At 63.7% G+C, this 54,056-nt stretch carries 59 protein-coding genes and 1 riboswitch (2 of these 60 cut by a window edge); of the genes, 28 read left to right on the top strand and 31 right to left on the bottom strand.

The window, feature by feature from the left end:
- Both AC0V7N_RS09975 and AC0V7N_RS09970 read right to left on the bottom strand, forming a co-directional pair.
- Positions 1–204, bottom strand: partial view of a sigma-70 family RNA polymerase sigma factor gene (locus tag AC0V7N_RS09975; RefSeq protein WP_496627817.1) — the start only. The gene continues 333 nt to the left of window position 1, outside the view; the window shows 204 of its 537 coding nt (coding positions 1–204); its start codon is at positions 202–204; its stop codon lies off the left edge, out of view.
- Positions 205–315: 111 nt separating this feature from the next.
- Positions 316–1,332, bottom strand: coding sequence for a hypothetical protein (locus tag AC0V7N_RS09970; RefSeq protein ID WP_475456892.1), 1,017 nt, complete (start codon positions 1,330–1,332; stop codon positions 316–318).
- A 221-nt stretch (positions 1,333–1,553) separates the two neighbouring features.
- Between AC0V7N_RS09970 and AC0V7N_RS09965 the strand changes: the two genes are divergently transcribed.
- The 6 genes from AC0V7N_RS09965 (at position 1,554) to AC0V7N_RS09940 (ending at position 7,287) form a co-directional block, all read left to right on the top strand.
- A complete protein-coding gene (locus tag AC0V7N_RS09965; RefSeq protein WP_475456890.1) occupies positions 1,554–2,075 on the top strand; it encodes an N-acetyltransferase in 522 nt (173 codons plus the stop codon).
- Complete coding sequence (locus tag AC0V7N_RS09960) at positions 2,072–2,992, top strand: cytochrome P450 family protein (protein WP_496627816.1); 921 nt, start codon at positions 2,072–2,074, stop codon at positions 2,990–2,992. Before AC0V7N_RS09965 ends, AC0V7N_RS09960 begins: the two co-directional genes overlap by 4 nt.
- Complete coding sequence (locus tag AC0V7N_RS09955; protein WP_496628004.1) at positions 2,911–3,297, top strand: cytochrome P450; 387 nt, start codon at positions 2,911–2,913, stop codon at positions 3,295–3,297. The genes AC0V7N_RS09960 and AC0V7N_RS09955 overlap by 82 nt, the downstream gene beginning before the upstream one ends.
- A gap of 148 nt (positions 3,298–3,445) precedes the next feature.
- The gene (locus AC0V7N_RS09950) at positions 3,446–4,453 is read left to right on the top strand and encodes an iron ABC transporter substrate-binding protein (protein WP_475456886.1); all 1,008 of its coding nucleotides are present in this window, start codon (positions 3,446–3,448) and stop codon (positions 4,451–4,453) included.
- A gap of 174 nt (positions 4,454–4,627) precedes the next feature.
- Positions 4,628–6,208, top strand: coding sequence for an ABC transporter permease (locus tag AC0V7N_RS09945; RefSeq protein WP_475460265.1), 1,581 nt, complete (start codon positions 4,628–4,630; stop codon positions 6,206–6,208).
- Positions 6,205–7,287: an ABC transporter ATP-binding protein gene (locus AC0V7N_RS09940; RefSeq protein WP_475456884.1), complete on the top strand. Its 1,083-nt coding sequence runs from the start codon at positions 6,205–6,207 to the stop codon at positions 7,285–7,287. The genes AC0V7N_RS09945 and AC0V7N_RS09940 overlap by 4 nt, the downstream gene beginning before the upstream one ends.
- 43 nt (positions 7,288–7,330) lie before the next feature.
- Here AC0V7N_RS09940 and ugpC read toward each other — a convergent pair whose 3' ends face one another.
- The 4 genes from ugpC to AC0V7N_RS09920 form a co-directional block, all read right to left on the bottom strand.
- The gene (ugpC, locus tag AC0V7N_RS09935) at positions 7,331–8,431 is read right to left on the bottom strand and encodes a sn-glycerol-3-phosphate ABC transporter ATP-binding protein UgpC (RefSeq protein ID WP_475456882.1); all 1,101 of its coding nucleotides are present in this window, start codon (positions 8,429–8,431) and stop codon (positions 7,331–7,333) included.
- Positions 8,432–8,444: 13 nt separating this feature from the next.
- Positions 8,445–9,359 (bottom strand): ABC transporter permease subunit, encoded by a 915-nt coding sequence (locus AC0V7N_RS09930; RefSeq protein WP_475456880.1) that lies wholly within the window; start codon positions 9,357–9,359, stop codon positions 8,445–8,447.
- A 7-nt stretch (positions 9,360–9,366) separates the two neighbouring features.
- The gene (locus tag AC0V7N_RS09925) at positions 9,367–10,251 is read right to left on the bottom strand and encodes a carbohydrate ABC transporter permease (RefSeq protein WP_475456878.1); all 885 of its coding nucleotides are present in this window, start codon (positions 10,249–10,251) and stop codon (positions 9,367–9,369) included.
- 111 nt (positions 10,252–10,362) lie between these two features.
- On the bottom strand, positions 10,363–11,715 hold the full coding sequence (locus AC0V7N_RS09920; RefSeq protein ID WP_475456876.1) for an extracellular solute-binding protein: 1,353 nt from the start codon (positions 11,713–11,715) through the stop codon (positions 10,363–10,365).
- 362 nt (positions 11,716–12,077) lie between these two features.
- Between AC0V7N_RS09920 and AC0V7N_RS09915 the strand changes: the two genes are divergently transcribed.
- Complete coding sequence (locus tag AC0V7N_RS09915) at positions 12,078–14,534, top strand: putative bifunctional diguanylate cyclase/phosphodiesterase (RefSeq protein ID WP_475456874.1); 2,457 nt, start codon at positions 12,078–12,080, stop codon at positions 14,532–14,534.
- A 4-nt stretch (positions 14,535–14,538) separates the two neighbouring features.
- Here AC0V7N_RS09915 and tlpA read toward each other — a convergent pair whose 3' ends face one another.
- Complete coding sequence (gene tlpA / locus AC0V7N_RS09910; RefSeq protein ID WP_475456872.1) at positions 14,539–15,219, bottom strand: thiol:disulfide interchange protein TlpA; 681 nt, start codon at positions 15,217–15,219, stop codon at positions 14,539–14,541.
- Between the two features lie 37 nt (positions 15,220–15,256).
- Here tlpA and argH point away from each other — a divergent pair, with 37 nt between their 5' ends.
- The 3 genes from argH (at position 15,257) to lysA (ending at position 18,290) form a co-directional block, all read left to right on the top strand.
- A complete protein-coding gene (gene argH / locus AC0V7N_RS09905; RefSeq protein WP_475456870.1) occupies positions 15,257–16,657 on the top strand; it encodes an argininosuccinate lyase in 1,401 nt (466 codons plus the stop codon).
- 93 nt (positions 16,658–16,750) lie between these two features.
- Positions 16,751–16,957, top strand: coding sequence for a hypothetical protein (locus AC0V7N_RS09900; RefSeq protein ID WP_172223614.1), 207 nt, complete (start codon positions 16,751–16,753; stop codon positions 16,955–16,957).
- A gap of 64 nt (positions 16,958–17,021) precedes the next feature.
- Positions 17,022–18,290, top strand: coding sequence for a diaminopimelate decarboxylase (gene lysA / locus AC0V7N_RS09895; RefSeq protein ID WP_475456868.1), 1,269 nt, complete (start codon positions 17,022–17,024; stop codon positions 18,288–18,290).
- 18 nt (positions 18,291–18,308) lie between these two features.
- On the opposite strand, the gene AC0V7N_RS09890 is transcribed toward lysA, so the two are convergent.
- Complete coding sequence (locus AC0V7N_RS09890) at positions 18,309–18,611, bottom strand: ArsR/SmtB family transcription factor (protein ID WP_475456866.1); 303 nt, start codon at positions 18,609–18,611, stop codon at positions 18,309–18,311.
- Positions 18,612–18,661: 50 nt separating this feature from the next.
- Here AC0V7N_RS09890 and AC0V7N_RS09885 point away from each other — a divergent pair, with 50 nt between their 5' ends.
- On the top strand, positions 18,662–19,603 hold the full coding sequence (locus AC0V7N_RS09885) for a threonine/serine dehydratase (RefSeq protein WP_475456864.1): 942 nt from the start codon (positions 18,662–18,664) through the stop codon (positions 19,601–19,603).
- A gap of 124 nt (positions 19,604–19,727) precedes the next feature.
- Positions 19,728–22,307: a TIGR02302 family protein gene (locus tag AC0V7N_RS09880; RefSeq protein ID WP_475456862.1), complete on the top strand. Its 2,580-nt coding sequence runs from the start codon at positions 19,728–19,730 to the stop codon at positions 22,305–22,307.
- 47 nt (positions 22,308–22,354) lie between these two features.
- On the opposite strand, the gene AC0V7N_RS09875 is transcribed toward AC0V7N_RS09880, so the two are convergent.
- Complete coding sequence (locus AC0V7N_RS09875) at positions 22,355–23,212, bottom strand: LysR family transcriptional regulator (protein WP_475456860.1); 858 nt, start codon at positions 23,210–23,212, stop codon at positions 22,355–22,357.
- A 222-nt stretch (positions 23,213–23,434) separates the two neighbouring features.
- Here AC0V7N_RS09875 and AC0V7N_RS09870 point away from each other — a divergent pair, with 222 nt between their 5' ends.
- Positions 23,435–24,385: an EamA family transporter gene (locus AC0V7N_RS09870; protein WP_496627814.1), complete on the top strand. Its 951-nt coding sequence runs from the start codon at positions 23,435–23,437 to the stop codon at positions 24,383–24,385.
- A gap of 9 nt (positions 24,386–24,394) precedes the next feature.
- On the opposite strand, the gene AC0V7N_RS09865 is transcribed toward AC0V7N_RS09870, so the two are convergent.
- The 5 genes from AC0V7N_RS09865 to AC0V7N_RS09845 all read right to left on the bottom strand — a co-directional run bounded on the left by AC0V7N_RS09865 (position 24,395) and on the right by AC0V7N_RS09845 (position 27,750).
- Positions 24,395–25,081, bottom strand: coding sequence for a tetratricopeptide repeat protein (locus AC0V7N_RS09865; RefSeq protein ID WP_475456856.1), 687 nt, complete (start codon positions 25,079–25,081; stop codon positions 24,395–24,397).
- Positions 25,027–25,992 (bottom strand): tetratricopeptide repeat protein, encoded by a 966-nt coding sequence (locus tag AC0V7N_RS09860; RefSeq protein WP_475456854.1) that lies wholly within the window; start codon positions 25,990–25,992, stop codon positions 25,027–25,029. The genes AC0V7N_RS09865 and AC0V7N_RS09860 overlap by 55 nt, the downstream gene beginning before the upstream one ends.
- 62 nt (positions 25,993–26,054) lie before the next feature.
- On the bottom strand, positions 26,055–26,426 hold the full coding sequence (locus tag AC0V7N_RS09855; protein WP_010911735.1) for a response regulator: 372 nt from the start codon (positions 26,424–26,426) through the stop codon (positions 26,055–26,057).
- Positions 26,427–26,545: 119 nt separating this feature from the next.
- Positions 26,546–27,088: a hypoxanthine phosphoribosyltransferase gene (gene hpt / locus AC0V7N_RS09850; RefSeq protein WP_027031270.1), complete on the bottom strand. Its 543-nt coding sequence runs from the start codon at positions 27,086–27,088 to the stop codon at positions 26,546–26,548.
- Positions 27,089–27,111: 23 nt separating this feature from the next.
- On the bottom strand, positions 27,112–27,750 hold the full coding sequence (locus AC0V7N_RS09845; protein WP_496627813.1) for a hypothetical protein: 639 nt from the start codon (positions 27,748–27,750) through the stop codon (positions 27,112–27,114).
- Positions 27,751–27,941: 191 nt separating this feature from the next.
- Between AC0V7N_RS09845 and ftsE the strand changes: the two genes are divergently transcribed.
- From ftsE to AC0V7N_RS09830, 3 genes are all read left to right on the top strand, one after another.
- Positions 27,942–28,601, top strand: coding sequence for a cell division ATP-binding protein FtsE (gene ftsE / locus AC0V7N_RS09840; protein ID WP_475456851.1), 660 nt, complete (start codon positions 27,942–27,944; stop codon positions 28,599–28,601).
- Positions 28,594–29,586 carry a cell division protein FtsX gene (locus tag AC0V7N_RS09835; RefSeq protein WP_475456849.1) on the top strand — a complete coding sequence of 331 codons (993 nt, stop codon included), beginning with the start codon at positions 28,594–28,596 and terminating at the stop codon, positions 29,584–29,586. The genes ftsE and AC0V7N_RS09835 overlap by 8 nt, the downstream gene beginning before the upstream one ends.
- Before the next feature lie 110 nt (positions 29,587–29,696).
- A complete protein-coding gene (locus tag AC0V7N_RS09830) occupies positions 29,697–30,422 on the top strand; it encodes a YdcF family protein (protein ID WP_475456847.1) in 726 nt (241 codons plus the stop codon).
- An 8-nt stretch (positions 30,423–30,430) separates the two neighbouring features.
- Here the strand turns inward: AC0V7N_RS09830 and AC0V7N_RS09825 are convergent, their stop codons facing one another.
- Both AC0V7N_RS09825 and AC0V7N_RS09820 read right to left on the bottom strand, forming a co-directional pair.
- Positions 30,431–31,063: a pyridoxamine 5'-phosphate oxidase family protein gene (locus AC0V7N_RS09825; RefSeq protein ID WP_475456845.1), complete on the bottom strand. Its 633-nt coding sequence runs from the start codon at positions 31,061–31,063 to the stop codon at positions 30,431–30,433.
- A gap of 26 nt (positions 31,064–31,089) precedes the next feature.
- On the bottom strand, positions 31,090–31,560 hold the full coding sequence (locus AC0V7N_RS09820; RefSeq protein ID WP_475456843.1) for a nuclear transport factor 2 family protein: 471 nt from the start codon (positions 31,558–31,560) through the stop codon (positions 31,090–31,092).
- A 118-nt stretch (positions 31,561–31,678) separates the two neighbouring features.
- Between AC0V7N_RS09820 and AC0V7N_RS09815 the strand changes: the two genes are divergently transcribed.
- Positions 31,679–32,581: a LysR family transcriptional regulator gene (locus AC0V7N_RS09815; protein WP_475456841.1), complete on the top strand. Its 903-nt coding sequence runs from the start codon at positions 31,679–31,681 to the stop codon at positions 32,579–32,581.
- A gap of 121 nt (positions 32,582–32,702) precedes the next feature.
- Complete coding sequence (locus tag AC0V7N_RS09810; RefSeq protein WP_475456839.1) at positions 32,703–33,491, top strand: lysophospholipid acyltransferase family protein; 789 nt, start codon at positions 32,703–32,705, stop codon at positions 33,489–33,491.
- A 19-nt stretch (positions 33,492–33,510) separates the two neighbouring features.
- On the opposite strand, the gene AC0V7N_RS09805 is transcribed toward AC0V7N_RS09810, so the two are convergent.
- The 3 genes from AC0V7N_RS09805 to AC0V7N_RS09795 all read right to left on the bottom strand — a co-directional run bounded on the left by AC0V7N_RS09805 (position 33,511) and on the right by AC0V7N_RS09795 (position 35,818).
- Positions 33,511–34,062: a LysE family transporter gene (locus AC0V7N_RS09805; RefSeq protein WP_496627812.1), complete on the bottom strand. Its 552-nt coding sequence runs from the start codon at positions 34,060–34,062 to the stop codon at positions 33,511–33,513.
- Positions 34,063–34,226: 164 nt separating this feature from the next.
- Positions 34,227–35,174 (bottom strand): aldo/keto reductase, encoded by a 948-nt coding sequence (locus tag AC0V7N_RS09800; protein WP_475456836.1) that lies wholly within the window; start codon positions 35,172–35,174, stop codon positions 34,227–34,229.
- Positions 35,175–35,296: 122 nt separating this feature from the next.
- Positions 35,297–35,818: a gamma-glutamylcyclotransferase gene (locus tag AC0V7N_RS09795; protein ID WP_475456834.1), complete on the bottom strand. Its 522-nt coding sequence runs from the start codon at positions 35,816–35,818 to the stop codon at positions 35,297–35,299.
- Positions 35,819–35,953: 135 nt separating this feature from the next.
- On the opposite strand from AC0V7N_RS09795, the gene AC0V7N_RS09790 reads away from it, so the two are divergent.
- A complete protein-coding gene (locus tag AC0V7N_RS09790) occupies positions 35,954–36,952 on the top strand; it encodes a DUF2125 domain-containing protein (protein ID WP_475456832.1) in 999 nt (332 codons plus the stop codon).
- A gap of 7 nt (positions 36,953–36,959) precedes the next feature.
- Positions 36,960–37,883 carry a sugar kinase gene (locus AC0V7N_RS09785; RefSeq protein WP_475456830.1) on the top strand — a complete coding sequence of 308 codons (924 nt, stop codon included), beginning with the start codon at positions 36,960–36,962 and terminating at the stop codon, positions 37,881–37,883.
- A gap of 4 nt (positions 37,884–37,887) precedes the next feature.
- Here the strand turns inward: AC0V7N_RS09785 and AC0V7N_RS09780 are convergent, their stop codons facing one another.
- Positions 37,888–38,823 (bottom strand): prephenate/arogenate dehydrogenase family protein, encoded by a 936-nt coding sequence (locus tag AC0V7N_RS09780; protein WP_475456828.1) that lies wholly within the window; start codon positions 38,821–38,823, stop codon positions 37,888–37,890.
- 6 nt (positions 38,824–38,829) lie between these two features.
- Positions 38,830–39,939 carry a histidinol-phosphate transaminase gene (gene hisC, locus AC0V7N_RS09775; RefSeq protein WP_475456826.1) on the bottom strand — a complete coding sequence of 370 codons (1,110 nt, stop codon included), beginning with the start codon at positions 39,937–39,939 and terminating at the stop codon, positions 38,830–38,832.
- Between the two features lie 160 nt (positions 39,940–40,099).
- Positions 40,100–40,177: riboswitch (SAM riboswitch) on the top strand.
- Between the two features lie 106 nt (positions 40,178–40,283).
- Between hisC and metX the strand changes: the two genes are divergently transcribed.
- Together metX and metW are read left to right on the top strand one after the other, a co-directional pair.
- The gene (metX, locus tag AC0V7N_RS09770) at positions 40,284–41,453 is read left to right on the top strand and encodes a homoserine O-acetyltransferase MetX (RefSeq protein WP_475456824.1); all 1,170 of its coding nucleotides are present in this window, start codon (positions 40,284–40,286) and stop codon (positions 41,451–41,453) included.
- Positions 41,450–42,064 carry a methionine biosynthesis protein MetW gene (gene metW / locus AC0V7N_RS09765; RefSeq protein ID WP_475456822.1) on the top strand — a complete coding sequence of 205 codons (615 nt, stop codon included), beginning with the start codon at positions 41,450–41,452 and terminating at the stop codon, positions 42,062–42,064. The genes metX and metW overlap by 4 nt, the downstream gene beginning before the upstream one ends.
- Before the next feature lie 12 nt (positions 42,065–42,076).
- Here metW and AC0V7N_RS09760 read toward each other — a convergent pair whose 3' ends face one another.
- A complete protein-coding gene (locus AC0V7N_RS09760) occupies positions 42,077–42,397 on the bottom strand; it encodes a DUF1330 domain-containing protein (protein WP_475456820.1) in 321 nt (106 codons plus the stop codon).
- Positions 42,398–42,774: 377 nt separating this feature from the next.
- Between AC0V7N_RS09760 and AC0V7N_RS09755 the strand changes: the two genes are divergently transcribed.
- Positions 42,775–43,689, top strand: a complete 915-nt coding sequence (locus AC0V7N_RS09755; RefSeq protein ID WP_475456818.1) for a glycosyltransferase family 2 protein — start codon at positions 42,775–42,777, stop codon at positions 43,687–43,689.
- A 28-nt stretch (positions 43,690–43,717) separates the two neighbouring features.
- Here AC0V7N_RS09755 and AC0V7N_RS09750 read toward each other — a convergent pair whose 3' ends face one another.
- The 3 genes from AC0V7N_RS09750 to AC0V7N_RS09740 form a co-directional block, all read right to left on the bottom strand.
- Complete coding sequence (locus tag AC0V7N_RS09750; RefSeq protein WP_475456816.1) at positions 43,718–44,521, bottom strand: DUF1194 domain-containing protein; 804 nt, start codon at positions 44,519–44,521, stop codon at positions 43,718–43,720.
- Between the two features lie 87 nt (positions 44,522–44,608).
- Positions 44,609–46,426, bottom strand: coding sequence for an ABC transporter ATP-binding protein/permease (locus AC0V7N_RS09745; RefSeq protein ID WP_475456814.1), 1,818 nt, complete (start codon positions 46,424–46,426; stop codon positions 44,609–44,611).
- Positions 46,427–46,563: 137 nt separating this feature from the next.
- Entirely contained in the window at positions 46,564–47,352 is a 789-nt protein-coding gene (locus tag AC0V7N_RS09740) for a class I SAM-dependent methyltransferase (protein WP_475456812.1), read from the bottom strand.
- Positions 47,353–47,515: 163 nt separating this feature from the next.
- On the opposite strand from AC0V7N_RS09740, the gene gloB reads away from it, so the two are divergent.
- The gene (gene gloB / locus AC0V7N_RS09735; protein WP_475456810.1) at positions 47,516–48,283 is read left to right on the top strand and encodes a hydroxyacylglutathione hydrolase; all 768 of its coding nucleotides are present in this window, start codon (positions 47,516–47,518) and stop codon (positions 48,281–48,283) included.
- A 22-nt stretch (positions 48,284–48,305) separates the two neighbouring features.
- On the top strand, positions 48,306–48,746 hold the full coding sequence (locus tag AC0V7N_RS09730) for a cupin domain-containing protein (RefSeq protein ID WP_475456808.1): 441 nt from the start codon (positions 48,306–48,308) through the stop codon (positions 48,744–48,746).
- Here AC0V7N_RS09730 and AC0V7N_RS09725 read toward each other — a convergent pair.
- The 3 genes from AC0V7N_RS09725 to AC0V7N_RS09715 are packed head-to-tail and all read right to left on the bottom strand — an operon-like array spanning position 48,721 to position 51,138.
- A complete protein-coding gene (locus AC0V7N_RS09725; protein WP_475456806.1) occupies positions 48,721–49,395 on the bottom strand; it encodes a lysoplasmalogenase family protein in 675 nt (224 codons plus the stop codon). The genes AC0V7N_RS09730 and AC0V7N_RS09725 overlap by 26 nt on opposite strands.
- The gene (gene yddG, locus AC0V7N_RS09720) at positions 49,392–50,306 is read right to left on the bottom strand and encodes an aromatic amino acid exporter YddG (protein ID WP_475456804.1); all 915 of its coding nucleotides are present in this window, start codon (positions 50,304–50,306) and stop codon (positions 49,392–49,394) included. Before yddG ends, AC0V7N_RS09725 begins: the two co-directional genes overlap by 4 nt.
- A 43-nt stretch (positions 50,307–50,349) precedes the next feature.
- Positions 50,350–51,138: a DUF3108 domain-containing protein gene (locus tag AC0V7N_RS09715; protein WP_475456802.1), complete on the bottom strand. Its 789-nt coding sequence runs from the start codon at positions 51,136–51,138 to the stop codon at positions 50,350–50,352.
- Positions 51,139–51,397: 259 nt separating this feature from the next.
- On the opposite strand from AC0V7N_RS09715, the gene rpmB reads away from it, so the two are divergent.
- The 3 genes from rpmB (at position 51,398) to AC0V7N_RS09700 (ending at position 53,226) form a co-directional block, all read left to right on the top strand.
- The gene (gene rpmB, locus AC0V7N_RS09710) at positions 51,398–51,694 is read left to right on the top strand and encodes a 50S ribosomal protein L28 (RefSeq protein WP_475456800.1); all 297 of its coding nucleotides are present in this window, start codon (positions 51,398–51,400) and stop codon (positions 51,692–51,694) included.
- Between the two features lie 167 nt (positions 51,695–51,861).
- Positions 51,862–52,542 carry a queuosine precursor transporter gene (locus tag AC0V7N_RS09705; RefSeq protein WP_475456798.1) on the top strand — a complete coding sequence of 227 codons (681 nt, stop codon included), beginning with the start codon at positions 51,862–51,864 and terminating at the stop codon, positions 52,540–52,542.
- Between the two features lie 3 nt (positions 52,543–52,545).
- Complete coding sequence (locus tag AC0V7N_RS09700; RefSeq protein ID WP_475456796.1) at positions 52,546–53,226, top strand: spermidine synthase; 681 nt, start codon at positions 52,546–52,548, stop codon at positions 53,224–53,226.
- Between the two features lie 23 nt (positions 53,227–53,249).
- Here AC0V7N_RS09700 and AC0V7N_RS09695 read toward each other — a convergent pair whose 3' ends face one another.
- The 3 genes in view from AC0V7N_RS09695 to AC0V7N_RS09685 are tightly spaced (each overlapping or abutting the next) and all read right to left on the bottom strand, a layout consistent with a single transcriptional unit that may run on beyond the window.
- Entirely contained in the window at positions 53,250–53,537 is a 288-nt protein-coding gene (locus AC0V7N_RS09695; protein WP_475456794.1) for an SRPBCC domain-containing protein, read from the bottom strand.
- A complete protein-coding gene (locus AC0V7N_RS09690; RefSeq protein WP_475456792.1) occupies positions 53,538–53,735 on the bottom strand; it encodes an SRPBCC domain-containing protein in 198 nt (65 codons plus the stop codon).
- Positions 53,732–54,056 carry the 3' portion of an ArsR/SmtB family transcription factor gene (locus AC0V7N_RS09685; protein ID WP_475460263.1) on the bottom strand. 53 nt of this gene lie beyond the right edge of the window, so the window shows 325 of its 378 coding nt (coding positions 54–378); the start codon falls outside the window, past its right edge; its stop codon occupies positions 53,732–53,734. The genes AC0V7N_RS09690 and AC0V7N_RS09685 overlap by 4 nt, the downstream gene beginning before the upstream one ends.

The raw sequence follows: 54,056 nt of genomic DNA, 5'->3' as shown, positions 1-54,056 counted from the left end.
CCAGGTATGCCGTTTCACATGAATGGCCAGCAAGGTTTCCTGCACGACATCCTCGGGATCGACCCCGCCCTGCACGATCTTGCGCCGGACGAAGCCGCGCACCAGCGCGGCAATCCGGTGCAGAAAGTCGGCATAGGCCTTTTCATCTCCCGCGATCGCGGCCCGCATCAGCCGGGAAAGCTCGGCCTCGTCCTTGCCGCTCACAAGAGTTCACTCCCCCGATTTTCGTGCCTCGGCACTGATTTGTTACGTGGCCGGCGAAATAATGTCCAAGCCAAACTACGGGCAAATCACGAAAGTTTGCTGGCATCGTCCTTACCTGGCGCCGAACGTCGCGCCCCAGAAATAGCTCAAGCCTCTTCGAACCGTCAGTTTCACTCGTCTGCGGCGATACTTGTTTCGCAAGCGGCCCAGAATCTGGAGATGTGTCTTGTCGATGGATGGCGTGGACGCGGCATCGTCAGCATGGGGCAACTGTGCCAATGCTTTCGCATGCATGTCAGCATAGGGCCGAGAATCGTACGTATCGAAAGGTGTCGGCGGATGATTCAACACGGTGGGATTGGTGTTGATCTCGAACACCTGGATGCGACCGTCGACAACGGTGTAGTCAATCCGGCCGTATGAAATCCTGGCCTTTTCGAAGATTGGCATCAGCGCGCCTGCGTGCGGATTGTCACGAACATAGGCGCTGTGCTCGGCCAGTTGCCGTCCCGACATACCTTTGCCAGGGTCTTTTATGAACCACTCCTGGCTGGAGAAGCAGTGCTGCGCATAGCTGTGCGCACCGATGCGATAGGCAGCGTATTTTCGGTAGTTGCCGTCGGGCTCCGCTTTTGATCCGAACTCCACCACCATGGGGCGAACAAAATTCATCTCGCGCAAATGCGAAAGCTCCCGGTCGAGCTCCGCTCGTGAAGCCAGCAGTCGCGGCGTCTTGTAAGTTGCTCCAGTCTCATCGCGCAGAAAGACGGGAAAACGCATCCCCTCCGGCAGAATTTCGGGCCGGTATACGTTGAAATCGTTGGTGCCGTCCGAAAACAGCATGCGCAGCAGCTCGAAACGTTGAAGACTTTGCCGGGGGTGATTGAGTTGACAGAGATCGGGCTGCCGCAACCTCATACGCTCGCTGAGGTCGGAGGCTGCTTCAATCTCGGCTTCGCTCAGGCGGTCCAGATCTGTCCAGATGACCGTGCCGTTGGAGATCCCAAGAAGATGCGCCGCTTCACCATAGGGAACCAAACGGACGAAATCCTGCAGATCGGTCCGAAAATAGAGGAGCAGGCTTGCCTGAGTGTAGGCATGTAAGCGATGACAAATGTAGAAAATCATGAGACACCCACCCCTTCCTCACGCATTCTCCAACGGTTGGCACAAGGAAATCGTCCATTTGTCGGGAAATTGTCGAGCAGTCACCTAAGATGATAACGGTCACATTTCGTCAACTTGTTGAAGACGACATATCAGACATGGTGGCGATGGAAACAGCTGCCTGGGGGCCCCTCGGCGCCAGCGAGGCAGTGATCCGTCGCCGCCTTTCATATGGACATACAATGATCGTGGCCCTGGTCGGGAACCTCATTGCCGGTGCGATCTGCTTCGTGGAGACAAGCCAGGACCCCCGTGAGACGCGAAAATTCCCGAAGACCTTCGCCGCCTATTCTTCGCTTGCCAGGAGCGAACCGGCGCATTCGCTCTACGTTTACAACCTGGGTGTGCGGCCCGAATTTCGCGGCACCGACATAGTTCGCCGGCTGCTGTCGCAACTAACGGACCACGGGCTTCGAGTCGGCGCACGGTGGTTGGTCGGCGACGGACGTTGCCCGTCCTATGCCGGAGCGCAGGGCGACTTTCCCGACAAGGTTCGGCCGGATCCGCTATTCCGCCAGACGATCGATGACTGGCACCGGACCGGTGTGACGCCTTCGATCGAAGCGATAACAAGGGACCCTCTGCTGCGCTTCTACAGGCGCGTTCTGCAATGTGAATTTCTGCATCTGGCGCCCGGCTTTCTGCCCGAGGATCTCAGTTCCGGCGGATTTCGCGTCATCTTCGCCGTTGACCTCGCCCCATGACAGGCCAAGGCGACCTTTTCGACCCGTTCGCGCTGGATGGCGATCCGTTTGCGGAATTCGCAAATCGTCGGAGCGCGGGAGGCGGCAGCTGGGGCAAAGCTCCTTACCCAGAGGTCGGTGAGGCGTTTTACGCCTTCAGCCACGCGCTTGTGTCGCAGGCTTTGAAACACCCGTTGTTGCTGCAAGCCCCGCCGGGCGCCTATCAGGAAGTCAGGCAGAAGATCAGTGCCAATCCGGCCTTGGATCTTTTGACCCGCTCCATGCTTTTGTCCGACCCGCCGCGGCATATGAGCCTGCGCCGCCCACTGGCCGGTTCGTTGACCTATTCCGCCGGCCGAGGGCTGTTCGACCAGCTCGCGTCCAGGGCATCGGAGCTGGTGCGATCCGCCGTGACAAAACGGGAGTTCGACGCTGTCGCCGATATCGGCCTTCCACTCGCTTTCTCAGGCCTGGAGCGCATCCTGGGTATCGGCATGGATGATCCATGGCGCATTGGTCACGATGCGCAGTGTATGGCCGATGCCTTGGACATGAGGATTGGCGGCATCAACGAGGATGCAAACGAGGCCTGTCGCCGGTTGGAAGCATGGGTCCTGCTGGCGATAGAGCGCGGCGACGTCCACCCAGGCGGCATTTCGGCTCATATGCTCGCCGAGGTCGATGCCGGCAGCTGGCACAAGGACGACGCCGTTGCAAACATCGTGTTCCTGCTGTTTGCCGGGCAGGCGACGGTTGTGGACACGTTCGGCAATGCGCTGGCGGCTCTGGCCCGTTTCCCGAGCAACTGTCGTTGCTGGAGGACGGGCGTGTCGGTTGGTCCGCGGCAGCCGAGGAACTGCTGCGTTTCTGCGCGCCTGTCCATTATGCCGGAGCGCGCATTGCCGCGGAAGATTTGCAGTTTGGTGGCGCTACCATAAAAGCCGGGCAGGCTGTTGTCCCCGTCCTGGCGAGCGCCAATAGAGACGTTTCAGTCTTTCCGGCTGGCGATCGGCTGGATCTGCATTCCGGCGCTTCATCGGCCCTCGCATTCGGTACCGGACTTCATGCCTGTCTTGGTCAGCACGTGGCCCGGGTGGAACTGGCGGTGCTGCTGGAGGCGCTGTTCACTCACGCCAAGGGCTGGCGCCTGGATATTTCCAGGGTTGTCGGGCGCCATTCGGTGCTTTTCCACGGCCTGCGAACCGCCCCAATGGTCCGAGCGGTCGACTGGCCAGCGGCTTGAATTCCGCGCTGCGATTTTTGGGAGCACCCACATCACATGGAATTATCCGCCTCCTCGTGACGTTGTGCGTGTGCGAGATAAATGTTGACTACCATGGTCAGGTATCGATAGGAGATTTCGTGCCAAACCCCAGATCGAGGACGACACCATGAAATACACGCTTTCCACGCTCGTCGGCGCGACCGCGCTGGCAATCAGCCTGATCGCCGGTCCGGCGATGGCCGGGGATGCCGGCATCATCGTCTACAACGCCCAGCACGAAAGCCTGGCCAAGGAATGGGCCGAAGGGTTCACCAAGGAGACCGGCATCAAGGTCACCTTGCGCAATGGTGGCGACAGCGATTTCTCCAACCAGATCGTCGCCGAAGGGGCCGCCTCGCCCGCCGACGTGTTCCTGACCGAGAACTCACCTGCCATGGTGCTGGTCGAGAATGCCGGTCTGTTCGCGCCGGTCGATGCCGACACGCTGGCTCAGGTGCCGCAGGACTATCAGGCCGCCAGCGGCAAATGGGTGGGCGTGGCCGCGCGCAGCACCGTCTTTGCCTACAACACGACCAAGCTCAAGGCCGACCAGTTGCCCAAGTCGCTGCTCGACCTCGCCGATCCGAGCTGGAAGGGCCGTTGGGCGGCTTCGCCCTCGGGCGCGGATTTCCAGGCCATCGTCAGCGCATTGCTGCAACTCAAGGGCGAGGCCGCCACGGCGGACTGGCTGAAGGCGATGAAGGAGAACTTCACCGCCTACAAGGGCAACAGCACGGTGATGAAGGCGGTCAATGCCGGCGAGATCGAAGGCGGCGTGATCTACCACTATTATTACTTCGGCGATCAGGCCAAGACCGGCGAGAACAGCAAGAATGTCGCGCTGCATTATTTCAAGAACCAGGATCCGGGCGCTTTCGTCTCGGTCTCCGGTGGCGGCGTGCTCGCCTCGAGCAAGCATCCGAAGGAAGCCCAGGCGTTCCTGAAATGGGTGACCGGCAAGGGCGGCCAGGATGTGCTGAAGAACGGAACCGCCTTTGAATACGCGGTCGGCAAGGGCGCCGAGTCCAATCCGAAGCTGGTGCCGCTGGTTGATCTGCAGGCACCGAAGGTCGACGCCACGACGCTGAACTCCAAGAAGGTCACCGACCTGATGACGGCAGCCGGCTTGCTTTAGTTGCCGTTCGTCCTGATAAGGACGTCAGACCGTGCTCCCGCGGGACCTTGCCTTCCGCGGGAGCGTTTTATTTTCGAGATGGCCTTCGTCGATGACGACACGCTGCGTTCCTGACCGCCGACCGTGGTCCTTCAATTGCTGCCGCCGGACGGCAGCGGCACGGCGTCTGACCTGATGCAGTCCGCCGTCGATCTCACGCGCTCGGACCTGCCGATGAAGATGCGTCGAAGGCCGCAACGGCGGGCAGCACCCTGGCTTGTCACAGCCGCCGTCTTCGTCTCGCTGCTCGCCCTTGTGCCGCTGGCCTTCATCATCTGGATCGCAGTGCAGACGGGCTGGGAGACCGTTTCAGCGCTGGTCTTCCGGCCGCGCGTCGGCGAGTTGCTGGTCAACACCACGCTGCTGGTGCTGCTGGCCGTGCCGATCGCCATCGTGCTGTCTGTTGCGTTGGCCTGGCTGACAGAGCGCAGCGACCTGCCCGGCGCCAGGCTGTGGGCCTGGTTGTGCGTGGCGCCGCTCGCCATTCCCGCTTTCGTGCACTCCTATGGCTGGATCTCCATGGTGCCCGGGCTGCACGGCCTGTGGGCCGGCGTGCTGGTGTCGGTGATCGCCTATTTTCCCTTCCTCTATTTGCCCGTATCGGCGGCGCTGCGTCGTCTCGATCCGGCCCTGGAGGATGCTGCCGCCGCCCTTGGCCTTGGACCCTGGCGCGTCTTCTGGCGTGTCGTGGTGCCGCAACTCAGGCTCGCCATTTGCGGCGGCTCGTTGCTGGTCGGACTGCATCTGCTGGCCGAATACGGCCTCTATGTCTTCATCCGCTTCGACACCTTCACCACGGCCATCGTCGACCAGTTCCAGTCGACCTTCAACGGGCCGGCCGCCAACATGCTGGCCGGCGTGCTGGTGACCTGTTGCTTCGTGCTTCTGGGCCTCGAAGTGCTGGTGCGCGGCGAGGAGCGCTATGCCCGTGTCGGCTCCGGCGCGGCGCGCTACCAGCAACGCACACGCCTCGGCCGCGCCACCGTACCGAGCCTGCTCTTGCTTGTCGTCACCACGCTGCTGGCGCTTGGCGTACCGTTCATCACCATCGGCCGCTGGCTCGTCGCCGGCGGCGCCGACGTCTGGCGTCTCGACGAGATTGGCCTGGCGCTCGGCCAGACGCTGTTCCTGGCGGTTGCCGGAGCACTGCTCGCCACTGTCGCCGCCATGCCGATGGCCTGGATCTCGATCCGCGCGCCGGGACCATTGCAGCGCCTGCTGGAGGGTTGCAACTACATCGTCGGCTCGCTACCGGGTGTCGTCATCGCGCTGGCGCTGGTCACCATCACCGTGCGCATCGCCCTGCCACTCTATCAGACGCTGTTCACCATCCTGGTCGCCTATGCACTCATGTTCCTGCCGCGTGCCCTGGTCAGCCTGCGCGCCTCGATCGCCCAGGCGCCGGTCGAACTCGAGCGCGCCGCGTCCAGCCTCGGCCGGCGTCCGCTCAACGCGCTGTGGTCGACGACCATCCGCCTGTCGGCGCCCGGTGCCGCGGCCGGCATGGCGCTGGTGGCGCTCGGCATCATGAACGAGCTGACCGCGACCCAGATGCTGGCGCCGAACGGCACCCGCACGCTGGCGATGGCGTTCTGGTCCTACAGCGGCGAGATCGACTACGCCTCGGCTGCCCCTTACGCCTTCATCATGGTGGCGATGTCGCTGCCCCTGACCTGGCTGCTCTATGTCCAGTCGAAACGGATGGCCGGACGATGAGCTTTCTCGAAATCAGCGGTCTGCACAAGCATTACGGCCCGGTCGCAGCCCTTGCCGGCGTCGACCTCAGTGTCGCCAGCGGCAGCCGGACCGCAATCGTCGGCCCCTCCGGCTGCGGCAAGACCACCTTGCTGCGGCTGATCGCCGGTTTCGAGGCGCCTGACCAGGGCCGCATCGTGCTCGACGGCGAAGTGCTGGCCAATGGTGGCGCCGCTGTCCCGGCACATCGCCGCGGCATCGGCGTGGTGGCGCAGGACGGCGCCCTGTTCCCGCATCTGACCATATCGGACAATATCGGTTTCGGCATGGACCGGGGCGAGGACAAGCGCGCCGAACGCATCATCGAACTCGCCTATATCGTCGGGCTGGACAAGGCGATCCTCAAGCGCCGCCCGCACGAACTCTCCGGCGGCCAGCAGCAGCGCGTGGCGCTCGCCCGCGCCATGGCGATGAAGCCGCGGCTGATGCTGCTCGATGAGCCGTTCTCGGCGTTGGACACGGGTCTGCGCGCCTCGATGCGCAAGGCGGTGGCCGAACTGCTGGAGGCGGCCGGCATCACCACCATCCTGGTGACGCACGACCAGGCCGAGGCGCTGTCCTTCGCTGCCCAGGTGGCGGTGATGCGCGACGGCAAGTTCTCGCAGGTCGGCACGCCGCGCGATCTCTACCTCAAGCCGAAGGACAGGATGATCGCCGAGTTCCTCGGCGACGCCATCATCCTGCCGGCGAAGATCGCGGGTGGCTTCGCCAACTCGCCGCTCGGCCGCATCGCAGTCGACACCAATGAGAGCCGCGATATTGCCCGCATCATGCTGCGGCCGGAGCAGATTGCCCTGAAGAGAACATCGCGCGAAGGCATGTCGGGCACCACTGACATGTTGTTCGGCGAAGTGACGGAATCGGAATTCGCCGGATCGACATGCACGATCGCGGTGCGGCTCCTGAACAATGCCGATCCGCCGGATGCGGCCGCGATCGGCAACACGCCGCTGATCTTGCGCAAATCCGGCATGGACGCGCCGGCGGTCGGCGAGATCGTCCGGCTCACCGTGTCGGGAAAGGCGCATGTATTCGCCTGAGCAGTCGAGCGGGGCGCCGGTCAGCGCCCAATGAGGCTCCAGATCAGAGCGCCGGCTCGGGCACGGACGCCTTGAAGACATCGAGGCGGCTTCCCGTCTCCGACGAGAAGAAATGCATGTCCTCCGGCAAGACCTTCAGGCCGACGGTGCTGCCGGGCTCGGGGTGGATGGCCTCCGACGTCATCACCGAAAACGGCGCGCCGTCGAGATCGACATAGATGACCCGCCCCGCGCCCAGTTCCTCGACCAGGTCGACGGTGGCGTCGAGCGCGCCGGCCGTGCCGGGCGCCACCAGCCGAACGGCTTCCGGCCGGATGCCCATCGCGACCTTCGTGCCGACTGGCAGGCCGGCGCGTGTCATCGCCAGGCGCCGGCTGCCGCCGAGCAGCGACAGCCCGTCGAGCTCGACCGTGCCTTCGAGAATGTTCATCGCCGGCGCGCCGACGAAGGTGGCAACGAAGCGGCTGGCCGGGCGGGTGTAGATCTCACCTGGCGTACCGACCTGCTCGACCTTTCCGCCGTTCATGATCACCAGCCGGTCGGCCAGCGTCATCGCCTCGACCTGATCGTGAGTGACGAAGACGGAGGTGGCGTTCAGCCGGCGATGCAGCTTGCGGATTTCCGAGCGCATCTGGACACGCAGCTTGGCGTCGAGATTGGACAACGGCTCGTCGAACAGGAACACTTTCGGCTCGCGGATCATGGCGCGGCCCATGGCGACGCGCTGCCTCTGGCCGCCGGAAAGCGCCATCGGCTTGCGGTCGAGCAGATGTTCGAGTTCGAGCGTGCGGGCGACCGCCTGAATGCGCTGTGTGCGTTCGGCGGCGGGAACGCCGGCCACCTTGAGCGAATAGCCGATGTTTTGCGCCACGCTCATATGCGGATAGAGCGCGTAGTTCTGGAACACCATGGCGCAGCCGCGCTCGCGTGGTTCCAGTCTGTTGACGACGATGCCGTCGATCGCGATCGTGCCGCCGGAAATGTCTTCCAGCCCGGCGATCATGCGCAGCAGCGTGGACTTGCCGCAGCCGGAAGGCCCGAGGATGACGACAAATTCCCCCGAGGCGAAGTCGAGGTCGACACCGTGCACGACCTGCGTCTTGGCGTAATTCTTCTTGACGCCGCGAATGGTGATGGAGGCCATTTTTTGTCTCCTGTTATTTCTCGGTGGCGATCAGGCCACGCACAATCCAGCGTTGCATGAGCACCACGACAAGCAGCGGCGGCAGCATGACGATCAGCGTGCCGGCCATGGCAATGTGCCATTCCGGAGTGCCGCCGACATTGGGGATCAGCTGTTTGAGCTCGGTCACCGCCATCGCGTGCGACTGGTCGGTGGTGATGAGCAGCGGCCACAGATACTGGTTCCAGGCCCACAGGAACATGATGGTGCCGAGCGCGGCCATGTTGTTGCGCGACAGCGGCAAAAGCACATCGATGAAGAAACGCAGTGGCCCTGCACCATCCATACGCGCTGCCTCGGTGAGCTCATCAGGCACGGTCAGGAAGAACTGCCGGTACAGGAACGTCCCGGTCGCGGTGGCGACCAGCGGCAGTATCAGGCCGGGATAGGAATTGAGCAGCCCGAGGCTGAGCGAGACCTGTACGCCTGACACCTTCTCGATCAGCCAGCCCAAGCCTGTCACGTCGAGGATGGCTTGATAGGGCGACAGCACATTGGCGACGACCGCGTAGGTCGGCACGATGCGCACTTCCAGCGGCAGCATCAGGGTGACGAAGATCAGCCAGAAGATAAACATCCGGCCGGGAAAGCGGAAATAGACGATCGAAAAGGCGGTGAGCGCCGAAATGATCACTTTGCCCGCCGCCACGCCGCCGGCGACGATGAAGCTGTTGAGCAGCTTGGGGCCGAGATCGGCCGTCACCCACGCCGTCTTGATGTTGACCCAGAAGTCGCTGCCCGGCATCAGCGACATCGGCACATCGTTGACATCCCGCAGGTTGTGCGACGCGGCGATGGCGACGACCACGAACGGCGCGACGCAGAAGACAAAACCGACGAACAGGATCAGATGCGTGAAGAAATTGAGGAATGGGGTGCGCTCTACCATGTCATCCTCACCCGTAGTGCACGCGCCGCTCGATGAAGCGGAACTGGAAGATGGTGAGCACGATGATGAGCAGCATCAGGATGATGCTCTGCGCGGCGGCGCCCGAATAATCCAAACCTTTGAAGCCGTCGGAATAGATCTTGTAGACCATCAGATTGGTCGCATTCGCCGGGCCGCCTGATGTCATGATGTCGACGATGCCGAAGGAATCCTGGAAGCTTTCGGTGATGTTGATGACCAAAAGGAAGAAGATCGTCGGCGTGATCAGCGGGAACTGGATGTCCCAGAAACGCCTGATGACACCCGAACCGTCCATTGCGGCGGCCTCGATCAGCGAGCGGGGTATGGCCTGGAACGCGGCCATGAAGAAAATGAAGTTGTAGCCGACATATTTCCACGAGAAGGCGACGATGATCGACGCCATGGCATCCGCGCCATCGAGACCCGGATCCCAGATCCCCGGCCACATCCGGTTGATGACGGAAAGGAACCCCGCCTCCGGCGCCAGGATGAAGCGGAACGCCAGCGCCAGCGCCGGTGCGGCGATGCCGTAGGGCCAGATCAGCACCACGCGATAGAGGCGCGAGCCTGCGAGCTGCCGATCGGTCAAGGCAGCGAGCACGAGCGCGATGAACATCGCAAGCCCGGTGCTGATCCCGGCAAAGACGAGGCTGGCGGTGATCGAATTCCAGTAGTCGGCGTTGGCCAGGATCGAGCGGAAATTGTCGAGCCCGACCCAGATGTTGCCGCCGCCCCAGGGCTGCTGCAACGTCAGCGACCAGTACACCGCCTGGCCGGCCGGCCAGTAGAAGAACGTGAAGATCAGGAGCAGCTGCGGCACCGCGAAAAGGATGCCGATCGTCCAGCTGCTGAAAGTGACGCGTTTTTCCATCGGTCCGCCGATGCCGCTGAGCGGCCAGTCACGTTTGCATTAAATACGCGAAACAACCGCCCGTCGACTCGAAGCACAGGAGTCGACGGGCGGCCTGAAAATTTCCAGCGATCAGGGCAGGGTCTTGCCCGGATAGGTCTGCTGGAAGCGGTCGAGGATGGCGTCGCCATTCTTGACCAGCGTGTCGAGGCCTTCCTGGACGCTGACCTTGTTGGCGAAGATCGCCTGCATCTGCGTGCCGAACTCGGCGCGGATCTGGGTGAAGTTGCCCAGCCGGATGCCGCGGGTGATTTCGGTCGGCTCGGACGCGGTCAGGCTGGCGATGGCGACTTCGCGACCCTTGTAGGGGGCCTTGTCGTAGAAGCCCTGGCCTTTCAGGTAATCGAAGCCCGACTTCGTCACCGGGATGTAGCCGGTGTTGGTCGACCAGAACAAGGCGGTCTTGGGATCGTGGATGAAGTTCAAGAAGGCCGCCGCGCCCTTGTATTCGGCATCCGACTTGCCGGAAAGCACCCACAGCGAAGCGCCGCCGACGAGCGAATTCTTGCGCTCCGTGCCGGCATAGACCGGCAGTTCGGCGACATCCCAGTTCATGCCTTCCTTCTGGGTCCTGCCGACCGTGCCGTGGTCACCGACCGAGGTCAGGATGACCTGGCAGGTGCCCGAGGCGAAGGCTTGGACCATGTCCTGGCCGAGATCCTTGGACTTGATCTTGATCAGACCGGCGTCATACCACTTCTTGAGGTCGGTGACGTACTGGACGAACTTGGTCTTGTTGACTTCGAGACGCGCATCAAGACCGTCATAGCCATTGTTCTTGGTCGCGATCGGCTGGTTGTGGAGCGCCGAGAACTGCTCCATCAGCTGCCAGCTTTCGTTGGCCGAGATGTTGATGGCCATCGGGCATTCGTAGCCGGCATCCTTCATCGCCTTGAGGTCGGCGCCGACATCTTCCCAGGTCTTCGGCGCCTCGGTCTTGCCGATCTTGGCGAAGGCGTCCTTGTTCCAGTACATCAGCGGGGTCGAGGAATTGAACGGGAAGGACAGCATCTCGCCCTTCGACGTCGCGTAGTAGCGCGCGATGCCGGGGAAATAGTCGGCGTAGTCGATCTTGTAGCCGTTTTCTTCCATCAGCTTGTCAGCGGGCTTGTAGGCGCCCGACAGCATCATGGTGGCGGTGCCAACGTCGTAGACCTGGACGACGGCGGGCTGCTTGCCGGCGCGGAAGGCGGCGATAGTGTTCTGCAGCGTGGCGTCGTAATTGCCCTGACTGGTGCAGACGACTTCATAGTCGGTCTGCGAGGCATTGAAGTTCTTGCACATCGTATCGACGACACGGGCGAGATCGCCCGAAAGGCCGAACCAGAAATCGAATTTTACCGGTTCCGCAAAGGCAGGCATCGCCAGCGCGGTGCTGAGCGCACCAGCGGCGAGGGCAACGAAGCCCCGCTTGATCATAGTCATGGTTTTTCCCTCTTGAGTGGCTGGTGACAAGGGTCTTGCGCAAGTCCTTGCCGGCTCTCTTAGAGAAGGTATGTGACAGTTCTGTTGTGGCTCTCCGGCCTTTGCACAGCTGCTCGCTCCTCTCCCTCGGCGGCTTGGCCGGCATCAACACGGCACACCGGCGTCTGAGGTAGCTAGGGCGACTGTCGAATACGTAAAGACCATGATTATCCGGCTAAAGGACGATGAAATGCTGTGCGGCGACTGACGGGCGTGCGCCGGGGAAGCACGCTCTGGTTGCAGGGAGCCTTATCGATCCTTCAACAGCCAAGCAGTAATCAGTCATATTTCGTTTTTATTTCCAATGGGCTTGGGGAAATAAGATGTTGACGGTCTACAATTGTATCGTGAACCAGCACGATTTGAGACTGGTCGCACTCGCCGCGCTGATCTGCGGAATTTCTTGTTTCTCTGCTGTCAGCCTGCTTCATCACATCAGCCGCTCGACAGACCGGAACCGGCTTGCCTGGCTGATGATTGCGGCCACCTCGACCGGCTTCGGCATCTGGGCAACGCATTTCATCGCCATGCTTGCGTTCACACCGGGCATACCCAGTGCCTACGATCCGTGGCTCTCCGTGCTCTCGCTCGCCGCTTCGGTCACGCTGACGGCGGCCGGCATGTGGATCGCCACCTTGCGCGACGAGTTCGAGTATCATCTCGTCGGCGGCGCCGTTCTGGGCGGCGGTATCGCGGCCATGCACTACATCGGCATGGCGGCATTCGAGGTCCAGGGCCGCATCGAATGGAACCTGTTGCTCGTCGCCGTTTCCCTGCTGGCCGGCGTGACACTCGGGGCGCTGGCGCTGCGTGTCGTTCTGCGCCGCCCCTCCCTATCAGCCACATCCGTCGGCGCGGTGCTGCTGACGCTGGCCATCTGCACCTTGCATTTCATCGGCATGGGCGCTGTCTCGATCTTTCCCGATTCCTCGATCGTCATATCCGAATACACGATCGAGCCGACCTCGCAGGCCTTCGCGGCCGCGGCCGCCACGCTGGTGATCCTGGTGCTGTCGGCATCGGCGCTGTGGATCGATTTGCGCTTCCGTCGCCAGAAGCTCGAGGTCGATCGCATGCACGGCCTGGCCAACGCCGCCGTGGAGGGCCTGATCGTCTGCGACGGCAATCGCATCGTCAGCGCCAATGACAGCATGGGCAGGCTGACCGGCACGCTGGCAGCAGCGCTGAACGGCATGGAACTGGGCGAGCTCTTCGACGAACACACCGCAACCGACGCGGCCAGCCTGGAAGGCCAGCCGCGGGAGGCGGAGTTGAGGAACCGCGACGGAACGCTAATTCCCGTTGAGCTGATCGCCCGAAGCATCGACTATTGCGGCAAGCCCCACAACGTCATCGCCGTCCGCGACATCCGTGAACGCAAGAAGGCGGAGCAGGAGATCCTCCGCCTCGCTCATTTCGACCCGCTGACGGGACTTGCCAACCGCCGCTCCTTTTCCAGCCGTCTCGACATGGAAATTGCATCCATGAAACGGACCGCCAATGCCGACAAGGGCGTCAAAGGCCGGCACCTTGCGCTTCTGCTGTTCGACCTCGACCGCTTCAAGGAGGTGAACGACCTTTACGGACATGGCGCCGGCGATGCGATGCTGCAGAAGGTGGCAAGCTGCGCAGCCGGCATTCTGCGCCACGGACAGATGCTTGCGCGCCTCGGCGGCGACGAATTCGCCATCATCGCCCCCAACCTGCCCGACCCGCAGGCGGCGGGCCGCATCGCCGGCTCGCTGCTCGCCGCCATGCGCGAGGAAAACCGGGCCGCGGTTGGCGGCGGCCTGGTCTCGGCCAGCATCGGCATCGCGATCTATCCGCTCGATGCCGAAGACCAGACCAGCCTGATCAGCCATGCCGACACGGCACTCTACCGCGCCAAGACCGAAGGCAGGGACACTTTTCGCTATTTCGAGGCGTCGATGGGCGCCGAGGCCCGCGACAAGCGCGTGATGGAACACGAATTGCGCCAGGCCGTCGTGCGTGGTGAATTCTACCTCGTCTACCAGCCGCAGAAGGAGATCAGCAGCGGCAAGATGCTTGGCTTCGAAGCCCTGATCCGCTGGCGCCATCCCGAACGCGGCGACGTTTCCCCTGCAATATTCATCCCTGTGGCCGAGGACAGCGGCGCGATTGGGCAGATCGGCGACTGGGTACTCGACGCGGCCTGCGCGGAAGCCGCCCGCTGGGAGAATCCGCTGACGATCGCCGTCAACGTCTCCGCGGTACAGCTTCACAATCCCAATTTCAGCCGCAAGGTGCACGAGACCCTGCTGAAGACAGGTCTTGCCGCAACCAGGTTGGAACTCGAGATCACCGAAACCGCACTGGTGAAGGACATGCCGCGTGCGCTGGCAAGCCTGCGGCAGGTCAAGGCGCTTGGCGTGCGCGTCGCCATGGACGATTTCGGAACCGGCTATTCCTCTCTCTCGAACCTCCGCGCCTTCCCCTTCGACAAGATCAAGATCGACTCCTCCTTCATCAAGGCGGTCGACACCAACGGCCAGGTCGCGGCGATCGTGCGCGCCGTGCTGGGGCTGGGGCGCGGCCTTGGCCTGCCGGTTCTTGCCGAAGGCGTCGAGACGCTTGGCGAGCTGAAGTTCCTGGATGCGGAAGCCTGTGAGATCGGCCAGGGCTACTATCTCGGCAAGCCGGCGCCGATCGAAGCGTTCGACGACCTGACCGGCCACGCCAAGCCCACGCGGGTACGGACCGCCAAACATCAGGATAGCGGCGGCCTCGTATTGCTCAAGCCAAGCGTGCGCTCAGCCTGATCGCTTAGGATCCGAGTGCCGTCTCGACCAGCCGCCTGGCGTCGGGGCTCGACCATTCGGCCGGGCCGTTCATATGCGCGATCAGGCAGCCTTCGCCGTCGATCAGCATGGTGACGGGAAGGCCGAGCGCCAGGCCGCGTGCCTTGAGATCGTTAAACAGCGCCACCGTCGAATCCCGGTAGTAGCCGAGCGTCTCGACGCCGGTATCCCTGAGGAACTTCTTTGGCTTCACATCGTCGCCGGTATCGACATTGACAGCGACGACCTGAAAGGCGTCGCTGCCTTTCTCCTTCTGCAGCGCATCGAGCGCCGGCATTTCGGCACGGCACGGCGCGCACCATGTCGCCCAGAGGTTGAGCAGCACCGTCTTGCCGGCATGGTCGGCGATCGTCATCGGTTTGCCGTCCGGGCCATTGAAGGCAAGGCTCTTCATGGATTGCGGCGGATCGGCGGGCAACAGGGCGGCGACTTCGCCGGTCGCAGCGGCGGCGACTTTCTTGGCGCGGTCGCTTTTGGCGGCGCAGGCGACGTCGTCCTTGCTGTCGCCGACGGCCACTTGCGCCGGTGCATTGTTGCCAGACCGGCTCTCGCTGACATATACCGCGACCGCGCCGGCCAGCGCTCCCGCCCCCAGGGCGGCGAGGATCAGGCGCGGGGCCGGGAAAAATCTGTTTCCGTCTGCCATGTTCTCAAAACTGCTCCGAAGCACGGGTTTTATAGCGATGAGCGACAAGAAGACCAGCAACCAGATGTGGGGCGGACGATTTGCCTCGGGTCCGGCCGCGATCATGGAAGCGATCAACGCGTCGATCTCGTTCGACCGCAAACTCTACGCGCAGGACATCCGCGGCTCGATCGCCCATAGCGAGATGCTGGCGCAAACGGGCATTATTTCGGCGGCCGATCAAGAAAAAATCGCTCACGGGCTGAACACGATCCTGAAAGAGATCGAGGCCGGCACATTCGAGTTTTCGACCAAGCTGGAAGACATCCACATGAATGTCGAATCCCGCCTCGCCGAGCTGATCGGCCCGGCCGCCGGCCGCCTGCACACCGCGCGTTCGCGCAACGACCAGGTGGCGGTGGATCTCAGGCTGTGGGTCAAGGACGAATGCTTCCGCGTCGCCGAAGCGCTGAAGGGCCTGATCCGGGCGCTGCTGGAGCGGGCCGAGGAGCATGCCGCGACCGTGATGCCGGGCTTTACCCACATGCAGGCGGCGCAGCCGGTGACTTTTGGCCACCACTGCGTGGCCTATGTCGAGATGTTTGCGCGCGACCTGTCGCGCGTGCGCGACGCGATCGAAAGGATGGACGAGAGCCCGCTGGGTGCGGCGGCCCTCGCCGGCACCAGCTTCCCGATCGACCGCCACCAGACGGCAAAAGCGCTCGGCTTCCGCGAGCCGATGCGCAATTCGCTGGACAGCGTTTCCGATCGCGATTTCGCGCTGGAGTTCCTCGCCATGGCCGCGATCTGCGCCACGCATCTGTCGCGGCTGGCGGAAGAGATCATCATCTGGTCGACACCGCAGTTCGGCTTCATCAGGCTGTCGGACTCGTTTTCCACCGGCTCGTCGATCATGCCGCAGAAGAAGAACCCCGACGCCGCCGAACTGGTGCGCGGCAAGACCGGCCGCGTCAACGGCCATCTGGTCGGCTTGCTGACGGTCATGAAGGGCATGCCTTTGACCTATGGCAAGGACATGCAGGAAGACAAGGAATCGGTGTTCGATGCCGCCGAGACGCTCGACCTGATGCTGGCGGCGATGACCGGCATGGTCTCGGACATGACGGTCAACGCGGCCGCGATGAAGAAGGCCGCCGGCTCCGGCCACGCGACCGCGACCGACCTCGCCGACTGGCTGGTGCGCACGCTCGGCCTGCCGTTCCGCGAGGCGCATCATGTCACCGGCCGCGCCGTGGCGCTGGCCGAGGAAAGGAAGGTGAGCCTGGAGAAGCTTTCGCTGGAGGATCTGCAGTCCATCAACCCCGGCATCACCTCGGATATTTTCTCGGTGCTGGCGGTGCAAAACTCGGTCAAGAGCCGCACCAGTTTCGGCGGCACCGCGCCCTCGGAAGTGCGGAAGCAGATTCGCTATTGGAAAAAGCGACTGGCGAAAGGCTGATGCCCGATATTGCGACGGCAATATCCGGGGTGCAATACGCCGAGAACTCGGCTAAAAGCGGCGGCTGACAAAACGTTTCGGACGGATGGATCGATGACCGGAAGCAGGATTTTGGTGACGCTGACGCTGCTGGTGGCGATGGCCGCCGTGACCGCCTGCGGCCGCAAGGCCGGTCTCGACACGCCCTATGAAGCCGCCGAACAGGCGCGCAAGGATGCCGAGAGGGCCAAACAGCCGCTGCCGCCGGAGCCGGAAAAACCGGTCAAGGACAAGAAGTTCTTCCTCGACCCGCTGATCTAGAGCGTATGAGACCGGGGCTTTCCAGCCCGATCTCTTCGTGCTCCAACTTTCCGGAACCACTCTCGTGAACCATTTCGACTACCGCGACGGCGTGCTCCATGCCGAAGACGTGGCAATCCCTGATATCGCCGCACAGGTCGGCACGCCGTTCTACTGCTACTCCACCGCCACCTTGACCCGGCACTACCGGGTGTTCGCCCAGGCCTTTGCCGGGCTGGACGCGCTGGTCTGCTACGCCATGAAGGCCAATTCCAACCAGGCGGTGCTGCGGACCCTGGCCAAGCTCGGCGCCGGCGCCGACGTGGTCTCGGAAGGCGAATTGCGCCGGGCGCTGGCCGCCGGCGTCCCGCCCAGCAAGATCCTGTTCTCGGGCGTCGGCAAGACCGCGCGCGAAATGGACTTTGCGCTCGAAGCCGGCATCCTTTGCTTCAACGTCGAGTCGGAGCCGGAACTCGAGCTGCTGTCGGCCCGTGCCACGGCCCTCGGCAAGGTGGCGCCGATCTCGCTGCGCATCAATCCCGATGTCGACGCCAAGACCCACAAGAAGATCTCCACCGGCAAGGCCGAGAACAAGTTCGGCATTGCCTGGCAGCGGGCGCGGCAGGTCTATGCCCGCGCGGCAACGCTTCCGGGCATCAAGGTCACTGGCATCGATACCCATATCGGCAGCCAGATCACTGAGTTGCAGCCCTTCGACGACGCTTTCGCCCTGCTGGTCGATCTGGTCGGCGCGCTGCGGGCGGATGGCCATGCCATCGATCATGTCGATCTCGGCGGCGGGCTGGGCATTCCCTATCGCGTCGACAACAACCCGCCACCTTTGCCCGATGCTTACGCCCAGGTCGTCAGGAAGCATGTCACCAAGCTCGGGCTGAAGGTGATGTTCGAGCCGGGTCGGCTGATCGTAGGCAATGCCGGCATCCTCGTCTCGGAAGTGATCTTCGTGAAGGAAGGCGACGCCAAGAATTTTCTGGTCGTCGACGCCGCCATGAACGATCTGATCCGGCCGACGCTCTACGATGCCTTCCACGACATCAAGCCGGTCGTGCAGCCGCCGGCCGACACGCCGCGCATGATGGTCGACGTGGTCGGCCAGGTCTGCGAGACCGGCGATTATCTCGGCCTCGACCGCGATCTGCCCAGGCTGAAGGCCGGCGATCTCGTCGCTGTTTCCACGGCCGGTGCCTATGGCGCCGTGCAGGCCGGCACCTACAACACCCGCCTGCTGGTGCCGGAGGTGCTGGTCGACGGCGACCGCTTCCACGTCGTGCGTCCGCGCCTGACCTATGACGATCTGATCGGGCTGGATTCGGTGCCCGACTGGCTGGCATAGAAGCCGCTTACAACAGAACTACAGCCGGTTCTGGAGGAGCGCCCTTGTGTCGGCAATCCCCGCCTCGTCGCGGCGGTAGAACGTCCATTGCTTGATGCGCTTGGGCCGCAGCAGGCCGGCCTGGGTGAGCACGCGCATATGCTCGGAGAGCGTCGCCTGCGTGATGCCGAGTTTCTCGGCGATCAGCAGCGCGCAAACGCCGTCCTCGACCAGATCGCCATCCGCCTGAGCCGGGAAATGCGCGCGCGGATCCTTCAGCCAGTCGAGGATCTGCAGCCTGCGTTCGTTGGCGATCGCCTTGAAGACATCAACCTCTTGCATTTAGCCATTTTGCCAAGTTACTAATTGCTGTCAATCCCAAGGAGATCGTCATGTCGCAGGGCAACACCGTCACACGCGAACGCATTGCCGCGATGGAACCGCGCATTCGCCCCTATATCAGACACACGCCGGTGCTGCGCGTCGACATGACCGACTTCGACCGGCCGCCGCTGGCGATCGACCTCAAGCTCGAATGCCTGCAGCATTCCGGCTCGTTCAAGGCGCGCGGCGCCTTCACCAACCTGCTCGAACGGCCGGTCCCCAAGGCCGGCGTCGTCGCCGCATCGGGCGGCAATCATGGCGCCGCCGTCGCCTATGCCGCCATGCGGCTCGGCCACAAGGCAACCATCTTCGTTCCTGAGGTGAGCCCGCAGGCCAAGCTGGACCGTATTCGCGGTTATGGCGCCGACCTCGTCGTCGGCGGTGCCCGCTATGCCGAAGCGCTGGCCGCCAGCGAACGTTTCGCCGAGGAAACCGGCGCCTTGCAGATCCACGCCTTCAACCAGGAGGAAACGCTGGTCGGCCAGGGCACGCTCGGGCTTGAGATCGAGAACGATCTGCCTGAGATCGACACGCTGCTGGTCGCCGTCGGCGGTGGCGGCCTGATCGGCGGCATCGCCGCCTGGTACGCCGGCCGCATCCGCATCATCGCCATCGAGCCGGAGGGCGCGCCGACGCTGCATCGCGCCTTCGAGGCCGGCCATCCCGTCGACGCGCCGGCGGAAGGCATCGCCGCCGATTCGCTGGCGCCAAAGCGCGTCGGCGAAATGATGTTCCCGATCGCCGAGGCCTTCGTCGAACGCTCCATCCTGGTCAGCGACGACGACATCATCGCCGCGCAGAAGGCGCTGTGGAACCGGGTGCGCATCATTTCCGAGCCGGGAGGTGCTGCTGCCTTCGCCGCGATCCTGTCTGGCCGCTACACGCCGGCAGCGGGTGAACGCGTCGCCGTGCTGGTCTGTGGGGCGAATGCCAACCCCGCGACCTTCTAACTGCGACCATGGAACTATGACCGCGGGCTTCACGTTTTTTGAAAGCGCCTCGCCTTTGCCGTGTTTGCTGGTATTCTTCGAGTCGTAAGGAACGGGCTATCCTGTCCGATTCCAGGAAGGGCCGATGACGCAACGACCCACCTTCAGCAACGACCGCGGCCTGGCTGGACGCCTGGCCCTGAGCCGGCTGGCGACACGGGTCTCGATGCTGGTCGAGCGTGGCTGGCCGCTGCTGCTGCCGCTGATCATCGTCGCCAGCCTGTTCCTGAGCATCTCCTGGTTCGGTATTTTCTCCCGGCTGCCGGATGTCGCGCGCATCGGCCTTGTCGCCGGGTTCGGCCTGGCAGGGCTGGCAGCGCTCTATCCGTTGCGTTTCTTCCGCCTGCCTGGTGCCGCCGAGGTCGATCGCCGCATCGAGGCCGCCAACGAACTGCTGCACAGTCCCGTGCTGGTGCAGGCCGATCGGCCAAGCGGCCGGGACAGCAGCTTCTCGCAGGCGCTGTGGCGCGAACACCAGAAGCGCATGGCGGCCAAGCTCGGCAGCCTCAGCGCCGACCTGCCGCGCACGCGCGTGCCGGAGCACGACCCTTGGGGGCTGCGCGCCGTGGCGGCACTCCTGCTCGTCACCGCCTTTGCCTTCTCCTTCGGACCGACCGGCGGCAGGATTGCCGACGGCTTCAGCGCCCACGGCGCGCATGATGCGGTGCCGCCGCGCATCGATGCCTGGGTGACGCCGCCGGCCTATACCGGCAAGCCGCCGATCTTCCTGACCGCCGACGCCAACCAGGCGACGCCAACGTTTCATGTGCCCGAAGGCAGCGATGTCTCGCTGCGCGTCACCGGAGGCTCCGGCGAGGAAACGCTTGCCTATGCCGACAAGGATGGCAATGCGCGCGCCATCGACCCGGCCGGGCCTCAGGCCGCCACGACAGCCAAACCGGCAGCTAGCCCAGCAACGCCCTCCAAGGTGCGCCAGTTCACCGGCAAACTGACCGGCGACGGCACGCTGACGCTGAAATCGGGCGAGAACCAGCTTGGCCGCTGGGCCTTCGCCGTGACCGCGGACAAACCGCCGCAGATCCGCTTCGTCGGCGAGCCCAAGCGCGCCGCCAACGGCGCCTTCGAACTCAACTACCAGATCGACGACGACTATGGCGCCGCCACCGCCAAGGCGGTCTTCGAACTGGCCGACCCGCAGGCGCCGGGCGCGCATCCGCTCTACGGGCCGCCCGAAATGCCGCTGTCGCTGCCGCGCCGCGGCGGCAAGTCGAATGCCGCCAGGACCACCAAGGACCTGACCGAGCATGTCTGGGCCGGCAACAGCATCAAGCTGACGCTGGTCGCCACCGACGATGCCGGCCACACCGCCTCGAGCGAGACCAAGACGCTGGTGATGCCCGAGCGGCCGTTCGCCAACCCGCTGGCGCGGGCGGTGATCGAACAGCGCCGCCTGCTGGCGCTCGACGCCAATGCCAGGCCGCGCGTGCTCGACCTGATGGACGCCATCACGCTGCGGCCCGAAGACACGTTCGACACCATGTCCCACTACCTCGCCATCATGAGCGCGCGCAGCCGGCTGAAGCTCGCCGGGAACGACGATCAGCTGCGCAGCGAGGTCGCCTATCTCTGGGAAATCGCGCTCGGCATCGAAGAGGGCAACCTCTCGGCCGCTGAAAAGCGGCTGCGCCAGGCGCAGCAGGCGCTGCAGGACGCCATCAAGAACGGCGCCAGCGACCAGGAAATCGAAAAGGCGATGAAGGAACTGCGCGAGGCGATGAACCAGTTCCTGCAGGAATTCGCCGAACGCGCCAAGCAGAACCCGAACGCGCCGCAGATGCAGCAGAACGGCCAGGAACTGCGCCAGAGCGACATCGACCGCATGATGGACCAGATCGAGAATCTGGCGAAGTCGGGCGATCGCGACAAGGCGCAGCAATTGCTGTCGCAGCTGCAGGACATGATGAACAATCTCCAGGCAGGCCGGCAGCAGCAGGGCGGCGAGCAGGACAGCCGGATGCGCCAGCAGATGGACAAGCTCGGCGAGATCCTGCGGCGGCAGCAGGAGATGATGAACGACACCTTCCGCATGGACCAGATGCAGCGCGGCAAGAACCCCAACGATCAGTCCGGCGGCGGCCAGGACCAGGACTTGCCGGGCGTTGGCCAGGACCGCGATCCGCTCGCCAGGCCGAAACAGCAAATGACGCCGCAGGAGTTCGCCGACGCGTTGAAGCAGCTGCAGGAAGGCCAGGGCCAGCTGAAAAGCGACCTGGAGCAGCTGAAGAAAGGCCTCGAAGGCATGGGCATGGAGCCCAATGAAGGGTTCGGCGAGGCCGGCAAGTCGATGGGCAATGCCGAACAGGCGCTTGGCGAGGGCCAGGGCGACGAGGCCGTCGGTCACCAGGGCCGGGCGCTCGAGGCGTTGCGCAAGGGCGCCAAGGACATGATGAAGCAGATGCAGGCCATGCAGGGCGACCAGGGCGGCAGCCAGGAAGGCGGTCGCCAGCAGAATGCCGACCGCGACCCGCTCGGCCGGCCGCGCGCCAGCCAGGGTCCGGATTTCGGCGATTCGGTGAAAGTGCCCGACGAGATCGACGTCCAGCGCGCCCGCCAGATCCTGGAAGCGATCCGCAAGCGGCTCGGCAATGCGCTCAGCCCCGACATCGAGCGCAGCTATCTGGAACGGCTGCTCGAGCTGAAATAGCTACGGCGAGTGCAACCGGCCGCATTTCCATGCAGCCGTTGGCCGATCTACCGGTTGACGAACGCCTCGCGGATCGCCTCCTGCATGCCGTCGATCGCCTCGCCTGACGCATTCGGGTTGCGGTGCATCACCACATTGGAGGAATCGATGTCGCCGAACCCGTCGACGGACGTCAGCTCACGGCAGCCGTCCGGAATGTTGCTGCGCGAGATCGGCGCGATCGCCAGTCCCGAGGTGACGGCAAGCTTCAGGCCGCCGGTGGTGTCGCTGGTATAGGCGACACGATAGCCAAGTCCGCGCTGCTCCAGCGATTTGATGGCAAAGTCCTTGCACCAGCCGGCCCGGTTGTAGAGCGCGATCGGCACCGGACGTTCCTCATGCATGTGATGCAGGGTCGACGTCACCCAGACGGTCGGATCGTGCATCAGCACCTCGCCGCCGGCCGGATTCTGCCATTCGAACACCACGCAGAGATCAAGCTCGCCGGCAGCGAGCGCCGCCAGCTGTGCTCCCGAATGCGCGTAGCGCACCGTGACCTCGACCTTGGTGTGGCGCTTCGAGAATGCGCCCAGCGCGCGCGACAGGATGGCGTGGCCATACTCCTCCGGAATGCCGATGCGCACCGGTCCGCCCAGCGGTGCCGCCGCCATCGAGGCCGCCGTTTCGTCGAGCAGCGAGACGATGCGGCGAGCGTTGACGATGAGTTCGCCACCGCGCCGCGTCAGCGCGACGCCGCGCGAGCCGCGCTCGAACAGGCTGTCGCCAACCAGTTCTTCCAGCTTTTTCATCTGCATCGACACCGCCGACTGGGTGCGGCCGGCCTGCTCGGCCGCCCGCGTGAAATTGCCGGCCTCGGCGATGGCCACGAAGGTGCGCAGGAGATCGCTGTCGAGGGTTGGACGCATGATATCCATCATAAGCAAATTTGATTGCTGGTATCATTCCAATTCGTTTGCAACATGTCAAACGCCGGACGATAGTTATGACACCCATTGGATATGCAGCTGCGAAATCAGCCGCGGACCAATAAAGAGTCCTCACTCGTGCCCGCTGCCCGAAACGGTGGCGGGTTCTTTTTACCCCGCAGGCGACAGCTTCGGATCATACACGCAGGAGCCGGAACGCAGATGCAGAATAGGATGGTGCGCGGCATCCTGAGCCTGTGCCTGGGCGTGCTGGTCTTCTCGCTGCAGGACCCGCTCGTCAAAGCCGTGTCGAGCGGTTATCCCGTGACCGAAGTGATGGCGATCCGCTCGATCGTCGCCTTGCCGATCCTGATCATCCTCGTCCACGCCGATGTCGGCTTACGGGCAATCCTGTCGAAGCGGTTCGGCCTGCTGACGATACGCGCCTTCATCCAGTTCACCTCCTACACCGTGTATTATCTGGCCATCGCCGCGCTGCCGCTGGCCGACGCGGTGGCGCTTTATTTCATGGCGCCGCTGTTCATCATGGCGCTGGCCGGGCCGTATCTTGGCGAGCGCGTCTCCTGGCGGACGCTGGCGACGGTGCTGATCGGGCTGCTGGGCGTCATCGTGATGGTGCGTCCCGGCGCTGGCCTGTTCGACTGGGCGGCGCTGCTGTCGCTGGGCTCGGCGGCGCTCTACGGTTTTTCGCAGCTGATGGCGCGCAAGATCGGCGATACCGAATCGTCCACCGTCATGGCCTTCTATCAGAACGGCGCCTATCTCGTCGGCGCCGCCGTGGTCGCCGGCACATTCCATCTCGCCGGCATAACCCACGCCGTCCACCCGAGCCTGGAGTTCCTGGTGCGGCCGTGGATATGGCCGACGCTGCCGGATTTCCTCAAGATGGCCGCCTGCGGTTTCGTCGCCTCCGCCGGCATGATTCTTCTGTCGCAGGGCTACAGGCTGGCGCCGGCCAACCGCGTCGCCACTTTCGAATACACCGGCATTCTGTGGTCGCCGCTGTGGGGTTTTCTGTTCTTCGCCGAGGTGCCGCGGTCGACGACCGTCGTCGGCGCGGCGCTCATCATCGGCGCCGGCCTGCAGGCGCTCAACACCGAGCGCCGCAAGAGTGCCGCGCCGGTGCTTGCCACTACCGGAGACACGGCATGAAGCTGGATATCAGCCGGAGAGAATTTCGATGAAGCGTTGGACGATTGGCCGGGTCGGCGAGTTGGTCTTGTCCAACTCCAGAAACTTCTTGTAGGCGGCGATCGCTTCGGGCTTGCGGTCGGTGTCGCGATAACTGTCGCCAAGCGCGCTGTAGATCTCGGCCTTGTCGGGCGCCAGCTTGACCGCCGTTTCCAGCGCCTCCAACGCCTCTTTCTGCTGACTGAGCGCCTGCAGGCAGCGGGCATATTCCAGCCAGTAGCCGGCATTGCCGGGCTCGATGATCTTGGCGCGGTCATAGCGCTGCGCCGCGGCATCCCATTTGTGCAGCAAGGCCAGCAGATTGGCATCCTGCGCCTGCGCTTCGGCATTTTGCGGCGAATAGTCGGCGGCGTCGCGAAACACCTTCTCCGCCTCTTCGTAATTGCCGTCGCCAATATACATCGACGCCAGATAGGCAAAGGCCACGATGTAGCCGGGATCGAGTTCGAGCGAACGGCGCAATAGACCGACGCCTTGCTCCTTGCGCCCCCGATCGAGCTCGATCTTACCGGCCTTCGCATAATAGCGCGGATTCTCTGGATCGAGATCGGCTGCCTCGACCAGGAATTTGATCGCATCGTCGGGCTGCTTACGCGCCATCGCTATGTCGGAGAAACCCTCGACGGCGAGCGCGTTGGTCGCGTCGCGGCCATGCACTTCGCTGAACTCGACCTGGCCTCCGTCAAGGTCGCCGGAGACACGCAGCACATTTCCAGATTGAGGCGCGCCGGCAGAAAACCGGCATCGAGCGCGATCGCTGCCCTGAAATCCTCGATAGCGGCTGGCAGGTCGTTAGCATTGTAGCGGATGAGGCCGACGAGATTGTAGGCCCATTTGGCATCCTTGTGGTGCGAGCGGATCAGCCGCCGCGCCAGTGTCGTCGCCCGCAGCGGTTCCTTCTCGGCATCGGCGGCGATGGCGATAAACGGATCAAGGGTCCCCATGATGCTGGAGGCCGCATCGGCGAAATATTCCCGCTCGGGGCGGTCGCCGATCGGTGGCAGATCGATGATCTCGACCGTGTCGCGCACGACCCGCAGCCGCAAGCGCAACCCCGAGCGGCCGCATGCCTCGTCGGAACAGACGAATTCACCGGAAATGCGCGTCTCATAGGCGTTGAACAGACGGCGCACATGAAAGATCAGCGATTCGATCGAGAAGCCGGAGTCGGGAAAGGAAAACTCGACGCGGCGTGATTGCGGGATGGCGCTGATGCTTGCCTTGCTGGTCTTGGCCTTCGCCGTCACGTCCTGAAGACCATCCCAGACGCGGCTTGCCGCAACATCGGCGGTCAGGCCTTCCTTGCTCAGCGCCTCGGGCACGGCGATCGGCTCGATAACCACCTCGTCACGGCGGAACTGGCTGACCAGCACCGGGAAAACAATGATGACAGCAACCAGGAAGAGCGCGTTCAGGAAAATGCTGCGAACTGTGGTCGACCATGTGTCGAACCCGGCAAGCGAAAACCTGTCGCGCAGACGCCGTGGCCGCTCCGGCGACGCCGGAGTTTCCGCGCTTGCAGGCTGTTCTTCTGCTGTCGACTCAACCTTGCGACGCTGACGCGCCATTCTTCTCACCCCAAGCTGCCCGCAAGCATATTAGGGGATGCGAAGATGGATTGTCACGTTATCTAGGCGAAGCAGATCAGCGCCCGTTCGACGCGTGAGCGGATCTCGGCCAGCGTGAAGGGTTTTTGCACGACATCGAGGATGATGCCGTTCAACTCCTCGGCGCGCTCGCGCTGGTCGGCATAGCCGGTCATCAGCATGATCTTCATCGCCGGAAAAAGCGCCGCCGCCGCGATCGCCATCTCGATGCCGTCCATCTCCGGCATGCGGATGTCGGAGACGACGAGATCGTAACCGCCATGCGCGGCGCGTATCAGCGCCAGGCCTTGAGCGCCATCGGCGGCGATATCGATTGCGTGGCCGGCGCGTTCGAGCGCGCGGGCTGCGAGGGTACGGACGGACTCATCGTCCTCGACGATCAAAAGCTTTGCCATGGCCGGCAATTTGGCCGCGAAAAGTTGACTTTTTCTGAAAGCCCCCAGCGTCCGACCAGGCTAATTTTTCTGGCACCGTTAAGGGCTTTTTCAGAACTTGCCGGTGCAAGGCTCTCGCCTCACGCGTCGCCCTTCACAACACCCACGAACGGCAATTCGCGAAAGGCGTGCGCCACGTCCATGCCGTAGCCGACGACGAAATAATCGGGGCAGTCGAAGCCGACATAGTCGGCGACGAGCGCGGTCTGGCGGCGCATGCGCTTGTCGAGCAGCACGGCGATGGAACAGCTTTTCGCACCGCGCGACAGCATCAGGTCGCGGGTGAAGGTCAGCGTCTTGCCGGATTCCAGAATGTCGTCGATCAGCAGCACGTCGCGGCCGGCGACCTCGTTGTCGATGTCGCGCAGCACCCTCACCTCGCCGCTGGTGGTGCCGGCGCCATAGCTGGAAATGAAAATGAACTCGACCTCTGGCGACAGGCCGACATCATGCATGGCGCGGATCAGGTCAGCGGCGAAGATGAACGAGCCCTTCAGCACCGAAATCACCAGGAGATCATGATAATCGTGCTCGGCGATCTCCTTGGCGAGTTCGAGATTGCGGCGCGCGATCGCCGACGCCGAAAACAGGACTTCGATGTCCTTGTCGCGTACGATTGGCATTGCTGGTCATCCTCGGTGATCGCTTATTGCGCGAAAGTAACCAAAACGGTCCTTACGCCGTTCTTAGGCACGTCGAGCCGGCTGGCAAAGCCGAATCTTTCGCCCGAAGCCAGCGAATGGCCGGATGTCCCCAACGTATAGCGGGTTGTGCGTCCATCATTGCCCGTCACCCGGATTTCGAGCGGCGGCAGGGTCGCCGGCCCTGTCCCGTCATTGGCGGCCTCGCCATCGACGAACAACACCGGATTGGCTCCTGACGCATCGACGCGCGAGGTGACGCCCGAGATGGTCAGCGCTGACGCTTGCGCGGACAGGAACGGTGCCTGGCGCACCAGCGCATGCCCGCCGGAAACCCAGAAGGCGGCGAGCGCAGCACCGATACCGGCGATCCAGAAGATCGGCCCGCCGCGCGCGGCCGGCGGCCGTTCCGCCCGTGGTTCCGGCTTGCGCAGCATGTCCATGCCCTCGATGGACGGGGTAACGATTGGACGCGGCAGCGGCGAATCGCTTTCGACTGAAGGGGCCGGCGACGGCAACACGACATAGTCTGCATCGATGATATCGGCGGCCGGGCCGCGCACGATCCGGTCCGCGACGGCAATTGCCGGTGGATCGGTCATGATTTCGCCGGAAACCGGGCGCGCGGTTCGTTCGTCAGCCATATGGCCCCGTTATTGCGCGTGTTCGCTTTTCGTTTCTTTTGCGTAAACAAAAATGGTTAACGCTTCCCCACCGGAGCCCTCGTGACGCGCCGAAACAACCCAGGAATTAACCGTCGGTTAACCATGCCGGCCGATGGTCTTTTCGCAGAACAGGCAGGCTCGGCACTGCCAGGAAATTCAGGTCGTCGAAATTGATTCGCTTCGAAAATGTCGGCCTCCGCTATGGCATGGGTCCGGAAATCCTCCGCGACATCTCCTTGCATATACCGGAGCGCTCGTTCCAGTTCCTGAGCGGGCCTTCGGGCGCCGGCAAGACGACATTGCTGCGCCTTTTGTTCATGTCGTTGAAGCCGACGCGCGGGCTGATCACCATTTTCGGCAAGGACCGCTCGCGCATCACGCGCACCGAATTGCCGCATCTGCGGCGCCGCATCGGCGTGGTGTTCCAGGATTTTCGCCTGCTCGACCACATGACCACCTATGAGAACGTCGCGCTGCCGCTGCGCGTGCGCGGGCGCGAGGAAGCGAGCTACCGCACCGACGTCACCGAGCTGTTGAAATGGGTGGGGCTGGGCGAGCGCATGCATGTGCTGCCGCCGGTCCTGTCGGGCGGCGAAAAGCAGCGCGCCGCCATCGCGCGCGCCCTGATCGAGCAGCCGGAAATCCTGCTGGCCGACGAGCCGACCGGCAATGTCGATCCGCCGCTGGCGCGACGGCTGCTGCGGCTGTTCATCGAGCTCAATCGGTTGGGCACCGCCGTGGTGATCGCCACCCACGATCTCGGCCTGATGGAACAGGTCGACGCGCGGCGCATGATCCTGGCCGGCGGAAGGCTGGACATCTATGACTGACCTGTCCGCCGAACATCTCGAAGAGCATGAGCAGGAAGCCGAGGCGGCCGAAGCAAAGCCGCGCGCCCAGCGCCGGATGGCGCCGATCGTGCCGGCGCAGAACATCGCCGGCCGCGCCCTGGTGCTGGTCATCGCCATCATGACCTTCTTGTCCTGCCTGACCTTCGGCGCGGTGACGCTGGTACGCGACACCGCCTCGGTCTGGGAGAACCAGATCTCGCGCGAGGCGACGATCCAGGTGAAGCCGGCCGACGGCCTCGACATGGAGGCAGCGCTTGCCCAGGCCTCGCAGATCGCCGGCGAATTTCCCGGCGTGAAATCGACAAGGATCATCGACCGCGAGGCAACCGCGAGATTGCTTGAACCATGGCTCGGGTCAGGCCTCAACATCGACGAGCTGCCGGTGCCGCGTCTGATCATCGTCACCATCGACGAGAACAGCCCGCCCGACTTCGCCGCCATGCGCGCTGCGATCACGCCGAAACTGCCGAGCGCGTCGCTCGACGACCACCGCACCTGGGTCGACCGGCTGGTGGCTATGGCCCGCACCACGGTGACCATCGGCATTGCCGTGCTGGCGCTGATGCTGTCGGCGACCGTGCTGACCGTGGTGTTCGCGACCCGCGGCGCCATGGCCGGCAATGGCCACATCATCGAGGTGCTGCATTTCGTCGGCGCCGAGGCGACTTTTATCGCACGCGAATTCCGCCGGCATTTCCTGGTCACCGGCATGAAGGGCGCGGCCGCCGGCGGCGCGGCGGCGGTGCTGGTCTTCATCGTCTTTTCCTGGTGGTCGTCGCGCAACATGGCAACGCCGCAGGCCGATCAGGCAACTGCCTTGTTCGGCAATTTTGCCATCGGCTCGGCGGGCTATCTCGGCGTCGTCCTGATGGTTCTGGTGATCGGCGCACTGACGGCGGCGACCTCGCATGCCACCGTCGTCGCCTATCTCAGCGACATCGACGTTCGCCAACCAGACGCATGAAAGGGAGCATGCTCTGGCGGCGATGGAAGCAGGGTGATCACGAATGGAGAAGCGGCGTAACGCAAAGTGCGTCTTTTACCTACCAAAGGCCGCATTTCAGGATTAACCATATGGCTATGGACGTGCGGGATTCGACCGGGACGGCTGGGCAGATGCCAGTGGTGGTTGCTCGTTGGCGCGACCACGGCGGGATTAGCCGTTTAAAGACCGCACTGCGGATATCCGCTCTCTCCCTCCTCGTTCTCGCAACCTTGTTTGCCGGCGGCTTCGGCTGGTTCGCCAGCAAGGTCGCCCATCTGACCACGCCCGCCAATCCGGCAAAGGCCGATGCCATCATCGTGCTGACCGGCGGCCAGTCACGCCTCGACGCCGCGATGGATCTGCTGGCGTCCGGCAAGGGCGAGCGGCTGTTGATCAGCGGCGTGCATCCTTCCGCCAGCCGCCGCCAGCTCCAGGTCGCGACCGGCGGCGACAAGAAGCTGTTTTCCTGCTGCGTCGACATCGACCGCGCCGCGCTCGACACGATCGGCAATGCCGAGGAAAGCGCCAAATGGATCGAAAGCCATGCCTATGGCACGGTGATCCTCGTCACCAACAACTACCACATGCCGCGCAGCCTGCTGGAAATGGGCCGGCTGCTGCACGGCGCCAAGCTGGAGCCCTATCCGGTGGTCAATTCCAATCTCGACAATGGCGGCTGGCTGACCAAGCCACGGGCGTTGCGTGTGCTGTTCACCGAATACACCAAATATCTGCTGGCGCTGGCGCGCGGCATCGTGCCGATGAAGCCGACCCCGGACGGCGTTGCGCTGGCCGAGACCGCGGCCGGCGGCTGATCCAGGCATCAGTCCTTGGCGGCAGCGCCTGAAACTCCCTTGAGACGCGCGACCTCCTGCTCGAGGTGCTGGATGCGCTTGTCCCGTTCACCAAGTGCTGCCGCCACATCAGCAGCCTCGAAGCGCTGCGGGATATGTTGCGGGCAGTTGGAATCCCAGGCCGAGACCGTGAACAAGATGACCTGTTCGGGCCGCGCCTTGTAATCCTGAGGCATCAGCTTCGCCATCAGTTCGGCATCGTTTTCGACGACGCGCGCCGTGCCCCAGATCTTGATGCGCTGGCGCAGCATGTAGTCGATCAGGAACAGGAAGGCGCGTGGATTGTCGGCCAGATTGCCTTGCGTGATGAACTGCCTGTTGCCGGAGAAATCCGCAAAGCCGATCGTCTTTTCGTCGAGCACCTTGAGAAAGCCAGCCGGGCCGCCGCGATGCTGGATGTAGGGCTGGCCGTCGCCATTGGCCGTCGACAGGAAGACGCTGGTCTGCATCTCGATGAACGCGGCAAGGTCCGGCGTGATGACGGCTTGCCAGCCGCCCCGTTCCTCGACGCGGGCGTAAGACTGGCGCGAACCCTTGCGTGCCTGGATCGCCTTGACGGTTGGCGTGAAGGCGACGTCGCTGGTGAAAGCATGCGCGTTCATCGAAACCTCCTAGGCCAGAGCGGGTTTTAAAGCCCGAGCTCCGACAATGTTGGGTGGTCATCCGGGCGGCGCCCAAGCGACCAATGGTACTTGCGGTCGGCCTCCCTGATCGGCAGGTCGTTGATGCTGGCGATACGCAGGCGCATCAGCCCGTTCTCGTCGAACTCCCAGTTCTCATTGCCGTAGCTGCGGAACCAGGAGCCGCTATCGTCGCGCCATTCATAGGCGAAGCGCACGGCGATGCGATTGCCGTGGAAGGCCCAGACTTCCTTGATCAGCCGGTAGTCGAGCTCACGGCTCCATTTGCGCGCCAGGAAAGCCTGGATGGCATCGCGGCCTTGCAGGAATTCGGCGCGGTTGCGCCAGCGGCTGTCCGTCGTATAGGCGAGCGCGACCCGTGCCGGATCACGCGAATTCCAGGCATCCTCGGCCATGCGCGCCTTCTGCGCTGCTGTCTCGGCGGTGAAGGGCGGAAGCGGCGGGCGGCTTTCGGACATAGGAACTCCTTTGATTGGCCATGCTGCAGACAAGGCCGTGTTCGATATATAAAGCCTTCCATTCCTGAAATGCAGATGACATATTTGCAATCAGTCCTTCCATTTTCTGGAAGAAGTGATGGATCGTCTCGAAGCCATGTCGCTCTTTGTCGCCGCGGTGGAGGCCGGCAGCCTTTCCGCCGCGGCCCGCCGTTTCGGCATTCCGCTGGCGACCGTCAGCCGCAAGGTTTCCGATCTCGAACGCCATCTCAACACAAGGCTGCTGAACCGTTCGACGCGCCGGCTGACGCCGACCGATGCCGGCGAGGCCTATCTTGCGGCCTGCCGCCGCATCCTCGATGAGATTGGCGAGGCCGAACGCGCGGCGGCGGGCGAATACAGCGCTCCGACCGGTGAACTGGCCATCACCGCGCCGGTGGTGTTCGGCCGCCTTCATGTGCTGCCGGTCGTCACCGGCTTTCTCTCGGCCTATCCCGACGTGGACATCCGCCTGACGCTCGCGGACCGCATTACCCAGCTGGTCGAAGACCATTTCGACCTCGCGCTGCGCATCGGCCAGTTGCCCGATTCCAGCCTTGTCGCCATCGGCGTCGGTTCGATCCGCCGTGTGGTCTGCGCCAGCCCGGCCTATCTGGCCGAACACGGCATACCCGCGACCCCGGAAGACCTGAGCACCCACAATTGCATCACTTTCGAGGGGCTGTCCTCCGCCGCTCCATGGGGCTTCACCAAGGGCAAGACGGAAGTCACGATTCAGGTCCGCTCGCGGCTTCAGGTCAACACCGCCGAGGCGGCGATCGATGCAGCGATTGCCGGTGTCGGGCTAACGAAAGTGCTTTCCTATCAGGTCGATGCCGCGGTGCGGTCGGGCATGCTGCGCATCCTGCTGCAAGAATTCGAGCCGCAACCGTGGCCGGTAAGCCTGGTGCATGCTGGCCATGGCCTGCTGCCGGTCAAGCTGCGTGCCTTCCTCGATTTTGCGGCACCGCGTCTGAAGGAGCGGCTGGCGCGATTGGGGTAGCGTGCCTGGGCTCCGCACCTGGCGCGAACCGTGCCTCGGCATTGGTCGGAACACGCTTGCACCATTTCCTTTTTCCCGCGCTTGGTGTAACCAACGCACACTTCCTCACCGGACCTCCCCCATGCTCTATGTCAGATCGCTGGCGTTCAACTTCGTCTTCTACGTCAATCTGATCGTCCAGATGATCCTCTGGACTCCCTATTATTTCCTGTCGCCCCGCCACCGCGCCTGGTTCGTGCCGAAATTCTGGTCGCGCAGCTGCATGTGGCTCTATGACAAGATCGCCGGCACCAAGAACGACATCACCGGGCAGGAGAATCTCCCCGAGGGCTCCTTCATCCTGGCGCCCAAGCACCAGTCGTTCTGGGACGCGATCGCCTTCTTCCCGTTCCTTCAGGACCCGCTCTACATCCTCAAGCGCGAGCTGACCTGGATCCCGTTCTTCGGCTGGTACATCATGAAGATGCGCATGATACCGGTCGATCGCGGCAGCCGTTCCAAGGCCTTGAAGGCGGTGGTCTCGGCGACCAAGGAAGAGATGGCGCGCAATCCACGCCAGCTGATCATCTATCCCGAAGGCACGCGCCGGGCGCCGGGCGACGAGCCGGCCTACAAATACGGCATCGTCGAAATCTACGCGCAGCTCGGCGTTCCGGTGGTGCCGGTTGCACATGTCGCCGGCCTCTATTGGCCGCGCCGCAAATTCCTGCGCTATCCCGGCACCATCAAGGCGCGTTTCCTGCCGCCGATTCCACCGGGCCTCGGCAAGGACGAGTTCATGGCGCGGCTGATCGGCGAGACGGAAGCGGCCTGCGACCAGATGCTCGTCGAGGCGTCCCGCGCACCCAACCCGCCGGCCTTCCCGCCGACCGCGGTGAAGCGGCTGCGGGAACTCGGTGCGAAGATCTGAAGACCCTCCGGCCCGGCAATCAGCCGTAGACAGCCAGCACTGTGGTCAGCACCAATGTCGCGGCAAAGGCCAGATTGATGATGCGCGAGGCGACAGGCCTGCGCAGGAAGCGCGCGAACGCCGCTCCGGCAAGAAGCCACACGGCGTGGATGACAACGATCATCGCGGCGAGCACCGTCAGCTTCAGCCACAGGCCAGGTTCAGCACCGCTCTGGTTCGACGAAGCGCCGGCGAAAACGGCGGCGATCGCCACATAGGCTTTGGGGTTGGCGACAGCCAGCAGAAAACCGGCCAGCCAGGTCGGGCGCGTAGCCTCGGCCGTGCGTGCCGCCAGCGGCGGCGCCGTGGCGATCTTGAAGGCGAGATAGAGGATGTAGGCGGCAGACCCGACAACCAGTAACGGCGCCAGCCTAGGCATCGACCCGAGCATCGCCATGATCCCGGTCGCCACCACCAGCAGCACGGCGATCGTGCCGAGAACGATCCCCAAGGTATAGCGCAGCGAATCGCGCAGGCCGAAGGCGGCAGCAACGGCGGTGACACTTATCGTTGCCGGACCTGGACTGCCCATGACCACCGTGGCGGCAAGCACCAGGGCGAGCAGCGGCCGCCAAAGCTCCGGCTGCGAAAAAGAGGTTCAGTCATTCCACCCTCTGTCTTGCCTCGAGCGCAGGACGCTATGGCAAGACAGGAGGGTGGTCTTGGACGTTCGTGCGTATCGCGATGGCCGAACCTTCAGCCGCTCGCCTTATCGAGTTCGGCCATGTCGTCGGCGGTCAATTTCAGTGACGCAGCCTTGATCAGACTGTCCATCTGGTCCGGCTTGGTGGCGCTGGCGATCGGTGCGGTGACGCCTGGCCGCGCGATAACCCAGGCAAGCGCGACTTCCGCCTGTTTGGCCGAATGCCTCGCCGACACCGCGTCAAGTGCCGCAAGGATGCGCATGCCGCGCGCGTTGAGATAGTCCTTCACCCCGCCGCCACGCGGGCTTTGGCCAAGATCGGCCTCGCTACGGTATTTGCCGCTTAGGAAACCCTTGGCCAGGCTGAAATAGGTGATGACGCCGATATCCTCGGCCACACACAGATCGTGCAACGGCCCATCGAAGGAGGAACGGTCGTAGAGATTGTATTCCGGCTGCAGCACCTCGTAGCGCGGCAGGCTGCGCAGGCTCGCGACATCGAGTGCCGCGCGCAACTGGCCGGCATCGAGGTTCGAGCAGCCGACATGACGAACCTTGCCCTTGGCGAGCAGCTTTTCATAGGCGCCGAGGGTTTCCTCATAGGGCGTGGTCGGATCCGGCCAATGCGACAGATAGAGGTCGATGGCGTCGATCTGCAGCCGCTTCAGCGACGCGTCGACGGCCTTTTCGATATAGGCGGCGGACAGGTCCTTGTGGCCCTGCCCCATATCCGAGCCGACCTTGGTGATCACCACGACCTTGTCACGGTTGCCACGGTTCTTCATCCAGTTGCCGATGATGGTTTCGGATTCGCCGCCCTTGTGGCCGGGGACCCAGCGCGAATAGGCGTCCGCCGTATCGACGGCGTTCAGGCCGGCGCCGACGAAGCGGTCGAGCAGGTCGAAAGAGGTCTTCTCGTCGGCGGTCCAGCCGAAGACGTTGCCGCCCAGAACCAGCGGCGCGATGGAAAGGTCGGTGCGACCGAGACGGCGTTTCTGCAAGACGGATCTCCGTGAGGACTGGGACCGGGCGGATGCCGCCCGCTGGCTGGGGTTCGGAGCCTAACCTAGGTCTCGCCGCACCAAGGTCAAAGGCCTGGCTGCCTTTTCCGCAGAGCCAGCCTTCACAAAGGCGCTATCCCCCGGGCCACTTCCTCCAGCCAATGGTCGCGGATGCCAAGCGCTTCCAAATGCTTCAGCGTGCTGAGCACATAATCCTCATTGTTGCCGGATTGGCCGACCGCACCGCGCACTACCGCCGCCGCATGCGCAGCGTCCAGCGCGCCGGCATATTGCTCATGCTTGCGGTCGACAATGTAGGCTACGGCTTCGACCATGCCGCCGCCGTCGAGGCGAACCTTGAGCGTGCGCTCGAGATAGACTGATGTGACGAGCTCGCGTTCGCGCAGATAAGTAATGACCTCGTCGCGCAATTCGCCTGGCACACGGAAAGCCAGGCCGACGCAGGAACCGCCATGGTCGAGGCCGAGCACCAATCCGGGCCGCTGGCGCGTGCCGCGATGCACGAAGGAATAGACACAGAGCGAGCGGCGGTAGCCATGCAGCCGGGCGCGGCGTGTCTCGACATGCGCGAAACCCGGCCGCCAGATCAGCGAACCGTAGCCAAACACCCAAAAATCGCCCATATCGCCGCGCCTGATTGTAAAAGATTGCCGACACCGCATCTGAATCGGTGTTTTTTCCGTCCGTGTCTGTCTACCTATTGTTGTCGGAATCGAAGCTCCGTCCACCAACACCCATGCGTTAATGAGAGCCAAAGCATGACGTCAAGTGACGAACGCCAACCAAAGTCCCGCCGCGGCCTGTTCTGGCTCGTGGCGTTCATCGTTGTGCTGTTTGCCATCTACAGCGGTGGTTGGTTCTATCTGGCCAACAGGGTCAGGGCTGAAGCCGACAAGGCGGTTGCCACGCTCAACAAGAGCGGCGTCGAGGCCGGCTGCGCCAATCTCCAGGTCAGCGGCTATCCCTTGAGCTTTACCGTCTCCTGCGACAACCTCGCCTACGAGGACGATGCCAAGAACATCGCCGCGTCGGCAGGCTCCTTCAATGCCGCCGCCCAGATCATCCAACCCCTGTCCCCGGTTGCCAATCTGCGCGGACCGCTCAGAACCTCCGTCCCGGGCATGATGCCGCTGTGGATCGACTGGGACAATCTGCAGGCCAACGTCAAATTGTGGTACCCGCTGCCGCAGCGTATATCCCTGCAGGCCGAGGGCCTGTCCGGCCAGACCGATCCGGCTGACGACACCGATCCGGTTGAACTGTTCAGCGCTGGCAAGGCCGCTGGCCAGTTGCAGCCGAATGGCGGCGATCTCGACTATGCCGGCAGCTTTGGTGATCTCGAGATCGACCCGGATGCGATCGGCGGGCGCGTGCTGCCGGCGCTCGATGCCAGCGGCGACGCCACGCTGAAGAATGGTGTCGCGCTGATCGGCACGCAGGTGAAGAGCCTGCGTGGCCAAAGGATAGAGATTCGCAACCTCGATGTGTCCTCGGGCACGGCGCGGGTTACCGTTTCCGGGCCGCTATCGGTCGACACCGAAGGCCTGATCGACGCCGATCTGATGATCCGGATCATGGATCCGAAGGCCGTGGCATCTATCCTTGCCGGCGCCATACCCGAGCAGAAGAATGCGATCCAACAGGGCTTTGCCGCCCTCGCCATGCTCGGCAGCGAACCGTCGATGCCGCTGAAAGTGGTCAAGGGCAAAGCCTCGCTCGGCTTCATTCCGCTGGGCAAGATCAAGCCGGTGCAATAGCGCGGCCATGGCAAAACCCGTGAGGCTCCTGAGTGTCGGCGCGCTGACGCTGGACACGATCCTGCATGTCGAGACGCTTCCCACGCATCAGGGAAAATTCATTGCCTCCGACGGTGTCCAGATCGCGTCGGGCATGGCCACCAGCGCTGCCTGTGCCGCGCATCGCCTGGGCGCCGACGTATCGCTGTGGGCGAGCGCCGGCGACGATCCCATCGGCGATCAGCTGATTGCCGGTGTCGAGGCCGAAGGCGTCGATTGCACCTATGTCCGCCGCGTCAGCGGCGCCCGTTCGGCACTGGCCTCGATCCTGGTCGACGCGCATGGCGAGCGCATCATCGTGCCTTTCTATGACAGCCTAGCCCAGACCAGTCCCGAGGCTTTGCCTTTCGCGGATATCACGGCGTTCGATGCCGTGCTGGTCGACGTGCGCTGGCCAGGAGCCGCGGCCCTTGCCCTCAAGGCGGCGCACGCCGCCGGCCGGCCGGCGATCCTCGATGCCGACACCGCGCCGCTGGCGGTGCTGGAGCGGTTGCTGCCGCTGGCCTCGCACATCGTCGCCTCCGAGCCGGCGGTCCGCATCATATGCGGACAGGCGCTGGACCTGGAGAGTGCTTGCACCGACCTCGCCTCCCGCACCGACGCCTTCGTCGCGGTCACCGGCGGCGCGGCAGGCACCTGGTGGTTCGATCGCACCGCGCAATCATCTCGTCATGTCCCGGCGCCAAAAATCAAGGCGGTCGACACGCTGGCGGCGGGTGATGTCTTTCACGGCGCCTTTGCCGTCGGGCTGGCCGAAGCCATGCCGGTCGAGCAGGCCTTGCGCTTCGCCAGTGCCGCCGCCGCGCTCAAATGCCAGCGCTTCGGCGGCAGGCTGGGCGCACCGGACCGCGCCGAGACGCTGGCAATGGTCGCGGCGACCTGGCCCAGCTGACAGGTTAAGTTTTCGCGGGGTGTTCTACGGCCTGACGGCCAAAATCGGGCGCGTCGATGTCCTGGCCGGCCTCGATGATCGAGCGACGCACGGCGCGGGTGCGGGTGAACAGGTCGAACAGCTTGTCGCCGTCACCCCAACGGATCGCGCGCTGCAGGAACGCCAGATCTTCCGAGAACCGCGCCAGCATTTCAAGGATGGCGTCCTTGTTGTGCAGGCACACATCCCGCCACATGGTCGGGTCGGAGGCCGCCAGACGCGTGAAGTCGCGAAAGCCGGAAGCGGAATATTTGATCACTTCCGTCTTGGTCACCGATTCCAGATCATCGGCGGTGCCGACGATGTTGTAGGCGATGATATGCGGCAGATGCGAGACGATGGCGAGCGTCATGTCGTGATGCTGCGGGTCCATCGTGTCGATGTTGGCGCCGCAGCGGCGCCAGAATTCCGACAGCCTCTCCAGCGCTTCCGGATCGGTGTCCGGCAGCGGCGTGAAGATGCACCAGCGATTGTCGAACAGGTCGGCGAAGCCGGCATCCGGTCCCGATTTTTCCGTGCCCGCCAGCGGATGGCCGGGAATGAAGTGCACGCCGTCAGGCACATGCGGCTGCATCTGCGCGATGACCGACGCCTTGGTCGAGCCGACATCGGTGAGGATCGCGCCCTTCTTCAGCGCTGGCGCAATCTCCTGCGCCACCGCGCCGGACGAGCCGACAGGCACCGAGACGATGACCAGATCGGCATCGCGAACCGCTTCCTTCGCATCGGTCGTGTAGCTGTCGCCCAGCCCGAGTTCTTCCGCCCGCGCCAGCGTCGCGGCGCTGCGGGTCGAGATGGCGACGTGACCGGCCAGGCCCTCGCGGCGGATGACGCGGGCCAGCGACGAGCCGATCAGGCCGATGCCGACCAGTGCGATCTTTTCAAACATCGGTGAGGTCATGGCGCTCTAGCTTTTCAGGAATGTCGTGAGCGCGGCGACAACGCCGCGATTGGCCTCTTCGGTGCCGACGGTCATGCGCAGCGCGTTGGGGAAGCCGTAGCCTGAAACGCGCCGCAATATATAGCCGCGCGCCGTCAGATAATCGTCGGCCGCCGCCGCTGAATGCTTCTGGTCGTCGGGAAAATGGATGAGCAGGAAATTGCCGACGCTGGGCGTCACTCGCAGCCCGAGCCCGGTCATCTCCTGGCTCAGCCAGGTGAGCCAGGTCTCGTTGTGCGCCACGCTGCGCTCGACATGGGCGCGGTCGCGGATCGCCGCGATGCCGGCCTCGATCGCCGTCGCATTGACATTGAAGGGACCGCGCACGCGGTTGATGGCGTCGACGATGTGCATGGGCGCATACATCCAGCCGATCCGCGCCCCACCCAGGCCGATCTTGGAGAAGGTGCGCGTCATCACCACGTTCTCGGCGCTGCCGACCAGCTCGATGCCGGCTTCATAATCGTTGCGGCGGACATATTCGGCATAGGCCGCGTCGAGCACCAAAAGCACATTGCGGGGCAGGCCGGCATGCAGGCGACGCACCTCCTGGAACGGCACATAGGTGCCGGTCGGATTGTTGGGATTGGCCAGGAACACGATTTTCGTACGCGGCGTGACGGCGGCCAGGATCGCATCGATATCGGCGCGCTCGTCGGTCTCCTTGACCGCGATCGGCGCAGCACCGGCCGACTGGATGTATATCTTGTAGACCATGAAGGCATGTTCGGTGAAAATCGCTTCGTCACCGGGCGCGAGATAGGTTTGTGCCAGCAGGCCCAGAATCTCGTCGGAACCGTTGGAACAGATGATGTTCTGCGCGTTGAGGCCGTGCACCTCGGCGATCGCCTCGCGCAGCCGTTTGGCGGTGCCGTCGGGATAGATGTCGAGTTTGGCGGCAACCTCACGCGCGGCCTCGATCGCCTTCGGTGACGGCCCGAGCGGATTCTCGTTCGACGACAGCTTGTAGACTTTGGCGACGCCGGCGGGTGCGGCGCTCTTGCCGGGCACATAGGCATCGATGTCCATGATGCCCGCGCGCGGGGTTGGACGTGCCTGATCCGGTGTCTGGTTCATTTTTGCAAAATCCGTCGAAAATGCCTCCATCCGGGGCCGCAGCGGAAATACAAGCCATGGCCCGCAATGTCGAGAGGCGGCAGTGGTGCCAGCAGCCGGCCCAGATGCCGGCCCAGACAGCTGGCATTGACGGCAGAGCGAGCGAGTTCTAGAAGGGCAGCGACAGTTCCGTGGTGATTTGGCCGGTCGGCTTGCAGCCACGTTAAACAATTCGCTAAAGGGCCGTTTGCGTGACGTAACCGGCTTTGCGAATGGCAATGCCGGTTTTTTATTGTCCGCGGCCGGCCGGACGGACGCATCGTCGGCGATTTTTCGTCTGATATGATGCAGCAAGTGAGACGAGAATGGCCGCTCTGCGCGCAGGAAAGACCAACAACGAGGCCGACCAGCCGTCGAGCCCGGTGTTGCGCTTCGGGTCCGACAAGCCGCTCAAGCTCGACGCTGGCACGCTTTTGTCGCCGTTCCAGATCGCCTATCAGACCTATGGCACGCTGAACGATGCCCGCTCCAACGCCATCCTTGTCTGCCATGCGCTGACCGGCGACCAGCATGTCGCCAACACCAATCCGGTGACCGGCAAGCCGGGCTGGTGGGAAGTGCTGATCGGCCCCGGCAAGATCATCGACACCAACCGCTTCTTCGTCATCTGCTCCAACGTCATCGGCGGCTGCCTCGGCTCCACCGGCCCAGCCTCGACCAATCCGGCCACCGGCAAACCCTACGGGCTCGACCTGCCCATCATCACCATCCGCGACATGGTGCGCGCGCAGCAGATGCTGATCGACCATTTCGGCATCGAGAAACTGTTCTGCGTGCTCGGCGGCTCGATGGGCGGCATGCAGGTGCTGGAGTGGGCGTCGTGCTATCCCGAGCGCGTCTTCTCAGCGCTGCCGATTGCCACCGGCGCCCGCCACTCCTCACAGAACATCGCCTTCCACGAGGTCGGTCGGCAAGCTGTGATGGCCGATCCCGACTGGCATGGCGGGAAATATTTCGAGCACGGCAAGCGCCCGGAAAAGGGTCTGGCTGTGGCGCGCATGGCCGCCCACATCACCTACCTTTCGGAAGCCGCACTGCACCGAAAATTCGGCCGCAATTTGCAGGACCGCGACCACCTGACTTTCGGCTTCGATGCCGACTTCCAGATCGAAAGCTATTTGCGCCACCAGGGCATGACCTTCGTCGACCGCTTCGATGCCAATTCCTATCTCTACATGACGCGGTCGATGGACTATTTCGATCTCGCCGCCGACCATGGCGGCCGGCTGGCGGACGCCTTTGCCGGCACCAAGACCCGGTTCTGCCTGGTGTCGTTCACATCGGATTGGTTGTTTCCGACCGAGGAGAGCCGCTCCATCGTGCACGCACTCAACGCCGCCGGCGCATCCGTGTCCTTCGTCGAGATCGAGACCGATCGCGGCCACGACGCCTTCCTGCTCGACGAGCCGGAACTGTTTGCCGCCATCAACGGCTTCATCGGCTCGGCGGCGCGTGCCAGGGGGCTCGCATCATGAGTGTCAACGGCAGCCAGCGCGTCGACCTCGAGGTCGTCGCCAACCTCATCCCGCCGCAGTCCCGCGTGCTCGACGTCGGTTCGGGCGACGGCTCGTTGCTTGAGTTGCTGCAGGACACCAAGCAGGTCGACGGCCGCGGGCTTGAGCTGTCGCAGCGCGGCGTCAACGAATGCGTGGCGCGCGGTCTCTCCGTCATCCAGGGCGATGCCGACAAGGATCTCGAATTCTATCCCGACAAGGGTTTTGACTTCGTCGTCCTGTCGCAGACCTTGCAGGCGACCCGCAACCCGAAGCTGGTGCTCGACGAACTGCTCAGGATCGGCGACCGGGCGATCGTGTCCTTCCCCAATTTCGGCCATTGGCGGGTGCGCCTGTCGCTGTTCGTCAAAGGCCGTATGCCGGTGACCCAGGACCTGCCCTATTCCTGGTACGACACGCCCAACATCCATTTCTGCACCATCCGCGACTTCGTCAATCTGTGCGAGGAACTCGGTGCGACGGTGGAAAAAGCGACCGCGCTCGACGCCGCTGGCCAGAAGATCGGCCTGTCGATGCCCTGGTGGTTCTGGAATTTCTTCGGCCAGCAGGCGGTGTTCTTGCTGAAGCGATAGGGCACGGCACGTCTAGCCAAGCACATCCGTAGCCTTGTGCGGATGCTCGACGCCGTCAACGATGATTACGTCGGAGTCCGAATTGTCGGTGCGCAGTGAAAGGATCGCCCGGTAGGCTGGCGAATTGTACCAGCTGTGCACCTGATGCCGGTCGGGAAATTCGATGATGATGAGGTTGCCCGGCCAATCGTTCTCGATCACCTCCACGTCGCCGCCATGAACCAGGAAACGGCCGCCGAAAGGTTCCAGCGTGGCATCGATCTTGTGCAGGTACTCGACGATCTGCGGGCCCATTGTGACTTGGCGCATATGGGCAACGGCGTAAGCGGTCATGACGTAACTCCCTTGTCGATCGAGGCCGATTTGCCGGCCTCGCGAGGGCAATCTGCCGGAGCGGCCATCGCGAAGCGATTATGTCGGAGGTAATGGAATGGGCGCGGCTCAGTCGCGATGAGCCGATCCCTCCTACGGCCAGTCGCAATTGCTCTTGCCTGGCGACGCTGTTGCAATTGGAACGCTAGGACGGGAATTCGTCCTTTCGCGCGGGCCGAATGCCAGCAGGATGGGTGACAGGGGAAGCTGTTTTTTGTAGCGTCACCGACGAATCCAATGATGCGTCGTGGAAGGGGAAGTCCGATCGATTCGATCGCCCTGAAGATCGAAGGACCTGGCCGGAAGCGCATTTTTGCGCCGGAGACGGTTGACGCGATATGACCGGGAGGACGCAGCGCTCGCCCCTTATCACGGTCATCACGCCGACCCACAACCGGCGCGAAACGGTATTGCGCGCCGTCGAAAGCGTCCTCTCCCAGAGCATGCCGAGGCTTGAGCATATCGTCGTCGACGATGGCTCCACGGATGGCACGGAAGCGGCGCTGGCCCGCATTCACGACCCACGGCTGGTCTATATCGGCGCGAAATGGCGCGGCGCCAACGCCGCCAGGAATGCCGGCATCGAGCGAGCGAACGCGCCTGTCGTGACATTCCTTGATTCCGACGACGTCTACCTGCCACATCGGCTCGAACGGACCTTGGCCTGGTTCGATGACAATCCAGCACTTCAGGTGCTGCTCTCCTCATACGTTTCCCTGAAAGGAAATCGAACCACCAATTGCATCAACCGCACCGCCTTTCTGAGCCCGTCAATGCTGGAGCGAGCGGTGGTTGTGCAGACAGCTTTCGTCGCCGGTTCGGCGATAACGGCTCGTCGCGAGGCCTTGCTGGCCATAGGCGGCTATGACAGCGACATCATCCGGATGCAGGACCGGGAGCTGCTGCTGCGCCTCGCCGCCCGCTTTGGCGCGCAATTGTCCGGGGACATCGATTGGACGAAGCACAATTCGCAGAACTCGATTTCGGGCCGCCGGGGCGGCTATGTCGAAGCCTATGCGAGCCTGATGGCCAAACACCCGCATATCGCCCGCCGCTATCCGCACATCCCGCCTTTCATGATCGCGCGGCAGATCATCGCCGATCTTCTCAAGGGCCGGATACCTCAGGCATTTGCCGGATACATGACCAACCGCTCGTCGGCGGCGCTCGGCTATTCCTTGCCGGAACTGGTCAATGGCTATGTCTGTGGACGACGCTCGCGTCGCGACCTCTACAATGAAGTTCGCGACTAGCAGTCGCGCCGGCGTGACAGACGGCGGTTCATCGGTCTAGTTCCGGAAAATAGGGATCCGATAATAATCGCCTGTCCCGTTCACCTTGCAGGCAGTCGATCGGCGGGTCCGCGTCGACGGGAATGACCCCAGCCTTGTCCTGAATGCCGCTCACTTCGAGGATCAGCTTGCGCCGGATGGCGGTGGAAAATTCGGCGGCCGCATAAATCGGCAGCACGAAAGAGCCGGGGCCGCCGGTCACGCACTGCGCATAATACTGGTCGAGATGGCTGAAGGTAGTCGATGGGTTGATCAGGATCGGCAGACCGTTGATGACGATGCCTTTGGCGGTTGCAGCATCACGCGTCGCGGTGACCGGCGGCCCGATATTGTTGGGGCCATCGCCCGATATGTCGATGACGCTGCGTTCGCCGGCGAAATCCGTCCTGTCGAATAGCCCGGCGCCGAAGGCAAGTGCTGTGGAAATCGACGTGCCGCGAAAACTCCGGAACGGGCGCGCCGCCACCTTGTCGGCAAAGCGGTTGGCGCTCTCAGTGCTGTCGATGATCTGCCAGTTGATGACCGCGTCGTCGCGCACCGTGCCTGCCCATTCGAAATAGGCGAGCGCGATGCGGCCCGTATTGCCGGAGCGAACGGCCTGGATGAAGTCGGGATGCCGCAATGCCTCGACATAGCCGGCGCGCTGCAGGGCGAATTCCTTCTCGTCCATCGACAGGGAGATATCGACCGCCAGCACCAACTCGACGTCGACAGTCAGCGCATCCGATGGCGACGCAACGGGAGTTGGCTGGACACAGGCTAGACAGGCAAGCAGGCGCAGAGCATCAAGCATCGCCACCGCCGAATTTGGTTTCTCCGGGAAATCTTCCTTCGCGATCGCGGCGAAATAAAGCTTGCTGCGACAGTGCGGGAAAACAGCCTATTTCTTGCGGCGGGCGGCAGCCGGCGGCGGATCGATGGCGCCAGCTCTGACGCGGGCTGGTTTCAGCGCCGGCGCGCCGGAATCCTTCACGATCGTCAAACCGCGCGGAAAGAACTGATTGTTGTGCTGGCCGCGCCCGATATTGATGATCGTGGCTCCCTTCAGATGCTTTTCCAGCATCGCCAGCACGCGGCGCAGCGCGGGTCCGTCGAACGCATCCATCGCTTCGTCGATGATCACCCATTTCGGTTGCCGCAAGGCGAGCCTGGCCACGCCCAGCAGGCGTTGTTCGTCATCGCCCAATTCATGGTCCCAGCGCCCGACGCGGTCGAGCGACGACGACAGCCGTTCAAGACCAACCTCGGCCAGCACCGCCGCAATGTCGGCATCACTCGCGGGCGCATGTCCGTTCGCGTGATTGAGCACCTCGCGCAACGTGCCGGCCGGCAAATACGGCACGCGCGGCACGAAGATGAGGGTTTCGCCCGCCGGCAGGCCGATCTTTCCGCTGCCCCAGGGCCAAAGCCCGGCAATTGCGCGGAAGAACAGCGTCTTGCCGGCGCCAGGCTCGCCGGTGATCATCACCCGCTCGCCGGGGCGGATTTCGACATGCTGGTCGGAGAGTTTCGTGCAGCCCTCCGGCGAGGCCACCTGGAGCTTCTCGAAGGTCAAGCTGCCATTGGCGTTTTGATCGAAGGTGATGCGCTTTTCGGTATCGTGCAGCACATCGGTTTCATCGAGCGCGATGCGGAAGTCGGCGACGCGCATCAGCGTGGCGCGCCAGTCGGCGATGCTGCCGATGTTGTTGACGAACCAGCGCAAGGAAGAGTGCACCTGGTTGAAGGCGCCGACGGCCATCATCAGCCCGCCGAAGCTGATGTCGCCGGAAAAATAAACCGGCGACGCGACCAGGATGGGAGCCACGACCGTGATCCAGCCATAGGTGTCGGTCACCCAGGACAGGTTGATCTGGGCAGTGAAGATGCGCCGCATCGCGCCCAGCACCGTGCCGAGGTCGATTTCGAGCCGCCGTTTGGCGTCGTCTTCGCCATGGTAGAGCGCGATCGCATCGACATTCTCGTTGACGCGCACCATCGAGGAGCGCAGCTCCGCCTCTCGCGTGTAGCGGTCGCTGTTCAGGCCGATCAGCGGCCGCCCGACCAGCCAGCTCAGCCAGGAGGCGATGCCGGCATAGAGGAACGCAGCCCAGACCATGTAGCCCGGTATGGCCAGCGACCAGCCATTGATGTGGAAGACGAAGCCCGAAGACAGTTCCCACAGCACACCGACGAAAGACACGAGCAGGATGAGCGACTGCAACAGCCCGACGCCGAGATCGGTCGACAGGTCGGACAGATGCGCGGCATCCTGCTGCATGCGCTGATCGGGATTGACGCCGATGGCGCCGGCATTGGCCAGCCGGAAGGCGCGCGCCGGCCGCATCCACTGGTCAATCAGGTCCAGCGTCAGCGCCTCGCGCAGCTTCAGCCGGATCATCTGGTTGAGCCAGGTCTGGCCGATATTGAGCACTAGCAGACCGCCGGCGATCATCGCAAAGACGAGGAGCTGATGCAGGAAAGCCGCCATGTCGCGGCGCGCCAGAGCATCGTAGAAGGGCTGGTTCCAGCTGTTGAGCAGGACCTGGCCGATCGACGTCGCGATGATGACGGCCATGATACCGACCGACGTCCACAGCAACCATTTGCGAACCGGCGATCCCACCAGCGCCCGCTTGATCGTCGCCACCTGATCGCGCAGGCTGCTGGCCACAGCGACCGGCTGAACGGTGGCCTGATTGTCCAGTTGATCAGCCATGTCAGAGGTCCTTGCGTTCAGGTGGAATGCTGAAACCGGATGAAGAGAGCCGACGGCGGCGGTCCCTCAACCAGTCTGTGAGACCAGCACGACAGATAGGTCGGGAAAATGCCGCGCGACGCAAGTTTCCAGCTTGATCACGAAGGTTTCACCTGGCGGGACGGCGCCACCGCGCCTGCGGCCTCGGCCCGGCGGCCGAGCCGTGTCGCGCCATGCGGCGACAGAACCGGCACGAAGACGCGGCGAGACGCGCGCTGGGCGACCGGCACACCTTGATAGAGGCGTTTCTGCGCCTCGACGACGATGACGCCGGAAAAGATCGGCCACAGCCGCCGGCCGGCGCGCTCCAGCACATTGTGGAAGCGCATCATGAAGCGTCGCCGCGATGGCGGGAAGAACAGCGCATCCGACCAGGAAGCGGGCGTGAAATTCGCCTCGCGCAGCAACTCGGTGAGCTGGCCGCGTGAAAAAGGCCGGCCATTGCCGAACGGCGTATGCTCGAAGCGCGCCCAGACACCGCGCCGGTTTGGCACGACGATGACGACGCGTCCCGCCGGCGACAGCACCCGCCAGATCTCGTTCAGCGTCTCGCGCGGGTTTTCGACATGTTCGAGCGAATGGACGAGCAGCATGCGGTCGATGCAGGAATCGACCAGCGGCAGTTCCTCGTCGAAGACCAGCGCGGTCGCCGTCGGCCCCGTCGCCGGCCAGACCACGGCGCCCTGCGTCGCCGGCATGAAGGCGAAGACCCGCTCGGCGTCGGAGCCGAACCGCTCCAGCCAGGGCAAGGTATAGCCGAGCCCGACCAGCCGTTCATTGGGGACCGTGGCCCATATCGACGACAGCGCCATGGTGATCGAGCGCTCGGCGAACCGGCCGAGCGTTGTCGAATAGAAAGAGCGAAGGTCGACGATGTCGGAATGCATGTCAGGGATGTAGCCGTGATATCGGCAGGTTTCAACAAAGGGCCCTGAAGGCTACCGACATCTCCGGGAGTGACTTTGTCATCTCCGGAGTGACACTTGTCATCTCCGGGATGACATCCGGCCTCTGGCGCCCTATGTCTGCGGCGACAAATGGAGAGATACGATGACGGTCGAAATCGAGCAGTTCATGTGCCGCAGCGATAATTTCGGCGTGCTGGTGCATGACCCCAAAAGCGGGCAGACCGCGATCATCGACGCCCCCGAGGAGGCGCCGATCCTGGCCGCGATCAAGCGCACCGGCTGGACGCCGACGATGATCCTGACCACGCACCACCACATGGACCACGTCGAGGCCAATCTGGCGTTGAAAGAGCGGTTCAAGCTGCGCATCGTCGGCCCGGAGGTTGAAAAGGCCAAGATCCCCGGCATCGACGAAAACGTCGAAGAGGGCTCCGTCCTTCATCTCGGCGATGAGCGCATCAAAGTGATCGCCACCCCTGGCCATACCGCCGGCCACGTTTCCTACCATCTGCCGGCGTCGAAAGTGGCTTTCACCGCCGACACACTGTTTGCCCTGGGGTGCGGACGGCTGTTCGAATGCAAGCCGCCGGTGATGTACGAATCGCTGAAGAAACTTGCCGCACTTCCCGCCGATACTGTCATCTATTGCGGCCATGAATACACGCTCGCCAACGCCCGTTTCGCGCTGACCGTCGACCCGACCAACTCGGCATTAAAGGAGCGCGCCGCCAGGATCGAGGCGCTGCGGGCCGACAACAAGCCGACGCTGCCGACGACGATCGGCGAGGAATTGTCGACCAACCCGTTCCTGCGCTGGCACGATCCGGCGATCCGCAAGCATCTTGGGCTGGAGAAGGCCTCGGACGCCGAGGTGTTCGCCGAGATTCGCAAGCGCAAGGACAATTTTTGAGCGTCATGCCAGCCTTCGACCGATGACCAGTTCAGCAGAAATCATCGCGACACTTGGACTGAAGCCGCATCCAGAAGGCGGCTGGTACGCGGAGACCTTTCGCGACGAAGCCGGCGGCACGCGCGGCCATTCGACAGCCATCTATTTCCTGCTGGAACAGCACCAGCTTTCGGCCTGGCACCGGGTCAAGGATGCCGCCGAGGTCTGGCATTTCCACGCCGGCGCGCCGCTGGCACTGTCCATGTGGGAGGAAGGCGCGTCCGTGATCGAACAGGTGCTCGGCATTGAGCTCGCGGCGGGCGAGCGGCCGCAGATCGTCGTGCCGGCGGGCTGGTGGCAATCGGCGCGCAGCCTGGGCGACTGGACGCTGGTCGGCTGCACGGTCGCGCCGGGTTTTGATTTCGCCGCCTTCGAACTGGCCGAACCGGGCTGGAGCCCTACCCCAGCAGGAAACCCAGCGTAATCGCCAGCTGGGCGGCGTAATACAGCACCCAGACGGCCAAACGCATCCAGGCGCGGTGCGGCGAGATGGCGGCTACCAAGAATTTCTCAGTGGCGAGCAGCCCGTCCGATGCCATGAATAGCACCGCGCCACCGATGACCCAGGCGCTGTTGGTGGTCAGCGCCGCCATGCCCATCGCCAGGATTGCCACCACATAGATCGCGATCGGAATACGCAGGCTGGGGCCGACGCGACGCCAGAGCGCGGCGAGCATGACGACCACGAACACCGCCAATGCCAGCGCGATCGCGCCGCGCCACGATTCGACGCCGAGCAGTGCCAACCCACCGCCGCTGCGCAGGAACAGCACGACATAGACGATGTGGGCGACGAGAAAACTCGCCAACCCGCCGAGAAAGGCTTTTTCGCCGTCGCGCGACAGGAAGGCGTCACCCACCGCGCTGAGCGCCAGCGCAACGACCAGCAGCAGCGGGCCGCCTTGCAGCGCCGCAAGCACGGCAAGCATCGCCACCGCAAGCGTCTTTGCCGCCGAGCGGGCGAGGCTCGGTGGCATGCCAAGCGTGAAAGCATAGATCACCGCCGCCACCAGCGAGAAGATCAGCGTCGCATTGGCATTGGCGTCGATGCCGCCGGCAAATGGCATCGTCATGCCCTGGCTCCGCTTTCGGATGCCTTGGCTTCGCTCTCGGCCGCAGCCGGCTTGCGCAGGAACAGCGATTTTGCCGCCAGGGCGGCGCCACCGGTGATGAGCACGCAGGCGGCGAGGATGCGCAGCGACGGCTCGGCGACGCCGGCCGCGATCAGCACCAGCGTCGACAGCAGCGGCGCCGCATAGCTTGCGGCACCCAGCACCTGGATGTTGCCGCGCTTGACGCCAATGTCCCAGGCATAGAAGGCAGCCCCCACCGGCATCAGGCCAAGGCCGAGCACCGCCAGCCATTGGCCGGCGCCGTCCGGCAGCACCGTTTGCTCCAGCGCCAGATGGCAGGCGAGCGACAGCACGGCGGTCGCCGCACAGAACCAGGTGACGATGCTGGTCGGCACCGACGGGAAACGCCGCGACAAAAGCGAATAGGACGACCACAGCACGGCGCAGACGGCGGCCATGGCGTAGCCGAAGGCGTAGCGCGCATCGAAGGCCAGCCCACCGCCCTTGGTGACGATCAGCACGGTGCCGGCAAGGCCGAGCAGCGCGCCGACGACATGGTTCCACGCCAATTTTTCGCCCGGCATCAGCGCCGAACCGAGCACGATCAGCAGCGGCCACAGATAGGCGATCAGGCTCGCCTCCACCGCCGGCGCGTTGCGCAAAGCGGTGAAATAGAAAAAGTGGTAGCCGAACAGGCCGGCAATGCCGATCAGCCAGACCTGTGGCGGTATTTTCTGGCTCTTGTCGGCGGCCGGCATGAACAGCCGCGCGACAAGCCCGACGCCGGTGCCGATCGAGAAGGTGATCGCCGACAACAGGAACGGCGGCACCTTGCCCGATGCATCCGTGAGCAGCGCCAAAAGCGCCCACATGGCGACCGCCGAAAAGCCGATCAGTGTTGCGCGCCCCATTTTTTCTCCCGTGGCGCGCCCTCCTCTGTCTCCGGTGGCGTGCCTATTGTACCGCTTCGAAACGCCCGGCGCTGATGGTCAAGGTGCCGATCTGCGTTCCAACCGTGGCGTGGATCGGCGCATATACGCCGGTTTGGCCGAGCGGCGCAAACGTCACCATCATGCGGCTTTTGTCCTTGAGATAGTTGAGCGCCTTGCGGCCCTTGCGATAGCCCGCAACCGGCTCGAAACCCATCCGGCAGGTGATGGTATCGCCCTTATAGCCCGGCACCGAGATCGTGCCTTTCGAATTGTAGGTCAGCGTCAGGTCGGCGCGCATCTCGCCGTCATAGAATTTCACCGTGCGGCCGCAGACCTGGTCGAGACTGTCGGCATGGATGACGGTGGCGGCCATCGGATCGAGCACCGCAGCCAGGTCGCCCGCGCCGATCGGCACCCAGGCCTTGGGGTCGCGCTTGCCCGGAGCGGGGATGACCTGCGTCGAAGTCACGGCACCATTGGCGAAGCGGATATCGACCACGGATGCCTTCTTGCCGGAGGTGTAATCGGCACGAAATGCCTGCGGCACCAGCTTCTTGCCGGAAATCGTGCCCTTGGACGAGATCGTGCCGCGCGTGTCGTCGAACAGTTTGGCCAGTCCCGCAGCGGTCACGCTGCCTTCGATCACGTAGGCGCCGTTCTCGTAATGGCTGGAAAAGGTCGATCTCGCTATCGAGAGACCAAGGAACGACACCGTGTACTCGCCCTTGAAGGACTGCGGCGAGGCCGCCGACGCGGCGGAGGGCAGGGCGATGGCAAGCGCGGCGCTGAGCGCGTGAGACAAACGAGGCATGGCGGGATCGAATCCTTGATTTTCGACCGGAGGCGGGCGACTCCGGTCTGGCGTGTCCCTATGAGACCGCTTATAGGATGAAATCCGGCCTTAATATGAAATGCCGGGCGCTTCCGTGGCGAAGCCGGAGCTTGACGCCCCGGCGAAATGCAACTATGGAACGCCAACTTTTTCCATAAGGCCGCCTGACCAGAACCGCGCGCCACCCGGCGTGGGCACAAAGGTTTGGCAGGTCCCGAGAGAATTGAAGGTTAGAATTATGTCCCGCACCTGCGAACTCACTGCCAAGGCAGTCCAGACCGGCAACAATGTGAGCCACGCCAACAACAAGACCAAGCGTCGCTTCCTGCCGAACCTCGTCAATGTGACGCTGATTTCGGAAGCGCTGAACCAGAATGTGCGCCTGCGCATCTCGGCCAACGCGCTGCGTTCGGTCGAACATCGCGGCGGTCTCGACGCTTTCCTGGCCAAGGCCGATGCCAAGGAACTGTCGCAGCGCGCGCGCCTGCTGAAGAAGCAGATCGCCAAGAAGCTTGCCGAACAGGTCGCTGCGTAACATCAGATAAAGGCGGGGGACGACCGCCCTGGCCAACCTCTTGTTGGCCTCTGGCCAACATCTCGTTGGCCTTAGGGCATCGGATAGATCCGCAAGGTTCGACATCCGGTGCTCAACTACGACGCGAGCACCGATGCTCCGCTGGTTCCATTACCCAGGATAAAAAAATGACTTTCTTCTCGCGATATTTGCCCTTCGTGGCCGCCATGGCGCTTGTCGTCGTGGCGTCGAACATTCTGGTGCAGTTCCCGATGCAGGGCCAGATCGGCAGCCTGTCGCTGGCCGACCTGCTGACCTGGGGCGCTTTCACCTATCCGTTCTCGTTCCTGGTCACCGACCTCGCCAACCGCCGCTACGGCCCCGCCGTGGCGCGCCGGATCGTCTTTGTCGGCTTCATGACAGCGGTGATCTGCTCCATCCTCGTGCCGCCCTTCCTGTTCCGCCACGGCCTGATCGAATTCGAGACCGCGGCTGACCGGCTGGTGCGTATCGCCGCGGCTTCGGGCGCAGCCTTCCTGTCCGCGCAACTGCTCGACGTCACCGTGTTCAACCGGCTGCGCCGGCAGAGCTGGTGGCGGGCGCCGATCGTCGGTACGCTGGTTGGATCGGTGTTCGACACCATGGTCTTCTTCACCGTCGCTTTCTCGGCCGCTTTTGCCTTTGCCGGCCCGAACGACAGTTTCGCGCTCGAGACGGCGCCGCTGATGGGCGTGTTCCATATCGATGCGATGCGCTGGGTTTCCTGGGCGCTTGGCGATCTCTCGGTGAAACTCATCATCGCTGTGGTCGCGCTCATCCCCTACCGGCTGCTCGCCGCTCGCTGGAGCCAGCCCGCCGTGGCCGTCTAAACCATGATCCCCTGGGTCCAGCTCGATTCGGCAAAGACCGGGGATGGTGCCCAGGAACTTCGCCTCAAGCGACGCGGCAGCGAATTCTCGATCATGCTCGGCACCAATGAGCTGATGAACAGCCGCCTCAGCGGCTCCGAGCAAGCGCTGGCGAAACTGTCCTGCCAGAAGATTGCGGGCCATCAGCAGCCAAGGATCCTGATTGGCGGGCTTGGCATGGGGTTCACGCTGCGCGCTGCTCTCGCCGAGTTGGGCAACGATGCCGGCATCGTTGTCGCGGAGCTGGTGCCGGCGGTCGTCGCCTGGGCACGCGGCCCGATGGCCGAGGTGTTTGGCGGCTGTCTCGACGATCCCCGCGTCACCATAGAGGAGACCGATGTCGGCCAGTTGATACGGTCCGAGCCTAAGGCCTGGGATGCCATCCTGCTCGACGTCGACAATGGCCCCGAAGGCATCGTCCACAAGGGCAATGACGCCCTCTACAGCCTGGCAGGCCTGGTTGCCACCCGCACCGCCCTCAAGCCGGGCGGCGTGCTGGCCGTGTGGTCGCAAGGGCCGGACAGCGGCTTTGTCAGGCGGCAGAAGCAGGCGGGCTTCGCGGTCGAGGAAGTCAACACGCGCGCCAACGGCAAGCGTGGCGCGCGCCATGTCATCTGGATTGCCACCAACGGCTCACGGCCCTGACCGAAGCCGCCGGCGGTTTCGTTCTAGTTTGACTTCTGGAGCTCCGCGCCAAGAGCCTCGAGCAGCCCGCGCGTCCCCTCCTCCCGCCCCTTGGCGGAATCGACGCCATCGAAGAAGGCACCCTGCTCGGTATAGGTAAGCCGCGTGCCGCCACCTGACGGTGTCAGCTCCACCGTGGTCAGCGACGCCGACATGGGCTGCGGCCCGATTGCCATCCGATAGGAAAACACGATGCGCTGGTCGGGAACGATATCCTGGAACTGCGCATCGAGCCTGACCTCCGGGCCACCGCCATAGCTGAAGCGCGACACCTAGCCGCCTCCGACGCGAAAATCGAAGCTGAATTCGGCGATGGTGAAGCCGTCGCCGTCGACCCGCCAGCGCCGCACCGTGGCCTTGTCGGCAAAGGCGTGGAAGACCTTGGCCGGCGATTGCGGATAGGTCCGCTCGATGGTGAATGTGGAGTGGATGACGGTCTGCTCGTCCTTGATGGGGGCGGTCTGGTTCATTGCTGTTCGTCCTTTTCCTGATTCTTCTTGGGGGATTGGCCTTTTGGGGATGGGTCTGACTCGGCCAGGATCTGGCCAAGTCGGTCGAGGTGGCGTTCCGCCGGTATGCGGCGTTCGGCAATCCAGTCGGCGAGCGGGGCGAGCCCGCCCGGTTCGATCCGGCAGGTGCGCACCCGCCCGATCTTTTCGCTGCGGATAAGCCCGCAGGCCTCCAGCGCCTGCAGATGCTGCAGCACGGCGGCAAAGGTCATGCCGAACGGCTCCGCCAGCTGGCTGACGGTGGCCGGTCCGCGGCTCAACCGTTCCAGGATCTGGCGGCGC

It is taken from the genome of Mesorhizobium kamtschaticum (assembly GCF_056174585.1).
This window is presented reverse-complemented; position numbering and strand designations above follow the sequence as displayed.

What these genes read in the sequence shown, in the direction of transcription:
- AC0V7N_RS09970 (WP_475456892.1), bottom strand. Translation starts at nt 1,332, where the DNA reads ATGATTTTCTACATTTGTCATCGCTTACATGCCTACACTCAGGCAAGC.
- AC0V7N_RS09965 (WP_475456890.1), top strand. Translation starts at nt 1,554, where the DNA reads ATGATCGTGGCCCTGGTCGGGAACCTCATTGCCGGTGCGATCTGCTTC.
- AC0V7N_RS09960 (WP_496627816.1), top strand. Translation starts at nt 2,072, where the DNA reads ATGACAGGCCAAGGCGACCTTTTCGACCCGTTCGCGCTGGATGGCGAT.
- AC0V7N_RS09950 (WP_475456886.1), top strand. Translation starts at nt 3,446, where the DNA reads ATGAAATACACGCTTTCCACGCTCGTCGGCGCGACCGCGCTGGCAATC.
- AC0V7N_RS09945 (WP_475460265.1), top strand. Translation starts at nt 4,628, where the DNA reads ATGCAGTCCGCCGTCGATCTCACGCGCTCGGACCTGCCGATGAAGATG.
- AC0V7N_RS09940 (WP_475456884.1), top strand. Translation starts at nt 6,205, where the DNA reads ATGAGCTTTCTCGAAATCAGCGGTCTGCACAAGCATTACGGCCCGGTC.
- ugpC (WP_475456882.1), bottom strand. Translation starts at nt 8,431, where the DNA reads ATGGCCTCCATCACCATTCGCGGCGTCAAGAAGAATTACGCCAAGACG.
- AC0V7N_RS09930 (WP_475456880.1), bottom strand. Translation starts at nt 9,359, where the DNA reads ATGGTAGAGCGCACCCCATTCCTCAATTTCTTCACGCATCTGATCCTG.
- AC0V7N_RS09925 (WP_475456878.1), bottom strand. Translation starts at nt 10,251, where the DNA reads ATGGAAAAACGCGTCACTTTCAGCAGCTGGACGATCGGCATCCTTTTC.
- AC0V7N_RS09920 (WP_475456876.1), bottom strand. Translation starts at nt 11,715, where the DNA reads ATGACTATGATCAAGCGGGGCTTCGTTGCCCTCGCCGCTGGTGCGCTC.
- AC0V7N_RS09915 (WP_475456874.1), top strand. Translation starts at nt 12,078, where the DNA reads ATGTTGACGGTCTACAATTGTATCGTGAACCAGCACGATTTGAGACTG.
- tlpA (WP_475456872.1), bottom strand. Translation starts at nt 15,219, where the DNA reads ATGGCAGACGGAAACAGATTTTTCCCGGCCCCGCGCCTGATCCTCGCC.
- argH (WP_475456870.1), top strand. Translation starts at nt 15,257, where the DNA reads ATGAGCGACAAGAAGACCAGCAACCAGATGTGGGGCGGACGATTTGCC.
- AC0V7N_RS09900 (WP_172223614.1), top strand. Translation starts at nt 16,751, where the DNA reads ATGACCGGAAGCAGGATTTTGGTGACGCTGACGCTGCTGGTGGCGATG.
- AC0V7N_RS09890 (WP_475456866.1), bottom strand. Translation starts at nt 18,611, where the DNA reads ATGCAAGAGGTTGATGTCTTCAAGGCGATCGCCAACGAACGCAGGCTG.
- AC0V7N_RS09885 (WP_475456864.1), top strand. Translation starts at nt 18,662, where the DNA reads ATGTCGCAGGGCAACACCGTCACACGCGAACGCATTGCCGCGATGGAA.
- AC0V7N_RS09880 (WP_475456862.1), top strand. Translation starts at nt 19,728, where the DNA reads ATGACGCAACGACCCACCTTCAGCAACGACCGCGGCCTGGCTGGACGC.
- AC0V7N_RS09875 (WP_475456860.1), bottom strand. Translation starts at nt 23,212, where the DNA reads ATGCGTCCAACCCTCGACAGCGATCTCCTGCGCACCTTCGTGGCCATC.
- AC0V7N_RS09870 (WP_496627814.1), top strand. Translation starts at nt 23,435, where the DNA reads ATGCAGAATAGGATGGTGCGCGGCATCCTGAGCCTGTGCCTGGGCGTG.
- AC0V7N_RS09860 (WP_475456854.1), bottom strand. Translation starts at nt 25,992, where the DNA reads ATGGCGCGTCAGCGTCGCAAGGTTGAGTCGACAGCAGAAGAACAGCCT.
- AC0V7N_RS09855 (WP_010911735.1), bottom strand. Translation starts at nt 26,426, where the DNA reads ATGGCAAAGCTTTTGATCGTCGAGGACGATGAGTCCGTCCGTACCCTC.
- hpt (WP_027031270.1), bottom strand. Translation starts at nt 27,088, where the DNA reads ATGCCAATCGTACGCGACAAGGACATCGAAGTCCTGTTTTCGGCGTCG.
- AC0V7N_RS09845 (WP_496627813.1), bottom strand. Translation starts at nt 27,750, where the DNA reads ATGGCTGACGAACGAACCGCGCGCCCGGTTTCCGGCGAAATCATGACC.
- AC0V7N_RS09835 (WP_475456849.1), top strand. Translation starts at nt 28,594, where the DNA reads ATGACTGACCTGTCCGCCGAACATCTCGAAGAGCATGAGCAGGAAGCC.
- AC0V7N_RS09830 (WP_475456847.1), top strand. Translation starts at nt 29,697, where the DNA reads ATGGCTATGGACGTGCGGGATTCGACCGGGACGGCTGGGCAGATGCCA.
- AC0V7N_RS09825 (WP_475456845.1), bottom strand. Translation starts at nt 31,063, where the DNA reads ATGAACGCGCATGCTTTCACCAGCGACGTCGCCTTCACGCCAACCGTC.
- AC0V7N_RS09820 (WP_475456843.1), bottom strand. Translation starts at nt 31,560, where the DNA reads ATGTCCGAAAGCCGCCCGCCGCTTCCGCCCTTCACCGCCGAGACAGCA.
- AC0V7N_RS09815 (WP_475456841.1), top strand. Translation starts at nt 31,679, where the DNA reads ATGGATCGTCTCGAAGCCATGTCGCTCTTTGTCGCCGCGGTGGAGGCC.
- AC0V7N_RS09810 (WP_475456839.1), top strand. Translation starts at nt 32,703, where the DNA reads ATGCTCTATGTCAGATCGCTGGCGTTCAACTTCGTCTTCTACGTCAAT.
- AC0V7N_RS09805 (WP_496627812.1), bottom strand. Translation starts at nt 34,062, where the DNA reads ATGGGCAGTCCAGGTCCGGCAACGATAAGTGTCACCGCCGTTGCTGCC.
- AC0V7N_RS09795 (WP_475456834.1), bottom strand. Translation starts at nt 35,818, where the DNA reads ATGGGCGATTTTTGGGTGTTTGGCTACGGTTCGCTGATCTGGCGGCCG.
- AC0V7N_RS09790 (WP_475456832.1), top strand. Translation starts at nt 35,954, where the DNA reads ATGACGTCAAGTGACGAACGCCAACCAAAGTCCCGCCGCGGCCTGTTC.
- AC0V7N_RS09785 (WP_475456830.1), top strand. Translation starts at nt 36,960, where the DNA reads ATGGCAAAACCCGTGAGGCTCCTGAGTGTCGGCGCGCTGACGCTGGAC.
- AC0V7N_RS09780 (WP_475456828.1), bottom strand. Translation starts at nt 38,823, where the DNA reads ATGACCTCACCGATGTTTGAAAAGATCGCACTGGTCGGCATCGGCCTG.
- hisC (WP_475456826.1), bottom strand. Translation starts at nt 39,939, where the DNA reads ATGAACCAGACACCGGATCAGGCACGTCCAACCCCGCGCGCGGGCATC.
- metX (WP_475456824.1), top strand. Translation starts at nt 40,284, where the DNA reads ATGGCCGCTCTGCGCGCAGGAAAGACCAACAACGAGGCCGACCAGCCG.
- metW (WP_475456822.1), top strand. Translation starts at nt 41,450, where the DNA reads ATGAGTGTCAACGGCAGCCAGCGCGTCGACCTCGAGGTCGTCGCCAAC.
- AC0V7N_RS09760 (WP_475456820.1), bottom strand. Translation starts at nt 42,397, where the DNA reads ATGACCGCTTACGCCGTTGCCCATATGCGCCAAGTCACAATGGGCCCG.
- AC0V7N_RS09755 (WP_475456818.1), top strand. Translation starts at nt 42,775, where the DNA reads ATGACCGGGAGGACGCAGCGCTCGCCCCTTATCACGGTCATCACGCCG.
- AC0V7N_RS09750 (WP_475456816.1), bottom strand. Translation starts at nt 44,521, where the DNA reads ATGCTTGATGCTCTGCGCCTGCTTGCCTGTCTAGCCTGTGTCCAGCCA.
- AC0V7N_RS09745 (WP_475456814.1), bottom strand. Translation starts at nt 46,426, where the DNA reads ATGGCTGATCAACTGGACAATCAGGCCACCGTTCAGCCGGTCGCTGTG.
- AC0V7N_RS09740 (WP_475456812.1), bottom strand. Translation starts at nt 47,352, where the DNA reads ATGCATTCCGACATCGTCGACCTTCGCTCTTTCTATTCGACAACGCTC.
- gloB (WP_475456810.1), top strand. Translation starts at nt 47,516, where the DNA reads ATGACGGTCGAAATCGAGCAGTTCATGTGCCGCAGCGATAATTTCGGC.
- AC0V7N_RS09730 (WP_475456808.1), top strand. Translation starts at nt 48,306, where the DNA reads ATGACCAGTTCAGCAGAAATCATCGCGACACTTGGACTGAAGCCGCAT.
- AC0V7N_RS09725 (WP_475456806.1), bottom strand. Translation starts at nt 49,395, where the DNA reads ATGACGATGCCATTTGCCGGCGGCATCGACGCCAATGCCAATGCGACG.
- yddG (WP_475456804.1), bottom strand. Translation starts at nt 50,306, where the DNA reads ATGGGGCGCGCAACACTGATCGGCTTTTCGGCGGTCGCCATGTGGGCG.
- AC0V7N_RS09715 (WP_475456802.1), bottom strand. Translation starts at nt 51,138, where the DNA reads ATGCCTCGTTTGTCTCACGCGCTCAGCGCCGCGCTTGCCATCGCCCTG.
- rpmB (WP_475456800.1), top strand. Translation starts at nt 51,398, where the DNA reads ATGTCCCGCACCTGCGAACTCACTGCCAAGGCAGTCCAGACCGGCAAC.
- AC0V7N_RS09705 (WP_475456798.1), top strand. Translation starts at nt 51,862, where the DNA reads ATGACTTTCTTCTCGCGATATTTGCCCTTCGTGGCCGCCATGGCGCTT.
- AC0V7N_RS09700 (WP_475456796.1), top strand. Translation starts at nt 52,546, where the DNA reads ATGATCCCCTGGGTCCAGCTCGATTCGGCAAAGACCGGGGATGGTGCC.
- AC0V7N_RS09690 (WP_475456792.1), bottom strand. Translation starts at nt 53,735, where the DNA reads ATGAACCAGACCGCCCCCATCAAGGACGAGCAGACCGTCATCCACTCC.